The organism is Pseudoalteromonas ardens (assembly GCF_030125445.1).
Taxonomy (GTDB): Bacteria; Pseudomonadota; Gammaproteobacteria; order Enterobacterales; family Alteromonadaceae; genus Pseudoalteromonas; species Pseudoalteromonas ardens.
The window spans coordinates 1-57,671 of the sequence record NZ_JASJUV010000007.1 but is presented as its reverse complement, the minus strand read 5'-3'; the positions used below and the strand labels follow the sequence as shown (position 1 = coordinate 57,671).

Genomic DNA, 57,671 nt, shown 5'->3' with positions numbered 1-57,671 from the left:
AGGCCATAACGGTCAAAACACTAAAACTCAACAATAAAAAAGGAATTACAATGCATAAGAAGCATCAACTCGCCGCGACCATAACCGGCATTTTGTTTACTACACTGTCCAGTGCATCTGCGTTGGCACAGGTTGTTCACCCCAAACTGATGGCAGCTCCCGCTAAAAGTCAGGTCGTAGAAAACAGTTACATTGTTGTTTTCGAGACCCCAAAAACCATTGCGGCTGACTCGTTCAGTGCAAAATCCGACTTTACCAAAGTGCAGAGCCAACAACTGGCAAGTCAGCATAATGTAACCCTGGAAAAAACCTTTTCCGCCAGCCTGAATGGCGCCCTCGTGACAGCGTCAAAAGAGCAACTGGCTTTATTACTTGCCGACCCAGCTGTTGCCTTCATTGAGCCCAACCAGGTCGTCCAACTAGATACACACATCAGTGCAACACAGCAGGACGCAACATGGGGTCTGGACAGGATAGATCAACGTCAACTGCCGCTCGACTCGACTTATGTATACAACTACACAGGTTCCAATGTCACTGCATACGTGCTGGATACAGGTATACAGTTTGATCACGCAGAGTTTAATGGCCGCGCGGTGAGTGGATTTGATTTCATCGATAACGACAATAACGCCGCTGACTGCCATGGTCATGGTACACACGTTGCTGGGACGATAGGCTCTGAAACCTTTGGGGTAGCCAAAGACGTGAATCTGGTTGGTGTCAGAATATTTAACTGCCGGGGAGGTAGTACGACAGCAACCATCCTCGAAGGTGTTGAATGGTTAACCGCTAATGCAAACTTACCTGCGGTGGCAAACATGAGTTTCCGTACTCCCGTCAGTGCTGCGTTAAACAATGCAGTTCAAGCCAGCATTAACGCCGGTATCTCTATGGTCGCAGCGGCCGGTAACGACGATGATAATGCCTGTAATATTTCGCCTGCAAGTGCCCCGAATGCGATCACTGTAGCGGCATCAACAAATCAAGACACAAGAGCCTGGTTCTCCAACTTCGGTAACTGTGTTGATATTTTTGCACCTGGTCAGGACATTACCTCTGCATGGATCAATGATGGCACCAATACTATTGATGGCACCTCAATGGCTGCACCTCATGTAGCAGGGGTTGCGGCACTGCATTTACAACAATCGCCTGACTTAACTCCTGCTCAGGTCACTGCCAGAATCATTGGCGATTCAACGACTAATGAGATTGGCGATCCACAGGGCTCTCCTAATCGACTGCTGTTTTCTATCCATGAGACACAACAACCACCTTATAGCCAGTGGGTCGGCTCATATGGTTACAATGCCGGTGGCTGGCGTGTTGAAAATCATCCTCGCATGATGGCCGACGTTAACGGTGATGGTAAAAAAGATGTCGTCGGGTTTGCCAATGCCGGTGTGTACGTTTCACTGTCGGATGGTACTTCGTTCTCATCACCAAGACAGTGGGTTAACAGCTTTGGCTATAGCGCCGGTGGCTGGCGAGTCGAAAATCACCCGCGTATGATGGCCGATGTAAACGGTGATGGCCGTGACGACGTGGTTGGCTTCGCCAATGCCGGTGTTTACGTATCTCTGTCAACAGGCAGCAGTTTCACAGCACCTCAGAAGTGGAACAGTGGTTTTGGTTATACGGCTGGAGGATGGCGTACTGATAAACACCCTCGGATGATGGCGGACGTCAATGGCGATGGTAAGCAAGACGTAGTTGGATTTGCCAATGCGGGCGTTTACGTTGCTCTGTCTACTGGCACAAGTTTTAGCGCTGCGAAGCAATGGGTAGGCAGCTTTGGTTATACCGCTGGCGGTTGGCGAGTTGAACAGCACCCGCGTATGATGGCTGATGTCAATGGTGATGGTAAACAAGATGTCGTCGGTTTTGCCAATGCGGGAGTTTACGTCTCTTTGTCCAATGGCTCATCGTTTAGCTCACCACAAAAATGGGTAGGCAGCTTTGGCTATACTGCTGGTGGCTGGCGAGTTGAGAACCACCCTCGTTATATGGCTGATGTTAATGGCGATGGTCGCGATGACGTTGTTGGATTTGCGAACGCGGGTGTGTACGTAGCCCTGTCAACAGGCTCTGGGTTTAGTGCAGCACGTCAATGGGTTGCAAGCTATGGCTATACCGCTGGTGGCTGGCGCGTAGAGAATCATCCCCGTTTCCTGGCTGACGTGAATGGCGATGGCAGACAAGATGTCGTTGGTTTCGCCAATGCTGGTGTCTATATTTCCACTTCAAACGGCAGCAGTTTCTCAGCACCGCAGCGCGTGATTGATAATTTTGGCTATTCAGCCGGTGGCTGGCGTGTTGGACAGCACCCTCGGATGATGGCTGATGTCAATGGCGATGGCACGGCTGATGTCGTCGGATTCGCTAACGCAGGTGTGTACGTCGCACCAATGCAATAACCGGCCTAAAGCAAAACTAAAAAACCCGGCACTGTAACATCGCCGGGTTTTTAGCTGTCTCAGAACGTGTGATTATTTCCCTTCACAACTTAAACAACGGCTTACCCTTACCTCGATATAGCCCAACTGGCGTCAGGCTGGCTGTCCCTTCTGTTACACTAAGTTGATAGTAATTCTGGGTGCATTCAAAAGAAAAAGCATGATTGACTCTGGCGATGAGTTTGCGCTTTTCACCTTGTCCTTTTTGCCCATACAGAACCCCCTCCTCAAACGTCACCTTCAGGGACTGCTGCCCGGCTGACTGATACTCGCCGACTATGGTTTTGGCAAAATGATTCAGTTCTGTATCTGGCAAGGGTTTTGGTGTTATGTTCAGGTACTGCGCGACCATATCCAGCAGTGCAGGGCCCGGATGCAGAGTATCCTGGTTACTCAGGCTAATCGCGTATAAATCAGCTTCTGGGAAATATACTGACATAGCTAAAAACCCGGGGACTCCCCCTTCATGGAAATAGCTTGGCTGCCCGGCCAACGGGCGAAGATAAAACCCATATCCATAAGTGGCCAACGTACCATTGTTAAGCGTCGCGCTGGTGGTCATCGACCGATAAGAAGATGGGCTCACCACTTTGCCAGCTCTCAGGCCATGATGCCAACGGCTCATATCGGCCAGGGTTGTTTCTATGCCGCCGGCAGAATAAATCCAGCTGCGATCAACATGAAATGGAGCAATTGGTGTCCTTTTACTGTCAACTGAGCTATAGCCTTTTACTTCATCGCCTCCTGTATCTTTGGTGAGCACCTGGGAGTTTTTCATTCCCAGTGGCGTAAAGATATGCTGTTGCAGATAGTCTTTGTAGCTTAACCCCGATACCTGCTCGATAATCTTGCCAAGCAGCAGGTAGCCAGTATTGGAATAGGTATGGCCTTCACCTGAAGGGTACAATACAGGTGTCTGTCTAATCTCTGTCAGGATCTGATCTAAAGTGCGATAATGCGCCATTTTGGCGCCAATCTCAGGGCCTTCATTGTAATTCGGTAATCCTGAAGTATGTGACAGAACCCTATCCAGAGTTAATTGACCATAGTCGGCGCTCAATGAGGGGATGAACTTTCCGAGCGGATCCTGGAGTGAGAGCTTATTGCGCTCCGCCAGTTGCAAAATAGCTGCCGCCGTAAATTGCTTAGTGATCGAACCAATCTGAAACACCTGCTCAGTATTCAGTGGCCGTTTACGCTTGATATCAGCAAGGCCGTTTGCACCGCTGTATAGCAGCTTGTTGCCCTGCTCAATACGCACGGCGATCCCAGGTTGATCAGGTTGCGTATAGCACGCCAAAGTGGCATCAAAATCATTTTTATCTGCATGTACACTACAGCTTATTGCCAATCCAATAATGCCAGTATGATACGGCTTAATTCCCATGACGAAGTCCTTGTTATAGTTATTTTTATAGGTCCACCCAAGCTAACATACTGGCCCGACACCCACAATGCTGCGTAGTTTTTAACCGGGTCATATAATGTGGGTGTCTCGAAGATGAAAATGACCCTACAGGTGTTGTTGCTCACAGGAACGCAGTGAGACTTCTAAAGTGAATTCTGCCCTTAACCTGTTCAACGAAAACAACATACAGGACGACCCAGTCCATGGCGATAGCTCGCAGCGCCTTTCAAAATTCAACCGTTCAACCTTGACTTATAGATAAATAGCCGATAAAAATGTTAACGAAGGTACAAAAATAGACCTTTAACACTAAAAATACTGCAAAGGAAATATTGCTATGAAATTAAAAAAGGTGAAACTCAAAAACCTCAGCCCGGCAGCACATAGTCTGCACAATGCCAACACTCCTCATATCGCCGGTGGTGCCGGTGGCTGGTCTAATCTTAACCGCTGCTATACTGATGTGGGTGATATTTGTAAGTTTCCCAAAACGGTGAAACGCTGTATGCCGATGGAGTCAGATAATTCCAGGTGTCCAGAATGTGATGATATGATGTAAAAAGTCACAAAATAATACGAACAACACACACAAAAAACCCGGCCAATTTAAGCCGGGTTTTTAGTTCATTCAGAAGTAACGATTACTTCTTCTTCACTGCCTTTTTGTTAGGCAAGTCAGTGATTGAACCTTCAAAGATCTCAGCCGCCAGGCCGATTGACTCGTTCAGCGTTGGGTGAGCGTGGATAGTCAGAGCTACGTCTTCTGCGTCAGCACCCATCTCAACTGCCAGGCCGATCTCGCCCAGCATTTCACCAGCGTTGATACCAACCATTGCACCACCGATCACGCGACCAGTCTCTTTGTCGAAGATCATCTTAGTCTGACCTTCAGTACGTGCAGAAGCAATCGCACGACCAGATGCAGCCCACGGGAATACCGCAGTTTCGATGCTCAGACCTTGCTCCTTCGCTTCTTTTTCAGTCACACCAACCCATGCGATTTCTGGATCTGTGTACGCGATTGAAGGAATGCACTTAGGATCGAAGTAGTGTTTCTTACCAGAGATCACTTCTGCAGCAACGTGTGCTTCGTGAACTGCTTTGTGCGCAAGCATAGGCTGGCCTACGATGTCACCAATCGCGTAGATGTGGTTTACGTTCGTCTTCATTTGCTTGTCAGTGTTAATGAAGCCACGCTCGTCAACCGCAACACCGGCTTTGTCTGCGTCAAGCAGTTTACCGTTAGGCGTACGACCAACAGCAACCAATACTTTGTCGTAACGTACCTGACCTTCAGGTGCTTGCTTGCCTTCGAACGAGACGTAGATACCGTCTTCTTTCGCTTCAACTGCAACAACCTTAGTAGACAGCATCACGTTGAACTTGTCTTTCACGTACTTCTGGTAAATCTTGATAACATCTTTGTCAGCCGCAGGTACCAGCTGGTCTGCAAACTCAACTACGTCGATTTGCGAGCCCAGTGCACGGTATACTGTGCCCATCTCAAGACCGATGATACCACCACCCAGAACAAGTAGCTTTTCTGGTACGTCTTTCAGCTCAAGTGCGCCAGTTGAATCAATGATACGCTCATCTTGTGGGATGAAAGGCAGGTTTACAGGCTGAGAGCCCGCAGCGATGATGGCGTTGTCGAAGTTTACAGTGGTTGTGCCGTCAGCACCTTCAACTGCGATAGAGTTAGAGCCGGTGAATTTACCGTAACCGCTAACCACTTTCACTTTACGCATTTTCGCCATGCCAGACAGACCGCCTGTCAGCTGACCAATTACAGACTCTTTCCAGCTACGGATTTTGTCCAGGTCGATTTGAGGAGCACCGAAAGTCACACCGTGTGAAGCCATTTCCGCCGCGTCGTCGATTACCTTAGCAACGTGTAAAAGTGCTTTTGAAGGAATACAACCTACGTTCAAGCACACACCACCCAGGGTATCGCGAGATTCGATCAATGTAACTTCTAAACCTAGGTCTGCTGCACGGAATGCTGCAGAGTAACCACCAGGACCACCGCCTAGTACAACAACTTGAGTTTTGATTTCGTTGCTCATGTTATTACCTTAACTATTATTCGAACGGGACTCTACTCGAGTGAGTATCCGCACCCAATTGTGCCTGATCATCGGCAAGCGCTGCCACCAACAACCAGAGAGAGTTTTTTGTTGCGCGAAAGTGTATCATTCGCACCCACAGATGTCCCGCCCAAATATCAGACAGGACAGTAAAAATATGACAAAACCGCACAACCTGGGGTCATGCGGTTTTGCTTTGGCTTACATTACCAGCTGACGAATGTCGCTCAGGTAATTGGCCAGGGTTACAGTAAAGCGGGCTGCCAGCGCACCGTCAATAACACGGTGGTCGTATGAACAGCTTAGCGGCACCATCAGGCGCGGCTCAAACTCTTTGCCATTCCACTTCGGCTTCATCTCAGACTTAGACACACCTAAGATTGCCACTTCTGGCGCATTCACGATTGGCGTAAACGCCGTACCACCAATACCACCCAGGCTTGAGATAGTGAAACACCCACCCTGCATGTCAGCAGCCGTCAGCTTACCTTCGCGGGCCTTCTTAGAGACGTCCATCAGCTCGCGAGACAGCTCGATGATGCCTTTCTTGTTCACGTCTTTGAAGACCGGCACAACCAGGCCATTTGGCGTATCAACCGCCACACCGATGTTCACATACTTTTTCAGGATCAGGCTTTCACCATCTTCTGACAGTGACGAGTTAAAGGTTGGGAACTCTTCCAACGCTTTCGCTGCGGCTTTCATCACGAATACCAATGGGGTGATCTTAACGCCCATTTTCTTCTTCTCAGCCAGCACATTCTGCTCTTTACGGAATGCTTCCAGCGTCGTGATGTCAGCTTCATCGAACTGAGTCACGTGCGGGATCTGAACCCAGTTACGGTGCAGGTTAGCGCCTGAAATCTTCTGGATGCGAGACAGTTTCTTCTCTTCTACTTCACCAAACTTGCTGAAGTCAACTTTTGGCCAAGGGATCAGACCCAGCTCACCGCCACCTGAGTTACCGCCTTTGCTGATCTCGCCAGACTCAACCTTACGAACCAATTCTTTCACATAGTTCTGAACGTCTTCTTTCAGAACACGGTTCTTACGACCTGTGCCTTTAACGCGTGCCAGGTTAACACCAAACTCGCGTGCCAGACGACGTACGACAGGCGATGCATGCGCATAATCATCATTGGCCACAAACTCGTCTTTCGCTGCACTTGGTGCAGGCGCTGCAGCTGGTGCCGCTTTTGCCGCAGGAGCCGGTGCTGCTGCAGGCGCAGCAGGAGCTGATGCTGCAGGTGCCGCTGCCGAAACCGTTTCAAAAACAAAGATCAGCGAGCCTGTTGAGACTTTATCGCCCGCTGCAACTTTGATTTCTTTGACCGTACCGGCAAATGGCGCTGGTACTTCCATTGAGGCTTTGTCACCTTCAACGGTGATAAGCGACTGCTCTTCTTCAATGCTGTCGCCCACTGCCACCATGATTTCAGTGACTTCAACTTCATCGCCACCGATATCCGGTACCTGTACTTCCTGCAAAGAAGGCGTCGCTTCAACAGGGGCTGCCGCTGGTGCGGTTTCAGCTGCAACCGGGGCTGCTGCACCCGCTGTTTCAAATACAAAAACTAAGCTGCCTGTTGCAACTTTGCCGCCAATTTCAACTTTGATTTCTTTGACTGTGCCAGCAAATGGGGCTGGTACTTCCATTGACGCCTTGTCGCCTTCAACGGTGATCAAAGACTGCTCAGCTTCAACACTGTCGCCAACCGCAACCAGGATTTCAGTGACTTCAACTTCGTCGCCACCAATGTCTGGTACGTGAACTTCTTTCACTTCAGCAGTTGCCGGTGCAGGCGCCGCAGCAGCCGGATCTGCTGCTGGTGCCGCTTCAGCAGAAGGCGCATCGCCCGCTGCTTCAAAAACCATGATCAATGAGCCAGTCGATACTTTATCGCCTTCGCTGATTTTGATTTCTTTAACCGTACCCGCTTGCGCAGCAGGCACTTCCATTGACGCTTTGTCGCCTTCAACGGTGATCAGCGACTGCTCTTCTTCTACCGTGTCGCCAACGCTGACCAAAATCTCGGTTACTTCAACCTCATCGGCGCCAATATCTGGTACATGAATTTCGATTGCCATCACTTAGCCTCTTATGCGTAAAGTGGGTTGGTTTTGGTTGTGTCGATATCAAATTTCTTGATAGCGTCTGTTACTACTGATTTCTCAACTTTGCCTTGCTTAACCAGCTCGCTCAGTGCAGCAACGACCACGTAGCCTGCATTCACTTCAAAGTGACGACGCAGGTTTTCACGGCTGTCTGAACGACCGTAACCGTCTGTGCCCAGCACTTTGTATGATTCGCTTGGCATGAAAGCGCGTACCTGATCGGCATAGCTCTTCATGTAGTCAGTGGCCGCGATTGCAGGTGCTTCGCTCAATACCGTTGTGATATAAGGTACTTTTTGCTCTGCATCCGGGTTCAGCATGTTGAAACGCTCAGCGTCCTGACCGTCACGTGCCAGCTCATTGAATGACGTCACAGAGAATACGTCTGATGCAATGCCGTAATCGTCGCTCAGGATCTGTGCGGCTTTACGTACTTCGTTCAGGATGGTACCTGAACCCATCAGCTGTACCTGCGCTTTATCGCCTGCATGGCTTTCCAGCTTGTAGATACCTTTACGAATGCCGTCTTCAGCACCTTCAGGCATTGCTGGCTGATGGTAGTTTTCGTTCATCAGTGTCAGGTAGTAGAAGATGTTTTCCTGCTCAGGGCCGTACATACGACGGATACCGTCTTGCAGAATAACCGCGACTTCAAACGCGAACGTTGGATCGTAAGAAATACAGTTAGGGATAGTGCCCGCTTGAATGTGCGAGTGACCATCTTCGTGCTGCAAACCTTCACCGTTAAGCGTTGTACGACCTGCTGTTGCACCTAGCAAGAAGCCACGTGCCTGCTGGTCGCCCGCCATCCACGCCATGTCGCCAACACGTTGGAAACCGAACATAGAGTAGTAGATGTAGAACGGGATCATTGGCAAGTCATTGGTGCTGTAAGACGTTGCCGCAGCCACCCATGAAGACATTGCACCCAGCTCATTGATACCTTCTTGCAGTACCTGACCAGACGTGGCTTCTTTGTAGTAAGAAACGATATCGCGATCCTGAGGTGTGTAGTTCTGACCGTGCGGGTTGTAAATACCAATCTGACGGAACAGACCTTCCATACCGAAAGTACGCGCTTCATCGGCAATAATAGGCACGATGTTTTTGCCTACGCCTTTGTCTTTCAGTAGGATATTCAACGCACGGACATAGGCCATGGTGGTTGAGATATCACGCTTTTGCTCTTCAAGCAGCGGCTTGAATGCATCCAGCTCTGGCAGCGTCAGTGCTTCTGTGAAATTAGGTAAACGCTGTGGCGTGTAACCGTGCAGTGATTTACGACGTGCATGCAGGTATTCATACTCTGCAGACCCTGCTTCCAGTGTCAGGTAAGGCAGGTCTTTAATTTGCTCGTCAGATACCAGGTCTTCCAGGCCCAGACGTGAACGCAGGTGCTCAACGTGCGTCATGTCCATTTTCTTCACCTGGTGGGCGATGTTTTTACCTTCCGCCGCTTCACCCATGCCGTAACCTTTTACAGTCTTAGCCAGGATCACCGTCGGACGACCTTTGGTGTCTTGTGCCGCTTTGAATGCAGCAAACAGTTTAGAAGGCTCATGACCACCACGCTTCAGCGCGAAGATTTCTTCGTCTGTCATGTCAGCAACCAGTGCCGCAGTCTCCGGGTAACGACCGAAGAAGTGCTCACGTACATACGCGCCATCTTTGGCTTTATACGTCTGGTAGTCGCCGTCAATGGTTTCATTCATCAGCTGCAATAGCTTACCTGTGGTGTCTTTCGCCAGAAGCTTATCCCAGCCTGAACCCCACACGACTTTAATCACGTTCCAGCCAGCACCTTTGAACAGGCCTTCCAGTTCCTGAATGATCTTACCGTTACCCATTACCGGGCCATCCAGGCGCTGTAAGTTACAGTTGATCAGGTAACACAGGTTATCCAGCTTCTCACGGGCCGCGAAAGAAATCGCACCACGAGATTCCGGCTCATCCATTTCACCGTCGCCCAGGAAGGCATAAACACGCTGCTCGGCAGTGTCTTTCAGACCACGACCATCAAGATATTTCAGGAAACGTGCCTGATAGATAGACGCGATTGGACCCAGGCCCATAGATACGGTCGGGAACTGCCAGAATTCAGGCATCAGTTTAGGGTGCGGGTAAGAAGACAGACCTTTACCGTCTACTTCCTGACGGAAGTTGTCCAGCTGTTCAGCAGTCAAACGACCTTCAACGAATGCACGGGCATAAATGCCTGGTGAAATGTGACCCTGATAGTAAACCAGGTCGCCACCGTCTTTTTCATTTGGCGCACGGAAGAAATGGTTGAAACACATTTCATAAAATGCAGCTGACGACTGGTACGACGCCATATGTCCGCCCAGCTCCAGATCTTTCTTGGAAGCGCGCAGTACGATCATGATCGCATTCCAGCGGATGATAGAGCGAATACGACGCTCCAGATTCACATCCCCCGGATAGGCAGGTTCCTGATCTGCCGGGATAGTGTTGACATAGTTGGTCGTAATGCCAGTTGGCATATCAACGCCATCCAGACGCGCCTGCTCAAGTACCTGCTCAAGCAGGAATTGCGCGCGCTCTACGCCTTCTTCTTTTACAACCGACTCAAGCGCCTGCAACCACTCTTGGGTTTCTAGCGCGTCTACGTCAAATTTATTGACTTCAGACATATGGAGTGTTCCTTATGTTTAAAATACGAATTTATTCTATAGCGTTAGCTTATGGCTCTGTTTATCTATTACTGCGCTTTAGTGCGACGCAAACTGCGCTCAATACGCGACCGTTCTCGTCCAGCTTCCAGCAACGCCTCTTCGATAAAGGCTAAGTGTGCGTTACTGGCCAGTCGTGCCTGCTCTGGCTTGCCTTCGATCACCGCGTTTTTTAACACTTCGCGATGATGAGCAAGCTGTTCACTGGCATCCGGCTTTTGCACCAGCACTGTTAAGTTCTGCAATACATTTTGTTCCAGTAAAGATTGCATACCACGCATCAGATGCAGCAACACCACGTTGTGTGATGCTTCTGCTACGGTAAAATGGAAGGTGTTGATGGCTCTGGCTTTTTGCACCAGATCATCACCAACACTGGCAATGTCATCAAAGCTCTGTTCCACTTTATCGAGATCGGTTTGTGTGCCACGCATGGCCGCATAATAAGCTGCAATGCCCTCCAGGGCATGACGAAACTCCAGTAAATCAAATTGTGACTCGGGATGTTTACTGATCAACTCAAATAGGGGATCAGTCAGACCTTCCTCAAGCTGATTTTTCACATAAGTACCGCCACCCTGACGTCGGGTAACCAGCCCTTTTGCTTCAAGCTTTTGAATTGCTTCGCGCAATGATGGGCGCGACACTTCAAATTGCTTGGCCAGCTCACGCTCCGGCGGCAGCTTTTCACCTGGCATCAACGACCCTTCGAGGATCATATTTTCCAGTTGTTCCAGAATCACATCTGATAGTTTCGCTGCTTTTATCTTTAAAGACATTGATTAAACGCCGAGTTTATTGGTGAAACCCCAAGCCAGCTGTACTTACTCTGCCCGTCAAAACTCAGGCAAGGCGCTGATCCAGCTCACTCTTTACTTAAACAGATCCGGTAAGCCCAACCCTAAAGGTAAATTGGTCATACCAAATTTGTGCACTACGTTATCAAAATCAAGCGCAACTGTCAAAAATCGGCGCTTTGCGGCTAAAAGTAATACAGAAAAGCCCTAGCGAAGTGTCTAAACTTTATACAAGTTAAATGATTTAAAAAAGGAAAATAAAATGGTCAGACCAGATAGAAAAACCAATCATAGGGTTACGTCATACTGACCCAGGTGACAAACGTGTAAGAGTATACAAGTAGAGGAAGACGCTATCTGGTTATGAACAGGATCCGCGTGAGGAAGACGTAAACTATCAGAACGTCAGAAGGATGAGGCACTGGCAAGCTGACATTTTCAGCAGCCAGTGCGTTGTCTGGTTAGGCACTAATGCTCAAAACGGTCACTCTGGGATAACCGGACGTGCTCGGATAATAACGGATCCAAGTTTTTTTCCCTGACAGAGCCGCAGCCAGTGCAATAGAAACCCATGCATCGGTCTTCGCATCACCTACTTTACCCAGTTCAAGCCAGTTATCGTGGGACTCGATACGGATCAAAGCAAGGCCGCCCGAGTTAACATACACTTTGGTCACTTTTGGGTAGGTATCTACGTAGCTATTGGCCTGTGCTTTAAAACCAGTCACAGATAAGATGATAAGTGCGAGTACTAAAACTATATTTTTCATTATTAGATTTCCTTGTTTGTTACAATGTGCACCACGTTATTATGTGCACCGAGACTATACGTTCCCGTGCCTATTAAATCAACAAAAAATCAAGATAAACCACTTACATTTCAAAAACTTGAATTTTAGGTTGTGTAAAACATCATCTCTGATACAAGGCACAAAATAATATCTGTTTAGCGCTGTGTGTGGTAAGGTCCGTCCCGAAGCTAATAACAAAGGAAATACAATGAAAAAGCTATTAACAGCAGCGTGTTCGCTACTTCTTTCCGGTCAGGTATATGCTGCAGGGGCAACGTCCATCGGTAAGATAGATATTATGTATGTGAACAATGGCTGGACCATGGTTCATGGCGAAAAAATTAAAGGTAATCCGAGTAACTGTTCTGACTCTACCTATTATGCAATTGTCCCCTCTCACCCCAACTATGACGCATTGCATTCGACATTGCTTGCCGCTAAGTTAGCTGGTACTAATGTCAACTTTTATGTCAGTGGTTGCTCGGGCCAAAACAATAAATATCCCAGAATTACGAGTATTTGGGTACGCTAAGCCGACTTTCAGGGCTGGTCTAAGAATCGACTTTCAAGCATTCACAGTACCTGCATATACTCAGCTCAATACAGTGGGAGTGTCTCTAGCTCCCCATTTTTAATAATGCAACAACCGATACCAGCCCCCAGACTCTGAATCCATTCATGTTTCATCAGCTTTAGCGACATTGACAGTCAATTCCTGAACATTCATTTAACCAGATCACATTCATAGTTCATACCCCGAGGTGACGACTAAAAACAGTTGCAAGCAGGTAAGCTCACTCACCGCAACGACACAACATGAACCTTTTTCAGGTAAAACATATTTCAAACTCGCCTCGCGATGGGATAATGTAATCAACACACCAAAAAATTAACAATAAATATTCAACAACTGAAAAGGAATGTCATGAAAGGCCCACTAATCGCCGTTACTGCACTCACCCTGGCCAGTACCAGTCAGGCCGCTGAGTTGACCCAATCTGACTTTAACCGCTATCTGGATTTTAACTGGGGCAAGTGCCCGGCGCAGTTTCAATCCGCAGATGGCAAGAACACCTGTACGCTGGCCGACGTGCCACTCAACTGGCAGGCACCCGACGATAAAAAAATCTCTGTGCTGGTCTCTAAATACCCTGCTAAATCAGGCACCAGCAAGGGACAGATATGGCTGTTACAGGGCGGACCCGGTGGATCAGGCAGCTTTTTTGCAAAACAACTGGGCACCACCTTGGCGCCTTTTACCGAACACTACGATTTATTCGTACTGGAACACCGTGGTGTGGGCTGGTCTACTCACCTGGCCTGCAGTAATCCGGTTGTCAGCGATTATGCTCAGTATGCCCAAACTTGTTTTGATGATCTCCATCAGCAATGGGGCGACGGCCTGTTTGAGTTTAATACCACAGCAGCAGCGCGGGACCTGGATTATGTGATCGGCAAAAGTAAGGTGCGAGACTGGCAACCCAGTTATGTGTATGGTGTCTCTTACGGCACGCTGTGGGCACAAAGATTCAGCCAGGTTGCCCCAACCGGTGCTCAGGCCATTATCCTCGACTCAGTGCTGCCACCAGCCGAATTTGGTAATGACCTGTGGGATGAAAACTTTAACGCGACACTGGACGATTTGCTAGCTTACTGCCAGCTTGATACAGGGTGTCAGACGCGGTTAAATTTCAGCTCGCTGTCGCAGCTAAGACTGCGCCTGAATGACATTTTTACCACTCAGAGCTGCCCGGGACTGGACTTTGACCGCCAGGCACTGCAAATGCTCTCGATCCTCGGCCTGTCACGCTCGGTAGAACAAATACTGATCCCCACGCTACATCGCCTTAATCGTTGCAACAGCGACGACGTAATGGCACTGAATAACCTGCATACTTTTATCTTTAAAGGCCTGGGCAAGCAGATCATGCAACTCCCGGCAAAAGACCCGCTCGGTTTTTCACAGGTAGTCTCAAAGCTCATTACAAACAACGAAATTAATCATGTGCAACGTGATTTGCAAAGTAAGCTGGCTTATTGTCAGGACGCCATTGCCTGTTACCCGGATTTTATGAACTACCGGATACACCTGGACAAGCAGGTTTGGGGTAATCGCTACACTGACCCCTATGTGTATCAACCCATGCACCATTACATGCCCACACTCGCGCTCAATGGCGATTTAGACCCGCAAACACCGCATACTTATATGTCGCTCATCCAAAACGCGTTTACTAACATTAATCAGCGTTATGTTGAGCTTCCACAAACCCATCATGGGGTACTTTTTGTCAGCCAGACCCATGACACCAGTACCAGCACCTGTGGCGCAGAGATCATGAAGAATTTTATTGAAGATATCTGGAGCCAACCGGATACCGGCTGTATCGCGAATTTGCAGGGCCTCAACTTTACCGCTTCCGCAATGGCAAGCCATGTACTGTTCGGTACTCCAGATGCCTTTGACGGCCAGCCTGAGATCATGTCAGAAGCAAACATCATGCAGTTAAAGCAATCTGATCCAGCCGCATTTGCGCAGGCCTACGCCACCTTTATGCCGCTGATAGACTTCTGATTAAATTTATTTGCTACTAACACCATGACTGAAACCGCGTTATCCGGTTTCAGTCATGGGCTCGCAGAGTATATCAAAATCAACGTGATAGTGCTCATCATGACGAACCCAGGATGGTTTTTTAGAAAACTGAATATGGGTTTTCAGATATTCCCCATACTGTGTACTGAACAAGTTTGGCTGTAGTTTAGGATCAAAAAAACGGCAGAATCACACATAGCACGGACTTAGGGCCGTGTTCTCCTAGTGTGGAAGACGTCATACATACCGAGTACAGCTTTGGATACAAAAACACCTGGCGCTCTGACATTGAAATAGGTGCCTGGCGGACCCTAGTTCCAACTAACTTTGATAGTAATGGGGACCAAAAAATAGACGAGATTGGCATTGGAGGCGCGAACCATACTTGGGTGACTCTGGGCCACTTGTGTGATCAGACTCTGATTTCCAGCGTTAAATCCTAGTTTAGCCAAATTTAGGTTTGCTCTTTCAGGCAGATCCAAACCTTCAACGCATAACCCTGTCGGGGTTATGCGTTATTACCAGTCACTATTTATTCACGCAAAAAAGCGACTTCCGCTTTGCTCTTAAGCTGCTCACCCATATTATCAACAAAATCTAGCAGGCTGAGCTTTTCACCAAAATTAAGCATCTGCCCCCTTTTACCCCCTCTTTCTTCCATCAGGGATTTCATATCAATAATATCGGCAAAATTTTCGTTACTAACATCGTACTTGCCCCACCCTTTACTGGAAGGGATCCCGGGGCCCCGCTCCATCTCTGTATACTTCAGGAAAGCATCTTTAACTTCGTTGGCATATTTGACCAGCGCGTCATTACTATTAAGCTTTTCTTCTAACGTCGCTATCTCATCCTCACTCAAATTGCCACTCACTTTCAGCAGCCCTTGCTCGTCTACTGAAAACCCCCAGTTTTTCTTTGCTAACTGTGGGTCGGTCTGTTCAAGCATGCCCATAACTTCATCATAGTGCTCAGCCATTTTGTCAGCTGCATGAAACATATCACCACCAAGATAAAGCTGAGACTCGGCATCAAGCGTTCTCTTGATGGTTTCTTCGGCCGTTTCAACAATCGTTCGCCCTTCCCCAATCACCATAGGACGACTGTAAGTGAGGGTTTGATCTTGCTCGCCGGAACGATGATAAATATCGGTTTCCAATGTGCTCGTTGCAGCATCATTTAGGGGGGATTTCGGGGCTGTTGGCCCATTATGCTGCAGCGGTGACTGTGCCAACACACTTGTATCCACTTTCATAAAAATATCCTTTTAATACATGTGTTTTTTCTTTATCGGTCAGACAGCATAGAAGTTGAGCACGAATTAATCCACCCACCTTTGAGTCTGTAGGATCTGAGTGTTAACGGGGCAAAGGCTTAAGTGCAAGTCTTTTACGTGCAACTCCAGGTAGCAAAGTAACTGATTAAGTGCAGATTTGTTTAGGCGCATTCTGCGAGTTGCTCAAAATGGGGCAAACCTCTTCGCCCCATATTCGCCGCGCCTATCGCATCCAGAGTAATGCAAAGGTGTCGTTATTCGGCTCTACGCGAGAAATACAGGACGTTGAACCCAGCCTGTCTGAGTTATAACTGCCACGAGCAACCCAACAGTGAGTGGTACCATACAAGTCAATCTGCCAACCCACCTGGTAACTGCTACGATACACATCATCATCCCAGGCCAGATAGTCCGGATTCACACAGCCAATTTTAGCCGTACTGGCATCATCATAATCAGTGCGGCAGCCTGGGATATCTCTCAGTTCCTTCATGTAATCTCCTCGATCCAGGAAGCCCCATGAATATCGGATCAGCTCCAGCTCTTGCGTTGTCAGGTTGTCGGCAAAAGCATTCTTATTGTTATTGCAGCCTGTGCCTACTGGGCAGGCAATTTGTTCACGGGCATCCGCAAAGCGGGCTAAATCGCCCTGATACAACCACAGCTTGGTCGGTGCCAGAGGGTTTGTTTCGGGGACTGTGCCGTAATCTGAGATCCGCGCCTTGCCGCCCGGCTCAGTATTTGGGTAACTGCCAACCAGTGTCCAGCCACCCCCATTGGTTGTCATATCACAGTACACAGAGAGCGGTTCGTCATTATCGTCGACAATCTGATACACGCCATCGCCGATACTTGCACCGGCATCCAAAATTTGTTGACAGGTTCTGAATGCTTCATCAGCCGCACTCGCCATGCCCCAGTCCCCCGCGCGTCCATCGTCACTGTGCCAGCTGCCCTGATAGTGTCCTGATGCACCGCGGTGGCCAGAGAAATACTGACTCTGACCTGATACTAGATCGCTCACTTCAAAACGAATACTGGTGCCATTCGTGCTAGTGGAGCCAGACAGAATTTTGTTCTCTGTCGTAGCGATAAAGTGTTTGCTAAACCCCTGCATCGTAAAATCAAAGGTCAGCTCATTGACCAGTACACCATTGTGATGGTTATCCATATTGAGTAAGTAGGTGCCTTCGAATTGTGTCGGTGACTGGTTAGCAAAAACGCTGCCGCTAAGTACGGCGAGTGATAGTAAAGTCCGATAAGAGCTCATAGTTAAATCCCTAACTTATAAAGAAAATGTACTTTAAAGTCATTTGTTTCACTATTCAATACGACTAGATGATGATAAATACCCTATTCCTGTGACGATAATTTAGACTCCTCCAACCTCTCTGGCTTCTCCATTATGTTTTCATAATTATGTATTACGGTTCGATGTAATTATCATGACTAGGCATTGACTCTTGATACACACACTCTCAGGCGACACCAGCCCGGACTCGTTTCCAGCCATTACTCCTCAGCAGCTAGGCGCGACCTCGTTCAGAGCTGACTATGGCGTTAAATATGCGTATGTCAGCGGCGGTATGTATCGGGGCATCGCCTCATCAACACTGGTGATTGCCATGGCAAAAGCGGGCTTATTAAGCTTTTTTGGCTCAGGTGGCTTGTCTGTTGATGTCGTTGAGCATGCGCTAAATGAAATACAAAGCACGCTCACAGAGGAACAGAGCTTTGGTCTCAACCTGGTCTGCAACCTGACTCGTCCAGAGCAAGAACTGGCCCTGGTAGAACTGTGTCTGAAACGTCAGATTCGTTGCCTGGAAGCCGCGGCCTTTATTCGCATTACCCCGGCATTGGTACTGTATCGCCTGCGTGGTCTGACGCGAAATGAGCAGGGCCAGGTAGTGTCGGCCAATAAGCTGATGGCCAAAGTGTCACGCCCCGAAGTCGCCAGTGTGTTTTTAAGTCCGGCCCCGGACAATCTCGTTGCCCAATTGCTGGCAGAGAAACACATCACTTTAGAGCAGGCCGAGTTGAGTAAGCACATTGCCATGTGTGACGACCTGTGTGTAGAGGCTGACTCCGGCGGTCATACCGATCAAGGGATGCCAGCGGTGCTGCTGCCTGCCATGCAACAGTTGCGCGACACACTCAGTGCGCAGTATCAATTCAACACTGTGCCCCGGATTGGACTGGCCGGTGGCATTGGTACGCCGACCTCCGCCGCAGCCGCGTTTATGATGGGGGCGGACTTTATCCTGACCGGTTCAATTAACCAATGCACGGTCGAAGCAGACACCTCAGCAGCAGTAAAAACCCTGTTACAGGACATTAATGTTCAGGACACCGACTATGCCCCTGCCGGAGATATGTTTGAACTGGGTGCCAAAGTACAGGTACTGAAAAAAGGCGTATTTTTTCCAGCCCGGGCACAAAAGCTGTATCAGCTTTATCAGCACTACCCCTCTCTGGATGCGATTCCCGCAGAACAACGTAGTCAGCTTGAAAACAAGGTGTTTAAAAAGACCTTTAGTCAAATCTGGCAAGAGACCAGTCAGTACTTACATCAGCAAGGGCGCAGTGCAGAAGTAACGCGCGCAGAGCAGGAACCTAAGTACAAGATGGCGCGCGTATTTCGCTGGTATTTTGCCCACTCAATGAAGCTGGCATTTGCAGGAGAGACACAAGAGCGGGTCAATTTTCAGGTTCATACGGGACCTGCACTGGGGGCATTTAATCAGTGGGTCAAAGGCACAGCACTTGAATCCTGGCAACACCGCCATGTTGCCGATATTGCCCAGCAGCTCATGACGGCTACCGCCGCCCTGCTGACGACCCGGACCCGCCTCTGGCTGGCCCCTGAACACGTCGATTAACCACACTGGCGAGGCAACAATGAAAAGTTATTTATTTCCCGGACAGGGCGCACAATACGTTGGCATGGGCAAAGCCTGGTTTGATTTGTTTCCCGAGCAAACCCAGACAGCCAGTGACATTCTGGGTTACTGCATTAAAACCCTGTGTCTTGACGACCCACATAAACAACTGAACCAGACCGAGTACACTCAGCCTGCCCTGTATGTGGTCAGTGCCCTGGCGTTTTTGGCCCATCAGCAGCGCGATCCGATCCCCGCAGATTTTATGGCCGGGCACAGTTTGGGCGAATATACCGCGCTATTTGCTGCCGGCGCAGTGTCTTTTGAAGATGGCCTGCGACTGGTGCAACAACGGGGTGCCCTGATGAGTCAGGTAAACGATGGCGCGATGGCTGCAGTGCTGGCATTGGACGAAGCCGCTATCAGAGCCTGTCTGAAAGAGCATCATCTGGAAACACTGGACATTGCCAATCTGAACAGCCCTCAGCAAAGCGTACTGTCCGGCCTGAATGACGACATCAGTCGCGCACAACAGGCCATTGAGCAGGCCGGAGGACGGTTTATTCGGCTCAATACCAGCGGCGCATTCCATTCTCGCTACATGGCCGGTGTACAGGCTGACTTTGCACGCTGCGTGGCAGAGATTGAGTTCAAAACCCCCAGCGTACCGGTGATTGCCAATGTCAGTGCACAGCCCTACCAGGACCACACTATCCAGTCGCAGCTGATCGCCCAGCTTACCGGCTCTGTGCGCTGGACTGACAGCATTGCCTACCTGCTGGCTCAGGGTGACATGACTTTTGTCGAACTGGGACCGAAGAAAATCCTCACCAAATTAGTGGCTGAGATTAAGCAGCAAGCAAGCAGTCAGCCTGTATGTCATGCTGCGAAGACCACGACATTGACGACCCCAATAGCACAACAGATTGAGCGCTGGAACCAGTCCCATCATGTCGGCACTCAAATCCGGGTCGCTCATCTTGGCGAGCCCTTGCGCACACGGACCCCAGCCATGCTGTTGTTCGGCCACCGACCCGCGGTGTATGTCGAAGGTGTTCAGGGTTATATCGCACTCGACGAAGCCACACCACTGTAACTAAAGACAAGATTATGCCCCGGCACAGGCCGGACACAGAATAACGACCCAACTTTTGGACTGAAACGATGAAATACTATATTGGCCTTGCCACCTCCTTTCATGATCCTGCCATTGCGATTGTCAATCAGCAGGGTGACGTGATTTTTGCCGAAGACGCCGAGCGTTTTCTGGGCTACAAACGGGGCCTGTACTGCCTGCCGGATAACCCCTATTACATCGAGGAAGTCCTGAAGACCTATTGTAGTGATTGTACGGAACTGGTGATCGCAAAAACCTGGAGCAAAGGCCGCGAGAAAAGTACCAACATCCTTGAAAACGTAGTGCTGAGCATACTCGAGACTTTCTCGTTTAATATCGACGTGAACACCCGCGACATCAAGGACCAGTTCTATTTTGCCAGAGCCTCACAGGCAGCTGCAGGGCGTACCCTGTCGCGCTTTTTTGAAGCCTCATGCCGCAACTTTATCGTGGGTAACTACCGCAATAAAAAGCCCACCGAAGTACGTTATTTTGACCACCACCTCACCCATGCCGCCAACGCCTGCTTTAACAGCCCGTTCAGCGAAGCTTCCTGTCTGGTGGTAGACGGCATGGGCGAGAAAAGCAGTATCGACTACTTCACTTATAAAGACGGCAAGATCACCCCGGCGCCCATCAAGGTGAAGCGCTCATTCAAAAGTCTGGGCCTGTTTTACACCATTATTTGTGAAAACCTGGGCTTTGATCCGCTCAAGGGCGAAGAATGGAAAGTAATGGGTCTGGCGCCTTATGGTAAAAAAGACCAGAAAATCTACGATCTGCTGCGCGCCTCTTTGCAGGTGAAAAACGGCAATTTCGTGGTACCGAAAAACCTTAATGCCATCATGAAAGAGATCAAAGCCATGGCGCGCGAGCCTGGCGAATCCATCGAAGCCTACAAAGATTTTGCCTACACCGGACAATTGGTATTCAGTGAAATCTTTATGGATCTGATCGATGCCATCTACGAGCATGCACCGTCGAAAAACCTCGCAATTTCAGGCGGCTGTGCACTGAACTCCTCCTTTATGGGCACCGCGCTGGCGAAATCCAAATTTGACAACATCTTTGTGCCATCTGCCCCGGCAGATGACGGCAATGCCATTGGTGCTGCCTTGTTGTGCTACCAGCAGGATAACCCAGGCTGGCAGCCTTCTACGCAAATTCAGAGCCCCTATACCGGCTCTGAGGTGAAGCAAAAATCACTGGATAAACTGCACCGTTACAGCCACCTCAAAGCCACCGATTACGGCGAAGACGTCTATAAGAAAACCGCAGAGTTTCTGGCTCAGGGGAAGATCATCGGCTGGGCGCAAGGTCGTGCTGAGTTTGGTCCGCGCTCTTTGGGCAACCGCTCAATCCTCGCCAACCCGTGCCTGGTGGACATTAAAGACACAGTGAATGCTCGGGTTAAGTTCCGCGAAGAATTCCGCCCCTTTGCACCATCTATCCTGCATGAATATGGCGACGAGTACTTTGAGGATTACCAGGAATCCCCTTACATGGAGCGTACTTTGGTGTTTAAAGAAGCGGTGCGCGACAAAGTCCCGGGCGTGGTGCACGTCGACAACACAGGTCGCCTGCAAAGCGTGAAAAAGGAATGGAACGCGCCATACTACAAACTGATCGACAGTTTCCGTGAAATCACGGGCGTGCCCGTACTGCTGAACACCAGCTTTAACATCATGGGTAAACCCATTGTCCACTCCGTTGAGGACATGCTGGCGGTGTTCCTGATGTCTGGTATTGATGTGCTGGTGATCAACAACACCATTTACGAGAAGTAACCCAGTGGCAGTCACAGTATTGATGTGGCTGCCCGATTGAGAAAGACCCGCGCGACGCATCGACAACAGCGTCCGCGCAGCCCGACTAGACGTTTATCGAGACAGACCATGACAAGCAAACACAACCCGCAGACCCCCTCTTTGCCAGACAAGACACCGGATATTGCCATCGTCGGCCTGTCTCTGCGTTTTCCGGGCGCCGATAACAAACATCAGTTCTGGCATAACCTCAGTCATAAAATCAGCAGCATCAGCGAAGTGCCCGTTGAGCGTTGGGACTGGAAAAAATACTACGACCCAAAGCCAGATAAACAAGCACAAAAGAGCATCAGCAAATGGGGGGGATTTATTGGCGATATCGCCGGATTTGATGCCGGCTTTTTTGCTATCTCACCCAAAGAAGCGCAGAGTATGGATCCCCAGCAGCGCCTGAGTATGGAGCTGGCCTGGGCCTGCTTTGAAGATGCGGGCCTCACGCCATCGCAGTTTAAAAATACCGCCACTGGCGTCTATCTGGGGTGCAGCAATACCGACTACCAGGAGTTTTCGACCGGTAATATCGACCCGCACTTTCTGACCGGCATGTCGACCGGCGTGTTTGCCAATCGCATCTCGCACTATTTCAATTTTCAGGGACCAAGTGAAACCGTCGATACAGCCTGCTCTTCGTCTTTGGTGGCCATTCACAAAGCCATGAATGACTTTCGCTCAGGCGAGATCAGTGCGGCACTGGTTGGTGGCGTCAACTTACTGATCACCAAAAACCGCTATGTCAGCTTTAGTAAGCTGGGCGTGCTGTCACCTCAGGGGCGCTGTAAAACCCTGGATGCCGAAGCCGATGGCTATGTCCGTGGCGAAGGCGTGGGCATGGTGTTGTTGCTGCCAGTAGAGACCGCCAAAGCGCTGAATGCGACCATCTATGGCATCATCAAAGGCAGCAGTGTGGGACACTCAGGTAAAACCAATACCCTGACCTCACCGAGTCCGTTTTCGCAGTCCCGGGTGATCCAGCAGGCCATCGACAATGCCCAGGTTGGCTCTGATCAGATTGGCTTTGTCGAATTACATGGCACCGGCACCGTACTGGGCGATCCGCTGGAGATCCAGGGCCTGAAACGCGCCTTCCGCGCCAGTAAACAGCAAACGCCCGATACGCCTTGCTATCTCAGCACCGTGAAAACCAATATCGGCCATTTAGAGTCGGCTGCAGGTATTGCCGGGGTGATCAAAACCTTGCTGGCCTTTGAACATGAGCAGGTGCCACCGCTGCAAAACTTTGAGACGCTGAATCCGAAAATCTCTCTGGAGAAATCGCCGTTTAAGTTAGCGACCGAGTGTATGCCCTGGCCGGGCGAGCAGCGCCTTGCCGGCATATCCTCCTTTGGCTTTGCCGGGGTAAATGCCCATGTGATCTTAGAATCACCGCAACGCCTCAACCCAGAGCGCCCGGCGTTAGACACCGCCCTGCCGATCGTGCTGTCGGCCAGAACCCGAACCGCCCTCACGCAGCGTGCCGCAGACTTGCTTGCCTATCTTGAGACGGATAACTCGGTTGAGCCGCTGGATTTAAGTTATACGCTCACGGTGGGCCGGGAGTCGATGAAACATCGTATGGGGTTTGCAGCGGACTCGCTGGCCTCCCTCAAAACACAACTGAGCAATTTCGTTTCAGGTGAGGCTGGCGACTGGCACTATAGCAAAGTTGGCGCCACGACAGAGCAGATTGAAGTCACACACGAAACACTCGATGCACGTATAACCGGCTGGGTACAGGGCGATGTCATCGACTGGCAAACCAGCTATAGCGACCTCTGCCCGCAACGGATCAGTTTGCCTGCCTATCCGTTTGAGCATAAACCTTATTGGCTCGCTGCAGAAGACGAAGCGCAGCCCTCACACCTGCACCCACTGCTGCATCGCAGTATGCCGGCACTGGGCGAGCAGCTCTTTGCCAGTGACTTTACGGGGAATGAGTCCTTTTTACGTGACCATCAGGTGCAGGGGCAGGCCATGCTGCCCGGCGTCTGTACGCTTGAAATGGTGCACGCGGCCATGACCTTGTCTGGCCAGCTAACGGATAGTCAGTCACTGCGACTGAGCCAGGTGAGCTGGCTCAGACCGGTGACCATCAACGCGCAGAGCGGCCCCGTTTATTTGTCGCTAAAACAAACCGATGATCGGGTGACATTTGAGTTATGGCGCGAAGCAAACGATGCCCGCCAGGTCTATGCCAGCGGTCAGGCCGAGGTCACAGAGCACAGCGTCACAACAAAAGACATTGCCGTGTTGTCTAACCCCCGCACAATCGCGACCTCTGAGTTATATCAACAATTTAGCGCAGCGGGTGTGAACTATGGCCCGGCGTTTCAGCGCCTGACGACATTGTGTGTGGCGGGTCAAAAGGCACAAGGCACACTGGCCCCGATAAACGCCCCGGATTTTGCCTTTGCGCCAGAGCAACTCGACAGTGCCCTGCATACCCTGCTGAGCTTTGCAGAAGAAGCCCAGCCGGGACTGCCCTTTGCACTGGAGCAGGCTGAACTACTCGCGCCACTCCCGTCTGGTAAAACCTTGATAGTCTGTGCGACCCAACATACCCATGCAGATGCCAGCAGCCAAAGATTTGATGTGGAACTGTGCGATGAACAAGGTGCGGTATATGTCCGTCTGCGAGGTTTCTCGACCCGCTCAATGACGCACGATGCCGATGCGACTCGGCTGTTTACCGTACTCCCTGGCTGGCAGCATCTAACAGCACTGCCGTCTGCTGAAACGACTCAAAGCAGCTTTGATTATCAGGGGCCTGCGTCACTCAAACCAGCCTGGTGTTCAGACTCGGCGGCGCCCGCTGATCACCTGCTGTGGGTCGCCAAAGACGAGTACGCAGATCCACTTACGCTGTTTACTCACCTCAAAGCCCTGATCGAACAAGGTAAAGGCACAGAGCCGCTGGCCATCACTTTGCTCACCTTCCAAACACAGCAAGTGCATGACGAAACCGTCGATGCACACGGCGCAGGGCTGATTGGGTTGCTGCAAAGCGTGGCCCAGGAATACCCGCGCTGGCATGTGCGCATTGTCGATTTGAGTGCTGAATGCAAAGAAGAGGCAAGCAACTGGCAACAAGCGACGCGCTTACCAGCGGGCTTCTATGCACACCGCGACGATATTTGGCATCACTTCAGCGCCTGCGAGCACACCTACCTGGATGCAGGTGAGTCAGCCTATCGCCAGGGTGGCGTCTATCTGGTTTTGGGCGGCGCAGGGGGTCTGGGCCAGGTCTGGAGTGAATGGATGATCCGCCAGCATCAGGCGCAAGTTATCTGGGTTGGCCGTCGCGCACTGAACCAAGACATAGAGCAGGCTATCAGCAGACTGGGGGAATTAGGCCCTGCACCGCATTATATTCAGGCCGATGCCTGCGATGAAGCAGCCATGCGTGCCGTGATGCACACCATTGAGCAAAGCTATGGGCAACTCCATGGCGTGGTGCATTCTGTCTTACATCTGGAAGATCAGAGCCTGGCCAACATGGACGACGCTCAGTTCCTGAGAGCTTATCAGGCCAAACAGACCAGTGGTGAAACCCTGCTTAGCGTGTGTAAAGATCAGTCGCTCGACTTTGTACTGCTGTTCTCTTCAATGCAATCTTTCTCGCCTGCCCCTGGCCAAAGTAATTACGCTGCGGGCTGTCAGTATCTGGATAGTCTGGCCCGCTCGGCCAGTAATGAACTACCCATTAAGGTGGTTAACTGGGGTTACTGGGGCGACGTTGGCCGGGTCAGTGACCCGTTTTATCAGCGTAAGATGCGCCAGGCCGGGATTGGCTCTATCAACGCGCACGCAGGCATGACGGCGCTGGCAAAGTTCATGTCCTCTTCGCTGACGCAGGTGGGCGTGGTGAAAATGACACCAGAGCGAGCACAGGCGGCGCTGGTACGCAGCAGTTATTCTTCAGAATGTCGCTATAACGCATTCCAACCTGAACTGGCCGCACCGGCGCTGGCGCTCAATACCCAACCCACAGACGGAGAGATCCTTTATGCACTGTGTCAGGCGCTCATTAATGCACGCTGGCAGCATCCGGCTGAGCGCACCAAGGCGTTATCAGACTTGCCAGACTATTTTGCATTATGGTGGCAGGAAACCGCACGCTACCTGAGCGAGGCCGGTTTACTACAAGACGATGTGCTGGCTCTGCCCGAGCCACCAGCTAATCTGACCATACTGGAACAGGATGACTATGCGCTGCTCAACGCAGCGCTGGCGGCACTGCCCGAAATTTTATCCGGCCAGCGCAAAGCCACTGATGTGCTGTTTCCCGGCGGCTCATTGGCTCTGGTTGAATCGGTATACCGGGATAACCCGGTGGCCATGCACGCCAATCAGGCACTGGTTACCCAACTTACCCACTATCTGGCAAGTTTGGGTGAGCAGCCCATTAGGATCTTGGAAATTGGCGCTGGCACCGGCGGCACCACACGCACAGTGCTGCCCGAATTGCACGATTTTAATGTCACTGAATACGCTTACACCGACTTGTCGCAGGCCTTTTTCAGCCATGCCAAAGCACAATTTCAGCCAGACTACCCCTTTGTACAGACCGCCTATTTTGACGCCAGCAAGCCACTTGTTGAGCAACAAATTGACTTAGCCAGCTATGACGTGGTGATTGCCACCAATGTGCTACACGCCACCGCAGACATGCTGAGTACACTGAACAACGCCAAGGCCTGCCTGAAGCGCGGTGGCCTGCTGTTGATCAACGAAGTCACTCAGCCGTCGCTGTTTACTCAGCTGACCTTTGGCCTGCTCGAAGGCTGGTGGCTGAGCAAAGACACCACGCTGCGCCTGCCAGGCTCTCCTTTATTGTCGCAGCCACGCTGGCAACAGTTACTGAGCAGCAATGGCTTCGCGCTGGCAGCCTCTGCCACTGACGCGCAATCACCACAGCAAGTGCTGTGCGCGCAAAGCAATGGCCGCTTGGTGCAACAACGCTCAAAACCGGCTCAACAGACGACACAAATTTCAAACCACAATACAGCCATGCAACAACCCGAACAGACACAGACCGACTCGCAACCAGCAACAGACAGCGCAACCCTGAGTGATTTCGTTGCCCAAACCCTCTCGGGGATCGCCAGCCAGGCGCTGAGCATGACAGTGGATGAATTAGACCCGGATGATTCATTTGCCGATTACGGCGTAGATTCGATCCTGGCTATTCAGATCCTCGATGAGATCAATGCCCGTTTTGCTCTGAGCCTGCCGCCAACCTTATTGTTCGACTTTCCGTCCATCGCGACGCTGAGCGCACACATAGTGGTTGAGCACAGCGATAAGGCAATGGCAGTAATGCACAAAGCGCAGCCTGCCATGGCGGCTGCGCAACACGCTGCGCCAAAGTCAGTTCAACCCGCTACAGATGAAGTGAAACCGGCTCACAAAGCCAGTCATAACAACACAGACAAAATTGCCATCGTGGGCATGAGTGGTCAGTTTGGTGATGCCAGCAATGTCGACGAGTTCTGGGAAATGCTGAGCAACAAACGTACCTCGGTGCGTGCGCAGCAACGTTGGGATCTGAACGACTTATCGCCCGACGCACAAAACTGGTGTCGCTACGCCAGCTTGCTGGATGACATTGCCAGCTTTGACGCGCCGTTTTTCTCCATTACACCGCAAGAAGCAGAGGTGATGGATCCGCAGCAGCGACTGTTTTTGCAAGAAGCCTACCGGGCGCTGGAAGACGCCAATATGATCACTAAGGCTGCGGGCAGCAATACCGGGGTTTATCTGGGCTGCGCACAGGGCGACTATGCCTCGCTGGCACCCCAGGATGCCCCGGCGCAGTTGTTCTGGGGCAATGCCGGTTCAGTGATTCCGGCGCGGGTTTCTTATTATCTGAACCTGAAGGGGCCGGCGCTGGCCATAGACACCGCCTGTTCGTCGTCACTGGTGGCTATGCACAGTGCCTGTCAGGCGCTGAAAAATGGCGAAATTGACACCGCACTGGCCGGCGGCGTTGCCACGTTGTGCACCCCGCAGTTCTCACAACATGCCGGTAAAGCAGGCATGCTCAGTGCCGATGGTATCTGCTATACCTTTGACGACAGAGCCAATGGCTTTGTGCCCGGCGAAGGCGTCGGTGTGGTGGTATTAAAACGCCTGAGCGATGCCGAGCGTGATGGCGATCATATTCTCGGGGTCATTTTAGCCTCAGCCACCAACCAGGACGGCACCACCAGCGGGATCACGGCACCCAGTTCGGTTTCTCAGCAGCAGCTACATAGTCGTATATATGAGCAATTTGATATCGCCCCGGACTCTCTGAGTCTGATTGAAGCCCATGGCACCGGGACCAAGCTGGGTGATCCCATTGAATTTCAGGCCTTGACCCGGGCATTTCGTGCAGCGACCCAGCGCAACCAGTTCTGTGCACTGGGGTCGGTCAAAACCAATATCGGCCACTGCCTGACCGCCGCAGGCGTCGCCGGTGTGATCAAAACCATCCTCGCCATGCAGCACAAAACCATTCCGGCTTCACTACATTATCAGCAGGGCAACAGCCATATCGACTGGCAGGATACGCCGTTTTATGTTGCACAGGATACGCAGCCCTGGAACGTGCCGGATGGCCAGCCACGTCGCGCCGGTGTCAGCTCCTTTGGGTTCAGTGGTACCAATGCCCACCTGATCCTTGAAGAATATCAGCCGACAGAAACCGCTTTACAGGTAGCCAGCGATAAGCCGGTGATCATTGCACTATCAGCCAAGTCACCCGAGGTGCTGCGCGACAAAGCCCGCAAACTAGCGGACTGGCTCGCGCAGGCGCAACTGGATGACAACGCACTTGAGGCCCTGGCTTATACGCTGCAAAGCGCGCGTGAAGCCATGGACTGTCGTCTGGCCTTTGTTGCCCACAACCTGGCCCAGGTGCACACCCAGCTCAGTGACTTTGCTAACCAACAAGCTGGTACCTATAAACAGGGCAACAGCAAGCAAGGCAAAGCCATTCTGGCAGCGCTGGATAAAGACGATTTTAACCGCTGGACGCAAGCCGGTGAGCTCAGCAAACTACTCGCTTTATGGGTGGTCGGTGCCGAACTCGACTGGTCTGCATTTTACGCCTCTCAGCCGACCATGCTGCGCCTGCCAACGTATCCGTTTGCCAACACTCCATACTGGCTCAGCGGAGCACCCAAACTCACGCAGATGAACCCGCAACCGGCCCCGGCTGTGGTCAAAGCAGACTCGCTGTTGCACCTCATCCCGCAGTGGCAACCGCTGGACGTGGCTTCACAGGCAAACTGGTCTGGCAAACGCCAGGTCATTGCTCTGGCACCACATAACGAGATACCTGATGCCATTGTGCTGCAAGATACATCTGGTGACACAGCACAGCGTATTGAGGCGCTGACCATCGCCCTGATTGCGCACATCAAACAGCTTGCCAGCACCACCGAGCCTTTGCTTATCCAGCTGCTCGTGCCTGCGAGTGAACCTCTGCTGATGGCGCTGGCTGGTTTGCTGAAAACCGCTGCACTGGAACACCACCTGCTGAGTGTGCAGCTGATACAAAGCGATACACCAGCACAATCTGCGGCGCACCTTGTTCAGGCAAGCCAGTATACCCAGCACAAAGTGCTGCGTTTTACTCAGGGTCAGTGCGAGATACAAACGCTGACGCCACAACACAGCGATGTGCCCACTCTGATGCCGTGGAAAGAAAATGGCCTGTATCTGATCACGGGTGGCCTTGGCCAGCTGGGCCAGAGCTTCACCAAAGAGATACTCACCCATACCCGCCATGCCCAGGTCATTATCACGGGCCGTCGCACCGCACCAGAGTCGCTCAGCGACCTGGGCGATACAAGCCGAATTCATTATTACCAAACTGATATCAGCGCTCAAACCCAGTGCACTGAACTACTTAACCGTATTGGTGCGCAGTATGGCGCTCTGACCGGGATTTTGCACAGCGCCGGTGTGATTGAAGACCAACTGATTGCGAGCAAAACTCCAGAGGCAGTCCAGCGCGTGCTGGCGCCCAAAGTCTGTGGGGTGATGGCACTGGATGAGGCTAGCAAAGCACTACCACTGGATTTCTTTATCTGCTTTTCATCCATTGCTGCGTGCTTTGGTAACCCGGGTCAGGCCGATTATGCCACCGCTAATGCTTTCCTGGATGCCTATATGATCAAGCGCCAGCAATGGGGTGAACAAGGTCAGCGCCATGGTTTGAGCCTGTCCGTAAACTGGCCGCTATGGGCACAGGGTGGCATGCAAATGGACGCCGTTAAGCAGAATTTGCTGCGCTCGCAGGGCCTTGCCGCCATGCCTGATACGCTGGGCCTGAAGGCCTTCTACCAGTTGTTTAGCGAGCCGCATACACAGCAGTGCTTTTTATACGGTAACCCGGACAAGCTCGCACGCTGGATAACCCCGCAAGCCAGAACACAAACTCCGAGCACCGCGCCACAGAACGCAACCACGCTGAGCGATAGCGCTTTAATGGACCATCTTAAAGCCGTGGTGGCGCAAGTCAGTAAACTGCCAGTGGAAGAGCTCGACAGCGACCTCGACTTCCGGGATATGGGCTTTGATTCCATTATGCTGATGTCCGTGGTACAGCAGCTTGAGGCCAACCCTCTACTTGGCCTGGACGCTCTGCCACCTGCATTGTTATTTGAGGTGAAAACCCTCAACCAGTTGCATGCATATCTTGTTAAACAGCAACCCAGTATCGCCACTGTGCAGGTAACACACGCAGAGCCGGTAACCCAACAAGCACCACTAGGGCAACTGCCACTATCAAAAGCCCAGCAGGGTCTGTGGCTGCTACACAAGCAAAACCCGGCGCTGAGCAGCTATAATATCCCGCTGGTATTCGAGCTTGCCAGCCTGGACATTGCCCGTATGCAGCAAGCACTGGACAGCCTCTGTCAGCGCCACCCTGCGCTGCGCCTGCGAATTTACGAAACAGACGGTCGACCCACTCAACAGATCCACCCTGATGCAATCCGGATTGAACAAACGTCTTTGGCACCGACCTCTAAGGCTGCCCTGACTGACGCAATACAACAGACCATTGCGATGCCTTTTGAGCTGTCAGGTCCTTTGCTGCGCGCAACTGCCTGGCAAGTGGCGTCGGACGCTCAGTCACGGCATGTAATGGTGATTGTGCTGCACCATCTGATCATTGACGGGGTCTCCGCCACCCAACTGTTGTCTCAGCTGTGGGATGCCTATCATGAAGGCATCCCAGCGGCAGAGCCTGATCAGGGCTTTTTCGACTATCTTGACTGGGAACAACAGCTGCTGGCCAGTCCGAGCGCAGACACGCTGAAGCAATTCTGGCAGCAGTCACTAAACCCTGCGCACGCACCGCTGACCCTACCCGGTAAGCACACAACGGAGATCTGTCCGGACGAGCCAAACAGTGCGCGCGTGACACTCAATTTACCTGCCGGCACAGAGCAGCAAATAGCGCAGTTTTTAACCCGCCACAAGCTTAGCACCTCAGTGTTTTTCTTAACTGTGTTTCAGGCATTACTGAGCCGCCTCACTGGTCGCAATGAGCTGATACTGGGTACACCTGTGATGCAACGACCCAAAGCCAGTATGGCTCAGTCGCTGGGTCTGTTTGTGAATCAATTACCTCTGCCACTGAACTGCAATAGCAGCACAGACTTTGTCGGTCAGGCTCGGGCTAACCAGACACAACTGGACGCCGTGATCAGTCACAGCGCCCTGCCCTTGTCTGAGCTGCTCAACGCCGTCAATGCTCCGCGTATACCAGGTGTTCACCCGCTGTTTCAGATTGGCTATGCCTGCCATAACTTTATTCAGGCCGACTGGGTAGAAGACAATCAGGCGCTACTGGGCGCACTGTGGCAGGAATTCCAGCAAGATGCCGAACTGGACCTGAGCCTGGAGGTTACCCCGCTGGGTGGTACCCATCAGCTGGCCTTTAAATTTGCGACCCGCGCTTATGAGCGCCATACCGTACAAACACTGACAGATAACTATCTGCAGCTGCTGGAAGACGTACTGCTGCGCGGTGACTTACCACCTGACGACCAGCGTCAGCCACAGACACCAAACGCAAAACCTGCCACTTTGGTTGACAGCTTCACCTTACAGGCCGCGCAGTACCCGACCCAGACGGCGGTCTCGTTTGCCGGTGCCACGTTGAGTTATCAGGCACTGGAGCAGCAGGCCAACCAACTGGCCCATACTTTAATTGCCAGAGGCGCGCGGCCCGGCAGCCGGGTTGCCCTGGTATTGCGCCCGGGTGTGGAGATGATAGTTGCGATGCTGGCGGTGCTGAAAACCGGCAGTGCCTACGTACCGGTGGACCCCAACTCACCTGAGGACAGAGCGCGCTTTATTCTGGCCGATGCCGATCCGGCATTAGTCCTGACAAGCGACGATCTGGCGCTGCCTGTCGCGCACAGTCAGGCATATCGCCTTAGTGACTGCCTGCAAAGCAGTGCTATGGCACCTGTCACTGCCCCGGGGATACCTCTGGCACCTCAGGCGCTGGCCTATATTATTTATACCTCGGGCTCTACAGGTCAGCCTAAAGGCGTGCTGGTTGAACATCACAACATTACCGCATTGCTGAACAACACCCAGCCAGGGTTTGGGTTTAATGCCCAGGATACCTGGTGTCTGTTCCACTCGTTTGCGTTTGATTTCTCTGTGTGGGAGATCTGGGGCGCACTGGCCCATGGCGGCAAACTGGTGATAGTGGATGATACCTGCAAAAAAGACAGTGCTGCATTCGCACGCTTTATTCACGACAATCAAGTAAGCATCCTAAATCAGACACCATCGGCGTTTTATCCGCTGATGACGCATTTGCTGGCACAACCGGCGCTGACACATTCTCTGCGTACCGTGATCTTTGGCGGTGAAGCACTGGAGCTGAGTAAGCTCACTCCCTGGTTTGAGGCAGCACAGCCGCTACCCAAGCTGTTTAACATGTATGGCATCACAGAGACCACAGTACACGTTACCGAGATAGAAATTACCAGCGAGTTGGTCGAACAGAACCCGGGCAAGAGCATCATAGGAAAGCCGCTGCCCGGTTACCGCCTTTATTTACTGGATGAACAACACAGTCCTGTCGCTGCGGGTCAGCCCGGGGAGTTGTACGTCGGAGGCTGCGGCGTCAGCCGGGGTTATCATCAAAGAGCGGTGCTGACCGCAGAGCGTTTCATCCCTAATCCGCTTGCCGGGCAGAGCGAGGAACGCCTCTATCGTACCGGCGATCTGGCACGCCTTAATGCACAGGGCCAGTATGAATATCTGGGCCGCTGCGACGATCAGGTTCAGATCCGTGGACACCGTATTGAGCTGGGCGAAGTACAGCATGCCCTGCTGACCAACCCGGCTATTAACGATGCCTGCGTGCTGGCTGCCAGCAAACGTCATGGTGAGGTGCTGGTGGCCTACCTGGTCACCCTGGTGCCGCTATCCGATGAAACGATTCGTGCCGAGTTGTTAAAGGTTGTGCCCGAATACATGGTGCCGGCGTATTTTGTCTCGGTGCCCGCGCTGCCTCTGACCAACAATGGCAAAGTCGATAAACAGGCGCTGCTCAGCCAGCTGCCGTTTAACTCACACACGGCGCAGGCCGGGCGCTCAGCCATGGAGGCAAGCCTCAGTGCAGCGGCCCCCACAGCTGGCGTCTCAGGGCGAGATTTGCATGCTGAGGTCTCAGCCGTCTGGTGTGATGTGCTGGAAGTGGAACAGGTTGCGCCGGATGCGCCCTTTTTCACGGTCGGGGGCAATTCCCTGCTGGCCAATGTACTGGCCACCAAACTGAGCACCAGGTTCAATATCGACCTGCCGCTGACAGAAGTGTTTCAGTACAGTACCATAAACGCCCAGTGCGACTATTTATCGACTAAAGTCACCAATCCAATTGCAGCGCCTGTACGAGTACCAGAGCCGATCCATCCTGCAAAGCCGACAACTGCTGATCAGGCCATCGCCATGATAGGCTTGTCCTGTCATTACCCGGACTCTCAGGACGCGCAGGCATTCTGGCAAAACCTCATTGAAGGCAAAAACTTTGTTCGCCATAGTCAGTGCGCCGAGTCAGACGCAGCTATGATCTGGCTCGATACCTGGGTAGAGGGTCAGGATGCATTCGATCCCGGCTTTTTTAATCTCTCAGAAAAACAAGCTCGTACCATGAGCTATGCACAGCGACAGCTATTGCTGCATGCCTGGAAAGCGGTGGAAGATGCTGGTTATCGCAACGAGCAGATCCCCAATACCGGCGTGTATATTTCCGCCTCTGGCGGCGATCTGACCGATCTTAACCTGCATGACAAGTTCAGCAACGGGGAATTTGTTCTCAATGCCGAAGACTATGTTGCGTCAACGCTGAATCAGCCAGGTACGCTGCCAACCAGTATTTCCTATCATCTCGGTCTGACTGGTCCGAGCCTGTTTGTGCATTCCAATTGTTCCTCGTCCCTGAGCGCACTGGCACTGGCCTGCTCGGCACTCAAAGCTGGTGAAATTGACTATGCCATTGTTGGCGCAGCTTGTTTATTCCCGCAGCGCACCACAGGATACAAAATAGAAAAAGGCCTCAACTTTGCCCCCGATGCGCGCTGTAAGGTCTTTGATGCCCAAGCCGATGGCATGATAGGCGGCAATGGCGTCTCTGTGGTGGTGCTCAAACGTGCCGATCAAGCAACCCAGGATAGGGACCACATCTACAGCCTGATTAAGGCGGCAAAAGTGAACAACGACGGCAAAAACAAGGCTGGCTTCTTTGCCCCGGGCACCGAAGGCCAGATGCAGGTGATCACCCAGGCACTAGAAAGCGCCGATGTCTCACCGGCAAGTATCAGTTATGTCGAAGCCCATGGCACTGGCACTGCACTGGGTGACCCCATTGAATTTGCTGCGCTGCAACAGGTTTATCAGCAGCATAGCGAGGAAAAACAATACTGTGGACTGGGTGCCGTAAAATCGAACCTGGGCCATACAGACACCCTGGCAGGGCTCACTGGGCTGGTGAAAACCAGCTTGTCGCTGCATCACAAGCTGCTACCCGGCACCTTGCACTACAACGAACCGAATCCACACCTCGACCTGGCCAGCTCACCATTCTACATTGTTGACAGCACACGCCTGTGGGAAACGCCTTTGTTGCCAAGGCGGGCTGCGGTCAGCTCATTCGGTATTGGTGGCACCAATGCCCACGCCATTTTGGAAGAAGCACCGGTGCAACCTAGTCACAGCACGTTGAGCAACTTGCCTTCCATCATCGTGCTATCAGCTGCGACCCCTGAGGTACTGAAACGTCAGATTAGTGAGCTACTGAACTGGCTTGAGCGTACCCTGTGCGACGACGCATTGAGAGTAAGCCTAGCCTACACCCTGCAAACGGGTCGTCAAGTCATGGCGCATCGCGCAGGTTTTGTGACGTCTTCTCTGAACGAGCTTAAAACCCAGCTGACGAATTACCTGGCAAGGAGTGAACAAGCACCTTTGAACCCTGTTCCCATTGGTACACCGGCCAGCTGGCTGGCACAGGGCAACTATCAGACTATTCTGAATCACTGGCTGGAAACTGGCTTTCAAGACTGGGACTTTTTGTATCAGGGAGAGCAGGTAAGCAAGCTGAGTCTGCCGACTTATCCTTTTGACCTTAAGCCTTATACGCTCGGCCTGAGTCAGACTCAAACAGAAGACCCGATCGCGTGCACACTGAGTGTGCCAAAGTGGCGCACTCAGCCGGTGAGCACAGACAGTAGTACCACAGCGCCAGACAGCACGTCACACTGTGTGGTGCTGTGTGACCTGCCTGACTTTGAGGTCGCAGGCGCCATCACTCAATCACTTAGCTCAAGTCATTACGCACCAGAGCAGCAGCTCAATGATTATGCGACCCAGCTGCTCAACATAGTGCAGCCACTCGCTAAAACCAGGCAACCCACCCTGCTACAGCTGGTGATAGGCAACACCCAGACCGAGCCGCTGGCTAACCTCAACAGCTGCCTGCATGGCTTGCTGAAAACCGCCAGCATTGAGCACCCGATGCTGCGTACACAATTGCTGCTGGTCGATCCAACGCTGACCATTGATGCGTTGCAAACCGTGCTGAGCGATAACCGCAACGCGCCTGACTCCGTCATTGCCTATCAGAATAGCACCCGCACAGTACTGGACTACCAGCCACTGTGCGATGCCAGCGCAGTCAGTCCGTGGCAACCCGATGGCGTGTATCTGATCACCGGGGGGCTCGGGGGCATTGGCCGTCACTTTATCGCCGAACTGGCCGCTTTGTCGTTTGCCACCACAGTGATAGTCACAGGTCGCAGAGCCGCTGACGACGTTCAGGTACAGACACAACTGCGCAACCTCAAACAAGGTCAGGTTAAACTGGTTTATCGACCGCTGGACGTTGCACAGAAGATGAATACCCTGCTGCTGGTACGGGACATAGTACGCGAATTTGGCACACTCCATGGTGTGATCCATGCGGCCGGCATCGTGCAGGATACTCTGCTGTGCAACAAAACCCCGACCTCCTTTGCGCAAGTGCTGGCTCCTAAAGTCACGGGCGTGGTGGCGCTGGATGAAGCGACTGCGGATCTGCCACTGCGCTTCTTTACCTGCTTTGCCGGGCTCAGTGGCGTACAGGGTGCTGCCTCTCAGTGTGACTATGCCACGGCCAATGCGTTTCTCGACAGCTATATGCAGCAACGTTATATCCGGGTTGGCCTTGGTGAACGTCACGGCCTGAGCGCCAGTATTGACTGGCCTTTCTGGCAAGACGGCGGTATGCAGCGCAATGCCCAGTTTACTCACACAGATACGGCGATGCCTACCAACAGTGGCATAGACGCATTTTACCGGGCACTGCAACAGCCTCAGACGCTGGTGCAATACATCCCAACAGAGCCAGTCATTGAGCAGCAAAACGCTTCCGCCATCGCAGCACCAGCGGCCCAGTTTGCTAGTGAAGCCGCGCTGGACGCTGCGTTGACAGAGCAGCTGAGCACTATGGTGGCGGCTTTACTCGGCGTGCAGCCGGATACACTGGACGGCGATACCGATCTGGGCGAATTTGGCGCGGATTCCATCGCCTTCATTACCTTTATCAATCAGCTCAACAGCCGCTATCAGCTTGAGCTGTCACCCAGCGTGCTGTTTATGCACTCAACCCTGAACAGCCTCAGAACCCATATTATCGCCGAATATGGCGATATGCTGATCGCCACGAATAACGAGTCGCAAACAAGCTCAACGGCTCCAGAAACAGAACAAGCTCCTGTAAATGCGTCAAACGATGAAGCGATCGCCATTGTTGGGATCAGTGCGGCCTTCCCCGAAGCGAGTAACCTCGACGAATTCTGGCACAATCTGAACACAGGCAAAGACTGTGTAACCCGCCACGACTGGCCACAGCCAGCCAATCACCAGCTCAGCTGGCCCGGCGAAATTAACTGGCTGGGCCGCCTGCGACGCGACACCGAGTTCGACCCTTTATTCTTCAATATTGCCCCGGCAGAGTGCGAGCGCATTCAGTTACAAGAAAGCTTGCTGATGATGCATGTCTGGCAGTGTATTGAGAATGCCGGATACGATCCCAAATCACTGGCTGGGACCAGTACCGGGTTGTTTATTGGGTGTCAGTCCGGGTATCACGAAGGGCTGATCACCTCCCCCGCATTCGCGCCGAACCGCATGAGCTACTTCCTCGACCTGCACGGTCCGAGCGAAGGGGTAGATACCACCTGTTCATCATCGCTGGTTGCTGTACATAAGGCCATGGCGGCGATCCGTATGGGTGAGTGTGAGCAGGCCATTGTTGGCGGCGTCAATATCATAGATACCCCCACCGCGTCTGTCGCCATGCAGGAGATCGGTGCGCTGTCGCCGGATGGGCGATGCAAAACTTTTGCTGCCGATGCGGATGGCATAGTGCGGGGTGAAGGCGTTGGCATGATCATGCTGAAAAAGCGCTCGGCAGCCGAGCGCGATCAGGACGCCATTTACGCCACTTTGCTGGGGTCGGCGGTTAACCATGGCGGAAAATCACAGGGCTTTACCGTACCCAACGCCCGGGCACAAACTCAGCTGCTGGACAAAGCCTGGCGCAACGCCAACATCAACCCGGCTACACTCAGCTACATCGAATGCCATGGCACCGGCACCACACTCGGCGATCCGGTTGAACTGGATGCACTCAAAGCGGCCTTTAATGCGCATCAGTGGCCTGCCCACTGTGCGCTGGGTTCAGTGAAAAGCAACATAGGCCATACCGAAATTGCCGCCGGCATCGCAGGTCTCATCAAGGTTGTTTTGCAACTTAAGCATCAGACTCTGGTGCCGTCGCTTCATGCGCAGGCACTCAATCCCTATCTGGCGCTCGAGGATACGCCGCTCACGGTACAGACCCAGACGCAGCCCTGGGAGCACGGCGATACACCCCGCCGGGCAGCCGTCAGTGCCTTTGGGATCAGTGGCGTAAATGCCCATGTGGTGCTCGAAGAATATCAGCCGAACATCACAGCGCAACACTCAGCTCAGTCAGACACCCCGGCGATGGTGGTGCTCTCGGCCACCAGCAAAGCGGCGCTGGGACAAAAAGTCGCGGAGCTTGCTAACCACATCGCGACTTTACCTGACACGCCTGAGGTATTGACACAGCTGGCCGCGACCTTAGCACTGGGCCGCACCGCACAGGCGTACAGACTCAGCTGGGTGGTGTCCTCACTGAGCGAGCTGTGCACAGCGCTGGGTGAGGCCGTGCCTGATCAGGCTCCAAAGGTCAGCAATCACAGCAGCGAACAACTGACATCTGAGCAGTTGCTATCACTGCACCAGAACCATGAATACGCAGCCATTGTGCGCCTGTGGCAGTCCGGCCAGGTATCGAGCTGGCAACCGCTTTACCCAACTCCTGTGCCAAAACTGCATCTGCCTGGTACGCCTTTTATCAGCAAAAACGAGGTTGAGGCTGAACAAACAAGTCCCTGGCTGCTGCTCGACAACCAATTTCATCCGGCTGCACTGAATCTGCCAGAGGACTGGCTGACGTCACTGAGTGCACAGCTGGCACACAGGCATATTTTGCTGGTATCAGACACTCAGACGCAACGGGCAACGCTCAGTGAACAGCTTCAAGCAAGTGGCTGTAAGGTGACTTCGCTGTGCTTTGAAAAACTGGACAACTCAGCGCTGGATCCAGAAAATCTGCCGGATACCACTTTTGTGCTGGGCTCAGGCTCGTTGTCTGACCCTGAGCAACAAATAAAACCCCTGTTTGAGCTAATGCAACTGACCGCCCGTTATGACAATCACGCAATGCAGCTGTTTTATGCCACCCAAACCGACCCGCAAACAGAGACCCGGGATGACCTGAGTGCCCTGCTACGTTGCTACAACCTGCGCAATCCACAACATAGCTGGACTTTGCTTGAACAGCTTGATGAGAATGATTGCCTGAGCGAACTATTGCTACAGGAGTTTGCCAGCACACTACTGAGCACCGCTGAGCAACAGCCGAATCAGGTGCAATACCGCAATGGAGAACGATTTGCGCTGCAACTGACGCAACTGCCAGACGCAAACGACACAGCTAAACCCGAGTATGAAATACGTCGCGGTGGCACCTATCTGCTCGCCGGTGCGCTGGGCGAACTGGGCATGGCGCTGAGCCAACGTTTGCTGGAAGACTTTGATGCGACCCTCATTTTACTGGGCAGGCGCGATGAGCAAGCAGTGCAGCCACAGCTGACCCAACTCAGAGAGGCGGGCAATGGCACAGTGCATTACCTGGCGTGTGATATTGCCGACACCCAACAGCTGGAACAACTCAGTGCCTTACTGAACGACAAGGCATTACAGCTCAACGGCGTGTTCCACCTGGGCACCACCTACACGGAAGAAGAAAACGACTGGGCCGACTTCGCTCGCTCAATGCAGGTCAAAGTGCAAGGCACTCAGCAGCTGGATGCCCTGCTCAGCAGCTACGAGCTGGACTTTTTTGTGCTGTTCTCTTCCATGGCCGTGTTTGGCAGCCTGAATCACCTGTCGTATTCGTACGCTAACGGTTTTCAAAACGCCTTTGCCCGGGCCCGAAATAAGCAAGTGGATAAGCAGCGTCATGGTCAGACTCTAGCAATTAACTGGGGCTACTGGCATTCAGATGACCCGCTGAAAAGCATCGAGAACAGCTTTGCCGAGAAAAAAGGCTACCAGTTGATCCAGATGTCGGATGCCTTTGCCCAGCTGCCTAAATTACTTAACGCCGGGCGCAGTACCCTGGCTGCCATCTGCACCACAGAGCCGGAGCGTATCATGCACAACACTGCGGCACTGTTACAGCGTAAACGCCTGACGCAATCCCGCCTTGAACACGGAACAGAAGAGGTACCTGACGCGTCTAGGGATATCGCCGCTACCGTGGTGAGCATTGTTGGCCAGGTGTTGGGGATCGCCTCCGATGAGCTGGATCTGAATTGCGATCTGTATGATTATGGCTTTGATTCCATCTCATTGCTGAAAACCTTCCAGCAGCTTAAAGCCCGGCTCAATATTGATATTCAGGCCGATGCCTTTAAGAATATGAATACCATTCAGGCACTGATCGACGAAATCGACAAGGCCCATGGCCAGACTCAGCCTGATGACGATGCGTCATTGCCTGAATTTATTGTCGATGCGGGGATTGACCTGCCGACACTGCCCGATGAAATCACGCATGCCTATGACGGTGATGTCCGCCATGTACTGCTCACTGGTGCAACGGGCTTTTTAGGCAGTCACCTGCTGGCAGAGCTGCTGGCCACCACCGAAGCAAAGATATACTGCCTAGTGCGTGCCGATAATGCAGAGCAAGCGCTTACTCGCATCAGCGACAATGCCAAACAGTATGCGCTGACTCTGGATCTGGACCGCATTGTGCCTGTCCCGGGTGATATGGAGCAATCCCGCTTAGGTGTATCCGACGAGCACTGGACACTGCTATGCCGGGACATCCAGCATGTGGTGCATACGGCGTCATATGTGAACCATATCCAGCCCTACTTTGCCTTTAAAAAGTCGGTGGCTGGTACCAATGCCCTGCTAAAACTGTGCTGCACGGACACGCTGAAGATGATCCACTTTGTCTCCAGCACCACGGCCAGCACCCAGATCAAAGACTCGCACTTTTCAGTCAACCCGCGAGAGTCCTTTATTCCAACTGACGAAGCGGCCTTGCTGTGCAGTGGGTACGGACAGTCTAAATGGGTGCAGGAAGAAAACATTCGTCAGGCATCACTCATCGGTGTGCCCTACACGGTTTATCGTTTTTCAGAAATCTCGGGCTCATCGAAAACTGGGATTGGCAACACGGATGATGTCTTCCACCGCATCCTGAAAATGATGCTCAGCATAGAGGTGCGCCCAGCTCAAAGCCCATATATGCTGGATATCATTCCGGTTGACCGCGCATCCACTTGTATCGTTGCAGGCATGAACGACCCACAAAAACGCAACCAGGTCTATCACGTGGCAAACCCCGCGCCACTGAGCATCGCGGCCTTTTATGACTTTGCCGCAGAGCGTGGCCTGCGCTTTACCCACACGGATAAAGCGGAGTTCATTCGTGCCTGTGAAGCCTACGCGGCACAGCGGGAAGGCAAAGATCAGGTCATTATGCAGGGTTTATTGTCATCACGCCCCGGTTACGACGAATACCTGTTTGAAGCCTATTTTATGCCGATGGACCCGTATGATAAGGACAACTTTATTGCGCTAACAGAGCGCTATGACATCACGCTGGGCGACTGGGAGAGTTTGTTTGATACTTACTTTACCCAGTGGCTGGAAGACAGACACTATCGGGAGATCTGGCAGGAAAGTTAAGTAGATAACAAAGCGGGCTTGATTGCCCGCTTTACTTTTAGTTACTCACAACTAAACCGGCACACTCAGCAGATAAAGCAGCTGAGTCAATGACCCTTGAGTAATCGCGGCATCGGCCTGCTCGACCACCTTAGGCTTGCCATGTACAGCAACGCCTAGCCCGGCAGCAGCCATCATGATTAAATCATTGGCGCCGTCGCCCATGGCCACGGTTTGTTTGGGTGCAATACCAAACTTTTCAGCCAGAGATTTAAGTACCTCGGCTTTTTTGCTGCCATCAACGACCTCGCCCAGCACTTTACCAGTCAGCTTATCGTCAGCAATTTCCAGAGTGTTAGCAAACACAGCATCCAGCTGCAGCGGCGCTTTTAGTGCCTCAGCAAACCAGGTAAAGCCACCGGAGGCAATCGCCAGATGCCAGTGATGTGCTTTGAGCACCGCACATAACTGAGCAACGCCCTCCATCAGCGGCAGGTTGTCTTTGAGCTGCTGAATAAGCGGCAGCTCGACGCCGGACAGCTTAGCAACACGCTGATACAGACTGTCGTTAAACGCCAGTTGCCCGGCCATGGCCTGTGCGGTCACCGCAGCAACCTCATCATACACCCCGGCCAGTCTGGCAATTTCATCAATACACTCGATGGTGATTGCCGTGGAGTCCATATCCATTACCAGTAACCCGGGCTTAAGCAAACTGGGCGGCTGGCTGATAGCCGCACCTTGCAGGCCACATTGAGCCGCTAAAGCGCGAATAGGTGCACGCACATCGCGTGTCGAGTGTGTGTATACAACCAGGCCAGGTGTCATCGTTGCTGTTGGCTGATACAGCGCCAGTCTGGTGACCTCAATATCCGCCTGCTGACACAAGCGCAGAATCTCCAGAACATTGGCACTACTGAGCTCAGCGCCAAAAAAACACAAGTACTGACCATCTTCAGACAGCGGGCTGCTGCCAGGTCTCAGTTGATCATCGTTTTCAATGTGGTACCAATTTGCTACAGTGAGGCACTGCTGAGCAGGCTCAGCCGTGGCACGCAACTGGATTGACGCGAGTGACTTTGACATGGATACTCCTGATTGGGGTCATATCCGGCTCATTGAGCCGATGTGTGATTACTTGCTTGGTAACGGTATGCGCCCTTTTTAACATCTTAATCGTGGCATGTCAGCAGGCAAACAAGATCTATGAAAAATACACAAGCCCTTGAAACCCTTTCTTCTTCACGCAATCGGCGACTACTGCGCCTGCTCATCGCTGCAATGTGCTTTTTAACCATTACCTGGCTGGCATTTAACACCAGTTTTCGCTCCCATCAGCTGTTACACAGCAATGCCGACCACGCTGGCCGTAGCCTGACGAAGCAATTGGCACTAAATGCCGCCCTGCCAATGAGCCGCATGGATACGCCCCAGCTCAGAGCCCTGAGCAACCACCTCGCCAGTGACGACTATGTGCTGTCTGTCAGAGTCTACAACCATCAGGGCCAGTTTATTATTGGTAATGATGGCCAGAATGCCCCACCTCAGATAACTGATTTGCCCCGCCACTTGCCCGGACTGGCTCAGTCAAAGCAACCCATTGTGGAACCCATTTATGACGCAGAGCAGCAACCTATTGGCTTTGTCAGCGTCGAATACTTAACCGAAGCGGCGATGGCACAAAGCCATAGACATTTTCATGAGCTGGGTCGCGTGGTACTGCTGATGCTGGGCATTGCCTGTATTTTTACCTGGCAGATAGGGCGCGCGCTGAAACGCTGGGAAGTGAAACGTCAGATCCGAAACAGTGCCGCAGAAGAGGAGTAAAGCGCGTGTGCAAGCTGCTGTGCAGGTTCCTTTCGGATGTCACACAAATGCGCAAATACCTCCACCATGCGTTTCGGTACGTTAGGCTGTCCCTGATAACCCGCTAACGGCATCGACGGTGCATCCGTCTCCAGCACCAGTGCATCCAAAGGAACTTGCGCTAGGGTGGTACGGGTTTTCGCCGCCCGCGGATAACTGATGGTGCCACCCACACCGAGTTTAAACCCGAGCTTCAGATAACTCTGCGCATCTTGCAATGAGCCAGAGAAGGCATGAATAACGCCCCCGTATTGAGGGGGACACTGTTTAAAGGCGTTCGCCAATAGGTGATGACTTTTGCGGTGATGGACAATCAGCGGCAGACCCAGCGCATTGGCCAGCGCTATGTGTTCAATAAACAGGTGTTGCTGCGCGTCAATCTCCTCCACTATGGCATCAATACCACACTCACCAATTGCCACCAACTGTGCACGATGCTGATGGGCAAGCGCTGCTAAGTCAGACATATCTGTGGCACTGTGCTGTGCCATAAAGTAAGGATGAAGACCAAAGGCGATGTGCACGCCCGGGTGCTGCTGTGCGAAAACAGGCAATGTGTGGCACTGTTCCAGTGTTACCCCTGGCACCACCCATTGCCCGATACCCTGTGCCTGCGCCTCTGTCAGGTGTTGTGGCAAACTCTCTTTGAGTTCGTCAAAGTCGAGATGGCAATGGGTATCAATGAAGCGCATGGGGTATAACACTATGGGTTAAGACGTTCAACCTGCCACTGTCCGCTGACGTCTTTACGATACATAAAGCGGTCATGCAAACGATGCTCTCCCCCTTGCCAGAATTCAATCTGATGAGGTTTAACACAATACCCGCCCCAGAAATCCGGCAACGGAATATCCCCTTTCGCAAACTTGCTTTTCATGCTGTTGAAGGTCTGCATCAGGGCCTGACGAGAGGAGATCGGCCGCGACTGGGCTGAAGCCCAGGCAGCCAGCTGGCTTTCTTTTGGACGGGACAGAAAGTATTTAGCAACCGCAGCCGTCGGCAGCGGCTCGGCTTCACCATACACTATCACCTGACGCTCCAGATTGTGCCAGGGAAAGTGCAATGAAATCTTATTATTACCTTTTAGCTCTTGTGCCTTACGCGACCCGGTATTAGTGAAAAAGACAAAGCCGTTATCGTCCACTTGTTTGAGCAACACGATCCGCTGTGACGGCTGACCCTGCTCATCTACCGTGGCCACCACCATGGCGGTCGGATCGCTGAGATTTGCATCCACGGCCTGCTGCAGCCAGTGTTCAAACTGCACGATGGGGTTATCATCGAGCTTCTCGCGGGAGAGGCCATCTTTAGTATATTCGCGACGAATATCATCAAGTTTCATAGTGGTCATTCCTTACATAACACAAAAGGCCGCAATAGTGCGGCCTCAGTCTAACACAACGTGATGCATGCATTGCATGATCTCACGCAGGACTTACATCTGCTCCATCACCTCGATGCCCAGCAGTTCAAGACCAGTGTTGAGTGTTCTGGCAACCAGATTACACAGCAACAGACGACTTTCACGTACTTCAGCAGACACATCTTCTTTAAGGATTGGACAAGCTTCGTAGAAGGTCATGTACAGACTCGCCAGCTCGTACAGATACCCACATAGTACGTGTGGTGTCGCTTCGCCGATCATCAGATCCAATACTTCTTCAAGCTGCAGGAGTTTCAGCGCCAACGCCTTTTCCTGTGGCTCAACGATATTGATGCTGCCACTGAGCGCAGCACTGTCGACGCCAGCTTTGCGGAAAATACTGCGCACACGGGTATACGCATACTGTAAGTAAGGTGCTGTGGCGCCTTCGAAGCTCAACATAGTATCCCAGTTGAAGATGTAATCACTGGTACGGTGCTTTGACAAGTCAGCGTATTTCACCGCACCAATACCCACTTTACGGGCGATTTCAGCACGGGCTTCTGCACTCAGCTCAGACGCACGGTCGGCCAGTTTTTCGCTGGCACGACTAACCGCTTCATCCAACAGTTCAGCCAGCTTAACTGTGCCGCCTGTACGAGTCTTGAACGGCTTGCCGTCACTGCCCATCATAGTGCCAAACGGACAGAACTCATAACTGGTTTCGTCGCGCAGCAGACCCGCTTTGCGTGCAGTCAGCTCAACCTGGTTAAAGTGCAGGCTTTGACGGGCATCCACGAAGATCAGGATACGTTCAGCGCCCAGCTCGTTAGAGCGGTAATCACACGCAGCCAGATCGGTCGTGGCATACAAGAAACCACCACCCGATTTTTGCACGATAAACACCGATGGCTCACCATCTTTGTTTGCCAGCTCATCCAGGAACACCACCTGTGCGCCCTGATCTTCAACCGCAATGTTTTTCTCCTTTAACAGCGTGATGATCCCGGCCAGACGATCGTTATAGGCACTTTCAGCCATAATGTCATCGCGCGTGAGCGTCACATTCAGCTTTTTGTAAACTTCTTCAGAGTGCTTCACAGACGTGTCGATAAACAATTGCCACAGTTTCTGGCAATGTGCATCACCGCCTTGTAATTTAACCACATAATCACGGGCCTTATCCGAGAACCCTTCCTCATCGTCGAAGCGCTTCTTAGCGTCACGATAGAAAGTTTCTAAGTCCGCCAGTGCCACGTTTTCTAGGTCAATGCCTTGCGCCAGCATATCTTCCAGGTGTGCGATCAGCATACCAAACTGCGTGCCCCAGTCGCCCACGTGGTTCTGACGCGTGACTTTGTCACCACGGAACTCAAGCGCACGTACTACCGCATCACCAATGATGGTAGAACGCAGGTGACCCACGTGCATTTCTTTGGCCAGGTTAGGCGACGAGAAATCGACGACCACGTTTTGCGCCTGTGCATGCTCAGCCACGCCTAGCTTGGCATCCTGATTGGCGGCTTCCAGGCTCGCAGCCAGAAACTCCGGCTTAAGGTGAATATTAATAAAGCCCGGACCAGCGATTTCAGTTTTTGCAGCCACATCGCTCACATCCAGATTATCAATGATCTTCTGTGCCAGCTCACGCGGGTTGGTTTTTAGTGCTTTCGCAGCGCCCATTGCGCCATTAATTTGATAGTCACCAAACTGCGCACGGGTGCTTTGCGTTACCGCCGGATTGGTGCCTTCAGGGATCCCTGCCGCGGCCATCGCAGACAGAGCTTTTTCAATTAGAATACTTTTAATGTTCATTGTGTTTCCTTTGGGTCAGTGCCAGCCTGGGCACTGAGCAAACATCATCGGCGCCTCGGGGCGCCGGAATAAAACGCAGCTTTAAACAGTCAGCGAACAATCGGGTCGAATGCACCAGCTTATAGGAAGCGCCAGAGCCAAATCAACCCGCAGCATGACTTTTGGGGCCATCAGACAAGCCGGATGCCCCACGTTAATTTAGTGTTCGCGCGTCTGGTGGAACTGCACGTCCGGATAACGTTCCATCGACAGGTTCAGATTCACCCGGCTTGGAGCGATATACGTCAGGTTATCGCCTCCATCGAGTGCCAGGTTCTGCTCACACTTGCGGCGGAATTCAGCCAGCTTTTTCTCGTCTTCACAATTAACCCAGCGCGCCGTCTGAACGTTAACGCTTTCGTAGATCGCATCCACGTTGTACTCAGACTTCAGTCGTGCCACTACCACGTCAAACTGCAGCACACCGACCGCGCCTACGATTAGATCGTTGTTGATCAGCGGACGGAACACCTGCACGGCACCTTCTTCTGATAACTGTACCAGACCTTTTAGCAGCTGCTTTTGCTTGAGTGGATCTTTAAGGCGGATACGGCGGAACAGCTCAGGGGCAAAGTTTGGAATACCACTGAACTTGAGTTTTTCACCCTGAGTGAAGGTATCACCAATCTGGATTGTGCCGTGGTTGTGCAAACCAATGATGTCACCGGCAAAGGCTTCCTGTGCGCGTTCACGATCTCCGGCCATAAAGGTCACGGCATCAGAGATGCTCACTTGTTTACCCAAGCGAACGTGGTTCATCTTCATGCCCTGAGTGTATTTACCTGACACAATACGCATAAAGGCGATACGGTCGCGGTGTTTCGGGTCCATGTTAGCCTGAATTTTAAATACGAAGCCGGTGAACTTCTCGTCGTCGGCACTCACTTCACGTTCATCCGTCTGACGCGGCAACGGCGACGGCGCCCACTCTGTCAAGCCATCTAGCATATGGTCTACACCAAAGTTACCCAATGCAGTACCAAAATACACAGGTGTCAGTTCACCACTAAGGAATAACTCTTTATCGAATTCGTGCGATGCGCCAATGACCAGTTCCAGCTCTTCACGCAGTTGCTCCGCCAAACTCTCACCGATAGCGGCATCCAAGTCAGCGTTATCTAACCCCTTAATAGTACGGACTTCCTGAATGGTATGGCCCTGACCCGTTTGATACAAAATGGTCTCATCACGATGGATGTGGTACACCCCTTTGAATTCTTTACCACAGCCAATCGGCCAGGTAACTGGCGCACACATGATGTTCAGTTCAGTCTCAACCTCGTCCAGCAGCTCCATCGGATCGCGGATATCACGGTCCAGCTTGTTCATGAAGGTCACGATAGGCGTATCGCGTAAACGGGTGACTTCCATCAGCTTACGGGTTCGATCCTCAACACCTTTGGCCGCGTCGATAACCATCAGACAGGAGTCCACGGCAGTCAGTGTACGGTAGGTATCTTCCGAGAAATCCTCGTGCCCCGGAGTATCCAGCAGGTTAACCAGGCTGTCGTTGAACGGGAACTGCATCACAGACGTGGTTACTGAGATACCACGCTCTTTTTCCATGTCCATCCAGTCTGATTTGGCGTGCTGGTTAGAGCCACGGCCTTTTACGGTACCGGCCTGTTGCAGGGCCTTACCGAACAAAAGGACTTTTTCTGTGATGGTGGTCTTACCCGCATCCGGGTGCGAGATGATAGCGAAAGTACGTCGCTTGTTTATTTCATTGAGGAAAGTCTGGTCTGCCATTAGTCAATTCTTTAGGTTATACGCGGATCCACACATGCTGCGCAAAGTGTGCGCATGACACTTTGCAGGGTCATCCGGCGGGTTCATTTTTAATCGTGTACTATTTTCGCCGATCTTGGCACTTTTAACAATCAATGCTTGGCATTACATATCATCAAGCTGTAAAAAAATACTCAGTCAGACATATGAGGTGGTTTTGCAGGCTTAACAGGGGTCTCATCGGCGTTATGGATACATATTGCCGGAGTATAATATGCGACAGCGGGCATGCCTGATCCAGATAGCACACCCGCTGGTCACAATCGCGTTACTACAGTAGCGTAATAGAAATCGCGGTATTGTCTTTTACTGAGAACTTAGCTTCTTCATATGGCGAAGGACCAAACGCGCCCCCATTATTACTGAAGCCATACCCTTCCTTTGGAATACCCAGCATATTAGTGTCCAGTCGGTTATTATCGTTATCATCATGAATTAACTTGACGGCGTACTCACCATCTTTCAAATCTGCAAACGTGATAACTTCTTCTGTATTGGCCACTTTTATCCGGCTCACTGCCGCAGGTTTATTACTATCGTAGCTTGCTTTATCGGCAAACAGCGAAACCAACAGGTGACCCTGCAAGCGTTTAATGTCCTTCACTGTGACTGTCACTTCCGCTGCGTGCACCATAGTCAAAGGGGTGAGCAATGCGCTTAGAGATAGTCCCATTGAGATTAAGCATGTTTTTAGTTTCATTATTATTTCCTTTTGATTGTTCTCGTTGTTGATGTCTCTGCTCAGTGATTAACCACAATCAGGCTGAGCGTAATGCATGCGTAACCGGAATTCTGACAGCGTGTATGGCCGGCAAGATCCCCCCGACCAGTCCAATCACGACAGCAATGCCTAACGCCTGACCAACCAGATCGGCTGAAATGGTGAAGTTAAACATAATCTGACTCAGGTTAGCCGCATTATTGGTCGCGGTTGTCATATCATTAAGCCCCAGATACAACGGCAAGACACCCAAAACCCCTCCGATCAGCGCCAATAAGATAGACTCAAAGACCACTGAACTGGCAATGGGAATGGGCGCAAACCCCATCGCTTTTTGTACGGCAATTTCTGTGCTGCGTGACGCAATCGCCGAGTACATTGTATTAATTGCAGCAACGATGGCACCCAGCGCCATGACCAAGGCCAAAGGTATACCCAGCCAACGCATCAGGCGTGTCACATTTTCAGATTGCTGAGCAAAAAACAACGCTTCTGTGATCACCCGAACATTCAGCCTGGGGTCGGCATCCCATTGCTGTTGCAACTGTGCAATATCGACATCATCTGCAAATGCAATTCTAACGGACTGAATACTGTTGCCGCGCTGATAGTCATTTTGTACCGTACTGAGATCTGCCCAGATCTCAGATTCAAACACACTTAAATTGTCTGAAAAGATACCCGCGATTTGCCATTGTGACCCACCGAGCTTAATTGTGTCGCCCACTCCCAGCTGAGGGTGTTTGCGGGCAATTGCCTGCCCAATGACAACCTGACGTAGTCCTGACTGAAAATAGCTACCCTGCTCGATTTTAAAATCAGGCCGCATATTTGCAGCGCCCGCACTTACCCCACGCAATGCCAGACTCAAAATTTCTTCACTGCCAGGCAACTGAGTTTCCGCATTAACGAACATTTCCGATGAATAAATAGGTCGGTCTTGCTCATCCCGCAGTGCTTTTGGGTGATTGAGCATGATATTAACTTCCATAGGAAACAGCACACTTTGCAATTCTGAAATCGATCCGGCCCGCATCACCAGTAAGGTATTATCCAATCCTGACTGTTCCATGGTTTTGCTCATGCCATTTATCAGGGTTAATACGCTGAGCAATACCGCTGTGACACAGGCGATACTGAATATCGCAACAAAAGATGCTACAACGCGATGAGGCAAACTACGCAAAGTAATAGAGCAGAGTTTAAGCACCTGTTTTAATGAAAAAATGCTATCCATAATCAAGTCCTCAATGCCTTGCTGATTGTTAAACGATAAATACTAAGGGCTGGCGATACGCAGCAAATTAATGCCAACGAGAAGATCATGACAACGATTTGTACATAATGAGACGCCTGAATATGGATCCCTGGCAGAAAAGTGGCTAGTTTTTGCTGCACCACATCAAGACCAAATGCGGCAATCAAAACGCCACTTGCGGCACCGACAAAAATTATCAGTAGCGCTTCCATATAAACAGAAGCAATTAATTTCCCGGAAGAGAACCCAAGAGACTTCATAACAGCCAACTCATTCATACGTTCCCGAATTGATTGGCTCATACTATTCGAGGCGATTAATAACAACGTAAAGAAGACAGCCAGTACAACCAGTTTTAATATCCAGCTCAAATCCACAAATTGCTGCGCCTGTTCTTTGACAAACACCTGCTCGGTTGTAGTGCGCGTCTCTGCCGTAGAGTTTTCAAACACCTTGTCTATTGCGTGACTGACACCATCAGCATTTGCTCCACGACTCAGTTTTGCAACCAGCCAACTCACATAATAACGACCGTATCCCCGGTTTTCGTCCAGATAATCATGACGCATAAAAATCATCTGCTGGTTAGTTTCAGCTGCATCAGTTTGATAAATGCCTGTAACCTCAAACTCCCAGGTGAAAGAAGAGGTTGTATTGCTCATCCAAATAGTTGACTGGATTGGTACTTTATCCCCAACGCGCCACTGATACTTATCAGCGAGTGCCTGACCTATGATGATGCCGGATTTAATTTGTCGCCAAGTTGTTCTGGCCCCTTCAGCCAACACATACTCAGGATAAATGTCAAAGTAGGTTTGAGGGTCAACAGCGACCGCCTGAAGTTGATTTCGCTCATCCCTAAAAAAGCCACCAAACCAGGAAACATAAGTCACATTGTCGACTCCCTCGATAACATTCATCTTGTTCTGATAGTTAAGCGGAACCGACTTAGTGATTGAAATTTTGTGTGTTGTCATCAGACGAAACTGATTATTGTCGCTACCCGTCGCATTCAAAGCCGCATTGATTGCAAAGATAACCGTATACAAGAAAAAGGCCACACAAATAGATAAAGCAGTCAGCCAGAATCTTGCAGGCCGACGCATGGCATTTTTCCATGGCAGCTTAATGGCGCTCATACAGCTTCTCCATCAGATGCCGTTTCAGTGAAACTCTCCAGATTGATCACCCGGCTTGCGTATTCAGCCGCTTTGCCATCATGGGTTACCATCACAATAGTTTTACCAAACTCCTGATTAAGCACTCTTAACAAAGACAAAATCGCGTCGGCTGTTTTTCTGTCCAAATTACCCGTTGGTTCATCACACAGCAGCACATCTGGGTCAGTGACAATAGCACGAGCAATGGCTACACGTTGTTCCTGACCACCCGAAAGCTCCTTAGGGAAATGGTCGGCACGCTGTGACATTTCAACCAACGAGAGCGCAGTTTCAACCTGGCTTTTACGGCGAGCCTTAGTTAACTTTGTCAACGTCAGTGGTAGTTCTACATTATCAAAAGCGCTCAGCACAGGCAGCAGATGGTTAGTCTGAAATACAAACCCCACGTGCCTGGCTCGCCAACGCGTGAGTTCAGCTTCAGAGCTCGCACTGACCAATTTACCGGCAACCATCACTTCACCACTGGTGGGCTTATCCAACCCACCCATCATATGTAACAGGGTCGTTTTCCCTGAGCCAGAAGGCCCCATAAGTGCAATGAACTCTCCTTTTTCTATCGCTAAATTGAGGTCCTGATGTACAACAACGCGATTATTACCTTTGCTGTAGACCTTACTGACATTTGTAAATCTAATTCCTTGTTCCATTTCTTGTTATGCCTTTTCTAGTTCTTAGTTGTATTGTTTTATAGCATTTAGTTGATAGTCAAAATTAAGCAGTTGGCTGTTATAACCGCTGAGTGTCATTGGCTAAAAAGCTCACCTTTACCCCCATATCCGGCAAAATCCGCGCATCCCCTTCAAGCAGCTTAATGCGGACCTTAATGCTGGCTTTTTGTCTATTTGCGGTCGGAATGATAGTCAAAACTTCACTGTTGATAGGCCAATCAGGGTAAGCGTCGAGGCGTGCAACGACAGACTGGCCGGGCAAGACACGATGAATGTAGCTTTCTGCAATATCCACTTCGATTTCAAGTGAACTCATGTCTACTATCGTGGCGATCCCGGTACGAATGGTTCCCCCGCCGGATGTACCAGCGGAAATTAACTCACCGACCTGGGCATTCTTCTGGATCACCATGCCTGCAAAAGGTGCCCGAATAGTGTGTTGTTCAAGATTATATTTGCTCAGCTCAACGTCTTGCTCCGCCTTCTGGTTCAATGCCTGTCGACTTCGCAGCTGCATCTTCAGCTGTTCAATCTTAAGTTCATAGGTGTCCAGTACATCTTTGGCTATGACCTTGTTATTGTACAAAGCCAAATTTCGTTCATATTGCAACTGTTCTAATTTGAGCTGACTTAGTAGTTCTTTATATTGCGCCTCTCCGGCAACCAGCGCCGCTTTCGCCCCGGCATAAGAAAAAGCCGCCTGACGACTATCGAGCTCTGCCAGCACATCATTTTGGTCCACACGCTGCCCCTCTTCAATCAGCAGCTGCTCTACTTTGCTGGTGACACGCGAAGAAATGGTTGCTATTCGACGGGCAACAATATGGCCACTGGCCTCCAGCACTTTGTTTGATGTGTTGAGTTTTGACGTGCTTTGCTCATTTGCTGTAAGTGGTATTTCTGGGTTGGTTTGTTGCACTTCGGATGCCTTTATATTGGCCTTAGGTGCAGAGATTGGCTGTGGCTGAGGCTCAGCATCAGTGGTAGTCTGTATCCACCAGAATAGCGCGACAGCACACGCTATCAAAACAAAGATAATCACTCCGTTTCTCACTGTATGTGAATCTGTGTACTCATCGTCCTTTGGCAAAGCTAATTGTGCGATTTTCTCTTTTGAATTGTCGTTCATGTTATTTTTCTTATCTTGGTTGAATGCAGTACAGCATGAATGACAGCATGTCCCCGTCATTCAATCGCGCTTTTCTGCTTAATGCTCTTTAATTCTGTCTTGTACGAAACGCAACCTACCCAATTGGTTTCAGACCTGACAGTATCGACTCTTGGCTTTAGATTGCGTGAATATAAAGCCAAGAACCTGTGGTATAACTAATCTTTTAGCTGTCTATTTAGTCTTCGCTAACCTGCAGTCCGGCATTATTTAAACTACCAGCACTGCCATTTGACACAATACTCTGACGCTTGGCATGCCCGGTAAGACGCAGATTGCCAGAATCCTCCATTTTTGCTGACAGGCGGCCAACATTCACTTCAAGATCCGCATCAGCAGAGTCAGTGATCCAAACATCAAGGTGGTCACCGACAATTTCTCCGTCTGTACCAATGGTTGCGGATCCCGCAGTTTTAATTCCAGACAAGTTGGTATAGTTCACCGTAACCAGGATCGCTTCGCCGCTGTGAAATCCGCGCGTTGTTACCGTGAGTACGCCCTCTGAAACCTCTGTTACGATGTCTTCAATATCAATACCGAATGCATTCACTTTTGCTTTGGGTGATGTCCCTTTGACCAAAACCACATTGACCAATCCGCCTACCTCTATGCGCTCAAACTCGCTTAGCTGGCGCTCTTCTGTTTTACCAGCAACGGTAGCAACTGCTGAGCACCCAAACAAAAACATTGTGACCAACAGAACCCAAATACTTTTCATACTAATTATTCTCCTTTTGAACTTACTTTCGATATAAATTAAAAAACTGACGCCACTCTTTCATCGATTCATAGCCGAGTACCCCAATTAATATCGCGGCACTGACTCGAATATAAAGGTTAATCGTCGCCATCAGCTCAGCCGCCACATCAGCACTGGCAGCGGTTAAGAGCACGTTATCACCAGACAATACAAGGATGAGTAACAAGATCATTAACGCTCCCATTAACAGGGTATAACCCAGTAGCTTGATCCGACTCCAATATGGCTGTAACAGATTAAAGGTATTCAATACCACCAACGCCGCAAGTACAGCGCTAAATCCGTATAATAAGTCACTCAGTAAGGTGCTGATCTGCACAGATTCAATTTGATTGCTTTGTGGTAGCAAAGCGAATAAATCATAATCGCTGTTTACGACAATTAACGCTAACACAGCAAATGCGAGGTGCTTAAAAGAGTTTGCAAAGGGAATATAAGGGCTAACAACATAGTCTGATTTCAATGCACCGAGGCGCCAGCTATCGAGCAACCTTACACCTAGACTTGAACCATCCAGATAATAAAAGCATGCTGTTACCACTACTGCCATTAATACACTGGTATGGAATATGTCGTACGCTGTGCTCAAAGCCAAAAAGAGCATCACAATATTGTCGTTTACCAATAGCGTAAACACGCCATTAAGCACAAAAAAAACAGCGACCAGCTTAATCGTAAAAGCCAGTACTTGTTTATAAAGGGGAAACCAGTCACTGCTAATTAAGCTTGTACGCTTGGTATATTGGCCAGCAAATTGTTCGGGATGGCCAAAACTATTTAGCAGCTCTATCGTTTCATCAGAAGTCATGCTCCGACCAAGCTGACTTTCCTTTTCTTGTTGGGCACTTAGTATATTGGATGCAAGCTCTTCGCTAACTTCATCACGCATATCCGCGGATAAGTTGCGTCTCACAGCATCAATATAACAGTTAACTAACTCCATTTTCATACACCATTTTATCGAGTATCTGGCTTATTGCCTGCCACTCTTGAATCAGTTCTTGCGATAACACGTATCCTTCATCGGATAACTGATAATACCGCTTCTTTCTTTCTCCACTCTCAAGCCACTTGCTATTGAGGTACCCCTGCTCAGCAAGGCGTCTGATCATCGGATATAAAGTGCCTTCTTCAATATCGATCCCCAGAGCCTGTAACTTCTTACGCAATGAGTAGCCATAATGCGGCTCTCGCAGTGCAATCAAGACAGCCAATACTAAGCTGCCCCTTCTCATTTCTTGACGATGCCTTCCGCTTTTCATAAATCCTTTATCTTTATCAAGTTAAGCAATACTGTGTATGGAACAGTTGTACCATACACAGTATCAAATTTGAAACATAATATTAATCAACTATCACGTTTCATTTTTAATTGTCCCTGAAATATCTCTGGCTCCCTGCCCCTTTAACATGGTGAAGTGCGTTCCCTCAGCTTTCGCCAAGGCCAGATTTTCAGCACCTAAAACTTGTTGCCAGCCCTGCAACAATTCCTGTGTGTGCTCAGCTTTTCTGTGCGATGCAGCCACAAACTTGAATTGACATCTCAGCAAAGCAGTTTCGGGATCAGCACGATACTGCGCAAATGCCTGTAAGTGACTTTCGTATACCTGTAACAAGGCATGTGCCACACTGATTTGCTCCTCAGTAGGTGACTGTCCTGTTAGCTCAGTCAATAGCCAGTCAACTGCTGCGAGGCTGTCAGTTTGTGCAAGCGTCACGAGTTTGTCCTGTTCACTCTGTGCTATCTGGTTAAGCGATTGTGTTGGAACCAACTTTAGCTGTACCAAACGCATTGCCAGAAACTGATAAGCATCCGCTAAGATCTGCGATTCCGTGCGTCTGTCACCAGTTTCCGGGGCACTGGCATCCAACAGTAAGATCTGATGAGGCTGAACGCCTAAGCGCCTCAATATAAGCAACATTTCAATTACAATCGTCGCTCCCATTGAGTGACCGACAATGATGAGCTGATCGGTTTCTTTGGTCGCCATCATTGCAGCAACATAATCTTCCGCCATTGTGTAAATTGAATTATCTGCCTGCTGTCCATCCAGCCCCCTAGGTTGTACCGCATATACCTGATAGTCATTAAGCGCCTCAGCCAAAGCACTAAACTCATTGGCATTACCACCCACACCGGGCACACAAAAAACGGTGGGATGCTTGCCATTCCCGACGCTTAGTCTGACCAACAAGCTGTCAGAGTCGTTAGTTGCTGACTGCTGCGAGGGCGACATTAAATTCGCCATTTCACGAATGGTCTGATGCTGCCAAAATGCGCCCAGTGTAATAGTGATATCAAAACGGTCTTTAATCATCGCAAGCATCTGCACGGCCAATAAGGAATGACCGCCAACACTGAAGAAGTTGGTATTAACCCCCAGCTGGGCCGGCTCTATCTTCAGCAGTTCAGCCCAGATATCCACAAGCGCTGCTTCCTGCGCGCCTTGCGGTGCAACATAAACCGCCTGCTGACTCACTTTGTCTGGTGCTGGCAACGCCCGTCTGTCTATCTTGCCCACCGACGTCAGTGGCCACTCTGCCAGCAACACTAAATAAGTCGGCACCATATGAGCCGGTACACGCTCCGCTAACGCCGCTTTGAGTGTCTCAACATCCAGCTCTGTGCCCTGCTGTGCAACCACCCAGGCGACCAGCTGCTTATCTGCCGCCTCTTCTCCTGTTACCTGCACCAGGCTCGACTGAACGCCCGCTAAGCTGTCTATCTGATGGACTATTTCTCCAAGCTCAACCCTGAATCCCCGGATCTTCACCTGATTATCTGTGCGTCCCATAAACAGTAAATTGCCATCTTCTCCTACCCGCACCAAATCTCCCGTGCGATATAACACCCCGTCACCAAACGGGTTACGCACAAATCGCTCGGCCGTCAGCGCTGGCTGATCCAGGTATCCCAGTGCCAGTCCGGCACCACCGCTAAACAGCTCTCCTGTATACCCAGGTGGCGTCAGTGTCATCTCCGGTGATAACACATACAACGAAGTCCCCGACACCGGCAATCCTATCGGGATACTGGTGTATTCCGTACCCCGCGCTATCTTGCAGCAAGCCGTGAAAGTGGTATTTTCTGTTGGTCCATAACCATTCACCAAAGTGATATCCGGATAAGCGTCATATACCCTCGACACCGCCCGCGGTGATACCACATC

The 57,671-nt window shown here is 51.2% G+C and carries 31 protein-coding genes; 9 read left to right on the top strand and 22 right to left on the bottom strand.

The features are described from left to right. The first annotated feature begins 50 nt into the window (after window positions 1-50). Window positions 51-2,420, top strand: coding sequence for a S8 family serine peptidase (locus QNM19_RS18845; RefSeq protein ID WP_284027086.1), 2,370 nt, complete (start codon window positions 51-53; stop codon window positions 2,418-2,420). Between the two features lie 82 nt (window positions 2,421-2,502). On the opposite strand, the gene QNM19_RS18840 is transcribed toward QNM19_RS18845, so the two are convergent. After that, window positions 2,503-3,846: a serine hydrolase domain-containing protein gene (locus tag QNM19_RS18840; RefSeq protein WP_049863797.1), complete on the bottom strand. Its 1,344-nt coding sequence runs from the start codon at window positions 3,844-3,846 to the stop codon at window positions 2,503-2,505. A 358-nt stretch (window positions 3,847-4,204) separates the two neighbouring features. Between QNM19_RS18840 and QNM19_RS18835 the strand changes: the two genes are divergently transcribed. Then, on the top strand, window positions 4,205-4,426 hold the full coding sequence (locus QNM19_RS18835) for a hypothetical protein (protein WP_058796262.1): 222 nt from the start codon (window positions 4,205-4,207) through the stop codon (window positions 4,424-4,426). An 82-nt stretch (window positions 4,427-4,508) separates the two neighbouring features. Here the strand turns inward: QNM19_RS18835 and lpdA are convergent, their stop codons facing one another. The 5 genes from lpdA to QNM19_RS18810 form a co-directional block, all read right to left on the bottom strand. Continuing rightward, window positions 4,509-5,933 (bottom strand): dihydrolipoyl dehydrogenase, encoded by a 1,425-nt coding sequence (gene lpdA, locus QNM19_RS18830; RefSeq protein WP_010384093.1) that lies wholly within the window; start codon window positions 5,931-5,933, stop codon window positions 4,509-4,511. Window positions 5,934-6,155: 222 nt separating this feature from the next. After that, window positions 6,156-8,042 (bottom strand): pyruvate dehydrogenase complex dihydrolipoyllysine-residue acetyltransferase, encoded by a 1,887-nt coding sequence (gene aceF, locus QNM19_RS18825; protein WP_049863796.1) that lies wholly within the window; start codon window positions 8,040-8,042, stop codon window positions 6,156-6,158. An 11-nt stretch (window positions 8,043-8,053) separates the two neighbouring features. Next, entirely contained in the window at window positions 8,054-10,720 is a 2,667-nt protein-coding gene (gene aceE, locus QNM19_RS18820) for a pyruvate dehydrogenase (acetyl-transferring), homodimeric type (protein ID WP_049863795.1), read from the bottom strand. Between the two features lie 68 nt (window positions 10,721-10,788). Further along, window positions 10,789-11,538, bottom strand: a complete 750-nt coding sequence (pdhR, locus tag QNM19_RS18815) for a pyruvate dehydrogenase complex transcriptional repressor PdhR (RefSeq protein ID WP_010384087.1) — start codon at window positions 11,536-11,538, stop codon at window positions 10,789-10,791. A gap of 479 nt (window positions 11,539-12,017) precedes the next feature. Then, entirely contained in the window at window positions 12,018-12,326 is a 309-nt protein-coding gene (locus tag QNM19_RS18810; protein ID WP_284027085.1) for a hypothetical protein, read from the bottom strand. Between the two features lie 229 nt (window positions 12,327-12,555). Here QNM19_RS18810 and QNM19_RS18805 point away from each other — a divergent pair, with 229 nt between their 5' ends. After that, window positions 12,556-12,879 carry a hypothetical protein gene (locus tag QNM19_RS18805; RefSeq protein WP_049866350.1) on the top strand — a complete coding sequence of 108 codons (324 nt, stop codon included), beginning with the start codon at window positions 12,556-12,558 and terminating at the stop codon, window positions 12,877-12,879. A gap of 393 nt (window positions 12,880-13,272) precedes the next feature. Further along, on the top strand, window positions 13,273-14,922 hold the full coding sequence (locus tag QNM19_RS18800; RefSeq protein ID WP_049866349.1) for an alpha/beta fold hydrolase: 1,650 nt from the start codon (window positions 13,273-13,275) through the stop codon (window positions 14,920-14,922). A 553-nt stretch (window positions 14,923-15,475) separates the two neighbouring features. On the opposite strand, the gene QNM19_RS18795 is transcribed toward QNM19_RS18800, so the two are convergent. Together QNM19_RS18795 and QNM19_RS18790 are read right to left on the bottom strand one after the other, a co-directional pair. After that, a complete protein-coding gene (locus QNM19_RS18795) occupies window positions 15,476-16,198 on the bottom strand; it encodes a hypothetical protein (protein WP_049866348.1) in 723 nt (240 codons plus the stop codon). 244 nt (window positions 16,199-16,442) lie between these two features. Further along, entirely contained in the window at window positions 16,443-17,489 is a 1,047-nt protein-coding gene (locus QNM19_RS18790; protein ID WP_049866347.1) for a fibrinogen-like YCDxxxxGGGW domain-containing protein, read from the bottom strand. A gap of 193 nt (window positions 17,490-17,682) precedes the next feature. On the opposite strand from QNM19_RS18790, the gene QNM19_RS18785 reads away from it, so the two are divergent. The 4 genes from QNM19_RS18785 to QNM19_RS18770 all read left to right on the top strand — a co-directional run bounded on the left by QNM19_RS18785 (window position 17,683) and on the right by QNM19_RS18770 (window position 41,895). Continuing rightward, complete coding sequence (locus tag QNM19_RS18785; protein WP_049866346.1) at window positions 17,683-19,098, top strand: PfaD family polyunsaturated fatty acid/polyketide biosynthesis protein; 1,416 nt, start codon at window positions 17,683-17,685, stop codon at window positions 19,096-19,098. A 19-nt stretch (window positions 19,099-19,117) separates the two neighbouring features. Continuing rightward, the gene (gene fabD, locus QNM19_RS18780) at window positions 19,118-20,194 is read left to right on the top strand and encodes an ACP S-malonyltransferase (protein ID WP_284027084.1); all 1,077 of its coding nucleotides are present in this window, start codon (window positions 19,118-19,120) and stop codon (window positions 20,192-20,194) included. A gap of 68 nt (window positions 20,195-20,262) precedes the next feature. Then, the gene (locus tag QNM19_RS18775) at window positions 20,263-22,002 is read left to right on the top strand and encodes a carbamoyltransferase family protein (RefSeq protein WP_284027083.1); all 1,740 of its coding nucleotides are present in this window, start codon (window positions 20,263-20,265) and stop codon (window positions 22,000-22,002) included. Between the two features lie 108 nt (window positions 22,003-22,110). After that, on the top strand, window positions 22,111-41,895 hold the full coding sequence (locus tag QNM19_RS18770) for a non-ribosomal peptide synthetase (RefSeq protein ID WP_284027082.1): 19,785 nt from the start codon (window positions 22,111-22,113) through the stop codon (window positions 41,893-41,895). Between the two features lie 51 nt (window positions 41,896-41,946). Here the strand turns inward: QNM19_RS18770 and serB are convergent, their stop codons facing one another. Then, the gene (gene serB / locus QNM19_RS18765) at window positions 41,947-42,960 is read right to left on the bottom strand and encodes a phosphoserine phosphatase SerB (protein WP_049865803.1); all 1,014 of its coding nucleotides are present in this window, start codon (window positions 42,958-42,960) and stop codon (window positions 41,947-41,949) included. 120 nt (window positions 42,961-43,080) lie between these two features. On the opposite strand from serB, the gene QNM19_RS18760 reads away from it, so the two are divergent. Then, on the top strand, window positions 43,081-43,701 hold the full coding sequence (locus QNM19_RS18760; protein ID WP_284027081.1) for an AhpA/YtjB family protein: 621 nt from the start codon (window positions 43,081-43,083) through the stop codon (window positions 43,699-43,701). On the opposite strand, the gene QNM19_RS18755 is transcribed toward QNM19_RS18760, so the two are convergent. The 13 genes from QNM19_RS18755 to QNM19_RS18695 form a co-directional block, all read right to left on the bottom strand. Then, window positions 43,668-44,432, bottom strand: a complete 765-nt coding sequence (locus QNM19_RS18755) for a TatD family hydrolase (RefSeq protein ID WP_284027080.1) — start codon at window positions 44,430-44,432, stop codon at window positions 43,668-43,670. The genes QNM19_RS18760 and QNM19_RS18755 overlap by 34 nt on opposite strands. A gap of 11 nt (window positions 44,433-44,443) precedes the next feature. Then, on the bottom strand, window positions 44,444-45,082 hold the full coding sequence (gene pdxH, locus QNM19_RS18750) for a pyridoxamine 5'-phosphate oxidase (protein ID WP_049866603.1): 639 nt from the start codon (window positions 45,080-45,082) through the stop codon (window positions 44,444-44,446). A 93-nt stretch (window positions 45,083-45,175) separates the two neighbouring features. Continuing rightward, the gene (gene argS / locus QNM19_RS18745) at window positions 45,176-46,918 is read right to left on the bottom strand and encodes an arginine--tRNA ligase (RefSeq protein ID WP_284027079.1); all 1,743 of its coding nucleotides are present in this window, start codon (window positions 46,916-46,918) and stop codon (window positions 45,176-45,178) included. A 198-nt stretch (window positions 46,919-47,116) separates the two neighbouring features. Next, window positions 47,117-48,706 (bottom strand): peptide chain release factor 3, encoded by a 1,590-nt coding sequence (prfC, locus tag QNM19_RS18740; RefSeq protein WP_010384053.1) that lies wholly within the window; start codon window positions 48,704-48,706, stop codon window positions 47,117-47,119. A 310-nt stretch (window positions 48,707-49,016) separates the two neighbouring features. Further along, entirely contained in the window at window positions 49,017-49,445 is a 429-nt protein-coding gene (locus QNM19_RS18735; protein ID WP_049864724.1) for a DUF2141 domain-containing protein, read from the bottom strand. A gap of 58 nt (window positions 49,446-49,503) precedes the next feature. After that, window positions 49,504-50,703: an ABC transporter permease gene (locus QNM19_RS18730; protein WP_284027078.1), complete on the bottom strand. Its 1,200-nt coding sequence runs from the start codon at window positions 50,701-50,703 to the stop codon at window positions 49,504-49,506. A 2-nt stretch (window positions 50,704-50,705) separates the two neighbouring features. Beyond that, window positions 50,706-51,863 (bottom strand): ABC transporter permease, encoded by a 1,158-nt coding sequence (locus QNM19_RS18725; RefSeq protein WP_284027077.1) that lies wholly within the window; start codon window positions 51,861-51,863, stop codon window positions 50,706-50,708. Then, window positions 51,860-52,552 (bottom strand): ABC transporter ATP-binding protein, encoded by a 693-nt coding sequence (locus tag QNM19_RS18720; RefSeq protein WP_284027076.1) that lies wholly within the window; start codon window positions 52,550-52,552, stop codon window positions 51,860-51,862. The genes QNM19_RS18725 and QNM19_RS18720 overlap by 4 nt, the downstream gene beginning before the upstream one ends. A gap of 79 nt (window positions 52,553-52,631) precedes the next feature. Continuing rightward, entirely contained in the window at window positions 52,632-53,702 is a 1,071-nt protein-coding gene (locus QNM19_RS18715) for an efflux RND transporter periplasmic adaptor subunit (RefSeq protein WP_284027075.1), read from the bottom strand. A gap of 217 nt (window positions 53,703-53,919) precedes the next feature. Beyond that, window positions 53,920-54,459, bottom strand: coding sequence for a GIN domain-containing protein (locus QNM19_RS18710; RefSeq protein WP_049864718.1), 540 nt, complete (start codon window positions 54,457-54,459; stop codon window positions 53,920-53,922). A gap of 22 nt (window positions 54,460-54,481) precedes the next feature. Further along, a complete protein-coding gene (locus tag QNM19_RS18705; protein WP_049864717.1) occupies window positions 54,482-55,444 on the bottom strand; it encodes a hypothetical protein in 963 nt (320 codons plus the stop codon). After that, on the bottom strand, window positions 55,431-55,715 hold the full coding sequence (locus QNM19_RS18700; RefSeq protein WP_284027074.1) for a PadR family transcriptional regulator: 285 nt from the start codon (window positions 55,713-55,715) through the stop codon (window positions 55,431-55,433). The genes QNM19_RS18705 and QNM19_RS18700 overlap by 14 nt, the downstream gene beginning before the upstream one ends. A gap of 141 nt (window positions 55,716-55,856) precedes the next feature. Beyond that, the coding region (locus QNM19_RS18695; RefSeq protein ID WP_284027073.1) for an alpha/beta fold hydrolase at window positions 55,857-57,671 on the bottom strand (1,815 nt) is incomplete at its 5' end.

Excerpts from the sequence above, each read along its gene's own strand:
- QNM19_RS18845 (WP_284027086.1), top strand. The coding sequence starts at position 51 with ATGCATAAGAAGCATCAACTCGCCGCGACCATAACCGGCATTTTGTTT.
- QNM19_RS18840 (WP_049863797.1), bottom strand. The coding sequence starts at position 3,846 with ATGGGAATTAAGCCGTATCATACTGGCATTATTGGATTGGCAATAAGC.
- QNM19_RS18835 (WP_058796262.1), top strand. The coding sequence starts at position 4,205 with ATGAAATTAAAAAAGGTGAAACTCAAAAACCTCAGCCCGGCAGCACAT.
- lpdA (WP_010384093.1), bottom strand. The coding sequence starts at position 5,933 with ATGAGCAACGAAATCAAAACTCAAGTTGTTGTACTAGGCGGTGGTCCT.
- aceF (WP_049863796.1), bottom strand. The coding sequence starts at position 8,042 with ATGGCAATCGAAATTCATGTACCAGATATTGGCGCCGATGAGGTTGAA.
- aceE (WP_049863795.1), bottom strand. The coding sequence starts at position 10,720 with ATGTCTGAAGTCAATAAATTTGACGTAGACGCGCTAGAAACCCAAGAG.
- pdhR (WP_010384087.1), bottom strand. The coding sequence starts at position 11,538 with ATGTCTTTAAAGATAAAAGCAGCGAAACTATCAGATGTGATTCTGGAA.
- QNM19_RS18810 (WP_284027085.1), bottom strand. The coding sequence starts at position 12,326 with ATGAAAAATATAGTTTTAGTACTCGCACTTATCATCTTATCTGTGACT.
- QNM19_RS18805 (WP_049866350.1), top strand. The coding sequence starts at position 12,556 with ATGAAAAAGCTATTAACAGCAGCGTGTTCGCTACTTCTTTCCGGTCAG.
- QNM19_RS18800 (WP_049866349.1), top strand. The coding sequence starts at position 13,273 with ATGAAAGGCCCACTAATCGCCGTTACTGCACTCACCCTGGCCAGTACC.
- QNM19_RS18795 (WP_049866348.1), bottom strand. The coding sequence starts at position 16,198 with ATGAAAGTGGATACAAGTGTGTTGGCACAGTCACCGCTGCAGCATAAT.
- QNM19_RS18790 (WP_049866347.1), bottom strand. The coding sequence starts at position 17,489 with ATGAGCTCTTATCGGACTTTACTATCACTCGCCGTACTTAGCGGCAGC.
- fabD (WP_284027084.1), top strand. The coding sequence starts at position 19,118 with ATGAAAAGTTATTTATTTCCCGGACAGGGCGCACAATACGTTGGCATG.
- QNM19_RS18775 (WP_284027083.1), top strand. The coding sequence starts at position 20,263 with ATGAAATACTATATTGGCCTTGCCACCTCCTTTCATGATCCTGCCATT.
- QNM19_RS18770 (WP_284027082.1), top strand. The coding sequence starts at position 22,111 with ATGACAAGCAAACACAACCCGCAGACCCCCTCTTTGCCAGACAAGACA.
- serB (WP_049865803.1), bottom strand. The coding sequence starts at position 42,960 with ATGTCAAAGTCACTCGCGTCAATCCAGTTGCGTGCCACGGCTGAGCCT.
- QNM19_RS18760 (WP_284027081.1), top strand. The coding sequence starts at position 43,081 with ATGAAAAATACACAAGCCCTTGAAACCCTTTCTTCTTCACGCAATCGG.
- QNM19_RS18755 (WP_284027080.1), bottom strand. The coding sequence starts at position 44,432 with ATGCGCTTCATTGATACCCATTGCCATCTCGACTTTGACGAACTCAAA.
- pdxH (WP_049866603.1), bottom strand. The coding sequence starts at position 45,082 with ATGAAACTTGATGATATTCGTCGCGAATATACTAAAGATGGCCTCTCC.
- argS (WP_284027079.1), bottom strand. The coding sequence starts at position 46,918 with ATGAACATTAAAAGTATTCTAATTGAAAAAGCTCTGTCTGCGATGGCC.
- prfC (WP_010384053.1), bottom strand. The coding sequence starts at position 48,706 with ATGGCAGACCAGACTTTCCTCAATGAAATAAACAAGCGACGTACTTTC.
- QNM19_RS18735 (WP_049864724.1), bottom strand. The coding sequence starts at position 49,445 with ATGAAACTAAAAACATGCTTAATCTCAATGGGACTATCTCTAAGCGCA.
- QNM19_RS18730 (WP_284027078.1), bottom strand. The coding sequence starts at position 50,703 with ATGGATAGCATTTTTTCATTAAAACAGGTGCTTAAACTCTGCTCTATT.
- QNM19_RS18725 (WP_284027077.1), bottom strand. The coding sequence starts at position 51,863 with ATGAGCGCCATTAAGCTGCCATGGAAAAATGCCATGCGTCGGCCTGCA.
- QNM19_RS18720 (WP_284027076.1), bottom strand. The coding sequence starts at position 52,552 with ATGGAACAAGGAATTAGATTTACAAATGTCAGTAAGGTCTACAGCAAA.
- QNM19_RS18715 (WP_284027075.1), bottom strand. The coding sequence starts at position 53,702 with ATGAACGACAATTCAAAAGAGAAAATCGCACAATTAGCTTTGCCAAAG.
- QNM19_RS18710 (WP_049864718.1), bottom strand. The coding sequence starts at position 54,459 with ATGAAAAGTATTTGGGTTCTGTTGGTCACAATGTTTTTGTTTGGGTGC.
- QNM19_RS18705 (WP_049864717.1), bottom strand. The coding sequence starts at position 55,444 with ATGGAGTTAGTTAACTGTTATATTGATGCTGTGAGACGCAACTTATCC.